Raw genomic sequence first — 53,724 nt, forward strand, 5'->3', positions numbered from 1 at the left:
GTATCCCCTACATTAGGTAACTTGATTGGCGCTGTTGGTGATGAAGAATTATTTTGCGATGTGAATGTTCGACCATCCGATAACTTAATACCTAATAAGTCCTCTATTTTAGTCACTTTAGTAACACCGCCATCAAAGGTTAAATAAGGTGCAGTACCATGAATGCGCTCAGAAGTCGTGGCCGATAAAGCCTGCGATTCTAAAGAGTACGGCAATAACAACAACGGCGCTAATGCCAATGGAATTTTTAAAGATAGTTTTGTGGATAATTTCGAAAATAATTCGAGAGATAATTTCGAAGATATAAATAAGTTTCGTGCAAAAACTCGTCGAATAGGATTATTTGATAAATTTAAGACATAAGTTTGCCGGTGCTTGTACCTAGAATGATAATGCATTATGGTTTACCTATTAATTAATTATTTATTTTATTTAGATTTTTATAATTGTTTGCTTATTTAATAAGCTTGTTTTCCTATAACGGCGAAAGTATAACCATTTATAAAATAGTTGGCTAGTTTTTTAGCGGAATTTTTTGTAAAGAAATGTAAATATAAAAACAATTTGTCTTTATAGATAGGTGAATTTTCTAATTAAAATAAGGTGTTAGTTTTATAATTTTTTGTATTTTGCGGAATGATTAATATTGCTGATAACATCTAAAACACAAACACGCCCAACAACCTAGTTTAGCGTACTAGCTTTACTTCGTTATCGGCATATTTTGATGCTGTGATAAAGCTGGCTGATTAACATTGTAGTGCTATAAGCGTGTTTCTTGCTCTAAAATCGTTCAGGTGGACTATTGATTTTATTGAAATTTTTATTTTTAAATAAACCTAGCGGTTATTGCAGGCTTAGAGGGGGCAGTGTAATGGTTTCGGATGTTGTCACTGATGTTAATTATTTCCACAAAAGGTCAAAACATTCGAAACCTAGCTAACCTAAATCAAAAATTAAAGCGTTTTTAACCAAGCTTTAACATCGCTACCTAAGCTTTTATGTCGCATTGCGTATTGTACAAATGTTTGTACATAGCCAAGTTTATTACCGCAGTCATGACTACGACCTTTTATGCAATAGGCATCAACACAATCTTCTTCAAGTAACATAGCAATTGCGTCGGTCAATTGAATTTCACCACCTGCACCTAATGGCGTTTTGGCAAGTAGAGGCCAGATTTTTTCAGATAGAACATAACGTCCAACAACGGATTGGTTTGATGGTGCTTCTTCAACTGATGGTTTTTCAACTACGCTGTACATTTGTGCAACATTACCCGCAGATAGCTCTTGACCACGACAATCAACAATACCGTAAGAAGAAACTAATTCTTTTGGCACGGGCTCTACCATGATTTGGCTATGTTTGGTTTCATGGTAATTTTTGATCATTGCAGCTAAATTATCGCTGGTAAGGTCACTTTCGTATTCATCGATAATCACATCAGGTAAAACAACAGCAAATGGTTCATCACCAACTAAAGGATAAGCACATAATACCGCATGACCAAGCCCTTTTGCCAAACCTTGGCGGACGCTAGTTATGGTAACATTTTTAGGTAAAATGCCTTGTACTTCTTGCAATAATTGACGTTTAACACGCGCCTCTAACATGGCTTCTAATTCAAAACTGGTATCGAAATGGTTTTCAATTGAGTTTTTTGATGAGTGCGTAACAAATATAATTTCAGTTATGCCTGCGGCAATACACTCTTTAACTACATATTGAATAAGTGGCTTGTCAACAACGGGGAGCATCTCTTTTGGAATAGCTTTAGTTGCTGGTAACATACGAGTACCCAAACCGGCAACAGGGATAACCGCTTTTGTTACTTTTCCATTTACTGAATTGTCTAAATTTGATGTCATTTTATTTCCTTAAAACAAATTAACTAATTATGTCGCTATGAGTAACTTCACTATGGCGACCATTAACAAATGTATTTTTGACTCGAACTGACTTTAACACATAAGCAATCCAAATACTGGTATAAATGATTGCTATCACAATATCTTTTATAAAAGAAAACTCAAATTTAACTTCAAATGGTAACACTATAAAAAGATACCAACATCTTTGAATTAGCTTAAAAACAATAAAACTGCTACTAAATATAATAAAAAAGTTAGGAAATTTATAACTTTTAGTAAAATATAAAAATATAATATAAGCGTTTAAAAGCAATAATAAACAATTTAGACCCATGTCACCTAAAATAAACAGACCCAAATGAATTGTGTGCATTTTCGAGTAGGGATCCAATAATTGTGTCCATACGTCGATAAAATCAATCGCATTTAGTCTAGAAAAAGTAACATATCCAATAAAAATAAAACAAAAAAATAATTCAATACCAACTAAAATTAGCCAACCGCCTAATCCTTTAAGTTCTTTTTCCTTGATCATTTTTGTACCTGTTTAATAATCGATAAATCGTTAGATTCAATTAGCAAAGGATTATCTCTGTCTTTAGCTAAAGAATCAATAGCGATATAAACGATTTGGCAATTTTGTAACACGGCTTGTCTTACTACGAATTTTGCTTTTCGATCACGTGCCTCTTTTTGTGCTTTGCTGATGTAAAGGTCATCATATCCATCCTCATATAAAGAGGCCCTTTCAAATAAATTTGGCGTTCGCCAAAATGTCTGTTTGGGATAATTGCGAATAAGAATTTGATCGGTTAATTTGCCTTTTATTCCTGCATAACTACTGGGCAAATGTTTGCCTTCTCGACTCTGGCTAATATAAACATGCTGATAGCTTGGTTTATTTGAAGGGAGTGGGTTTAATAAAAATTCAATACCTGATAGGTTTGAATATTGACAATTTTCCATAGTTAAAGGTGCAGTTCGAAAGTTTAACGAGCTGCACCCAACAAGTAAAAATAATGTAACTGTAAATAAAATACGTGACATTTAACCAAATATATTTAAGACATTAAAATATTTGTAGATAGTCTATAACCTTAGTTACATTTTATCACTCACTTTTTCGGCTGTATGTGAAATGGCTTTTCCACCTGATTCGACATCTTGACCAACACCTTTTACGGTGTTACATCCAACAACTAAAGTCGCCATTGCTATACCTAATATTAACATTAACATTTTATGGAACATAAAAATACACTCCTTTATTAACATGATTGTTTTAGTGCAGCAAATGCTTCTGCCACACGTTCGATATTATGGTGATTTAAACCCGCTACACACATTCTTCCGCTACCCACCAAATAAATAGCAAAATTATCTTTTAATTGTGTAACTTGCTCTTTACTAAAACCGGTATAACTAAACATGCCCTGCTGTTTTACTAAATAATCAAAATGACAATCAGGTGCCGCTTTTTTTAATAATTCAACTAGAGTTGATCGCATGGTTACGATGCGAGTTCTCATGGATTCTACTTCTTTTAACCATTGCGCTTTAAGTTCTGGATTATTTAAAACATAACTCACTAACTGCACACCATATGCCGCTGGGGTTGAATAATTTTGGCGAACCGTTGCTTGTAACTGTCCTAACACACGGTTAGCGATCTGGCTGTTATCACATAAAACGGATAATCCCCCCACTCGTTCACCATAAAGTGAAAATGTTTTCGAAAATGAGTTACTAACAAATCCACACAATCCTACATCTGCCATTTTTCGAATCGCATAAACGTCTTGTTCAATACCTTTGCCAAAGCCTTGATAAGCAATATCCATAAATGGAATAAGATCTCGTGCTTGCAAAACTGCTATTACTTTATCCCACTGTGCTTGCGTTAGATCGGCGCCAGTTGGGTTATGGCAACAAGGGTGTAGTAAGACTATGCTTTTAGCAGGTAATTGATTTAATGTTTCAAGCATTGCTTCAAATTTTACGCCACATGTTTGTTCATCAAAGTAAGGATATTGGTTTACTTTAAAACCTGCACCATTAAAAATGGCGATGTGATTTTCCCAAGTTGGATCGCTGACCCAGACTTGTGAATTTGGGAAATAGCGAAATAAAAAATCAGCACCTATTTTAAGAGCCCCCGATCCACCTAAGGTTTGTATCGTTGCGATACGTTTATCTTTAGAGGCCGAATGATCTTCACCAAATAATAAAGATTGGATCGCTTGGCAATAAGCTGGTAGGCCACTCATGGGTAAATACAATTGAGCATCTTGGTTGTGATGATAGATATAATCACGCGCCGTTTTAATACATTGTAATTGAGGCACTATGCTATTTTCATCATAATAATAACCAATACTTAAATTTATTTTGTTTTCTCGACTATCATTAATAAATTCAGTTACTAGTGATAAGATGGGGTCCCCTGCGTACGGCTCTACTTTTTCAAACATTTTTACAATCCAATTGGTACAAATAATAATAATAAATAATTGTAGATTATTGCACCAACTCTATTGGCGATCAATCATTAAATAATAGTTTAATAGCAAATAATTAAGTTGATTTTTGGTTGGAAAATTGGCGTTTTTTAATAAGAGGAATAAAGAACAAAATAACTCAAAAAGTCATGTTTTTATATTAATTTTATACTGAAACACATAGTTACCTGAAACTTTTTGACAGAAATTAGCACCCATTGGTGCTAATCTGATAAGCAAATTTATTTAGCGGCAATAACTTCGATTTCGACTTTGGCATCTTTGGGAATTCGAGCTACTTGTACGCAAGAACGTGCAGGGAAAGATGCATTATTTTCAATAAAAAAGGCTTCGTATACTGCATTTACCGTAGCAAAGTCATTGATATCAGATAAGAAAATAGTCGTTTTAACGATATTACTTACTTGATAGCCAGCCGCAGTGATGATCGCTTTAACATTCGCTAAACTCTGTTTGGCTTGCTCTTTAACACAAGTTGGCATTTCACCAGTTGTTGGATCTAATGGAATTTGTCCTGAGGCAAATAACATATTACCTAAATCTACTGCTTGAACATAAGGCCCAATAGCTGCTGGCGCTTTATCAGTACTAATTACTTTTGCCATGTCCGATTTTCTCCTTTTTAGTCTAAACTATTCTGTTTTGTAATTATTAATAATCGTCTTTTTCTCTTTCCTCATTTCAACAGGAACACAATTTTGTGTCAAGTCAGTGCAAAATTATGATCGTGGGACTTATTGAAATTTTCTGATATGATAATGGCAATTTTTCATTTATTACGAGAGTTAATATGTTCGAGAATTTAACCGACCGTTTATCACAGACATTCCGCAATATTAGTGGTCGAGGAAGATTATCTGAAGATAATATCAAAGATGCATTGCGCGATGTTCGTATGGCACTACTTGAGGCCGATGTTGCACTACCCGTAGTTCGTGAATTTATTAATCAAGTTAAAGAAAAGGCTGTTGGATTAGATGTCAATAAGAGCTTAACCCCAGGTCAAGAATTTATCAAAATAGTTCAGGCAGAATTAACAACTGCTATGGGTGAGGTTAATAGTTCGCTCAATTTGGCAACTCAACCACCCGCAGTGATTTTAATGGCAGGTTTGCAAGGGGCAGGTAAAACAACGAGCGTTGCTAAGCTAGCTAAATTTTTAAAAGAAAAACATAAAAAGAAAGTGTTGGTTGTTTCTGCCGATGTTTATCGCCCTGCTGCGATTAAACAGCTAGAAACATTAGCTAAAGCTATTGATGTTGAAGTTTTTCCATCTGATATTGCTGAAAAGCCAGTCAATATTGTTAATAAAGCTATTTCGCATGCTAAATTGCAATTTTTTGATGTGTTAATTGTTGATACTGCAGGCCGTTTGCATGTTGATAGCGATATGATGGATGAAATCAAAGCGCTCCATCATGCTGTCAATCCAATTGAAACGCTATTTGTGGTCGATGCTATGACAGGGCAAGATGCCGCTAATACCGCTAAAGCGTTTAATGATGCATTACCGCTTACTGGTGTAATTTTAACAAAAGTTGACGGGGATGCTCGTGGTGGTGCAGCGTTATCAATTCGCCACATTACCGGTAAGCCAATTAAATTTTTAGGAATGGGTGAAAAGACAGACGCTTTAGAGCCATTTTATCCTGATCGCATTGCTTCACGTATTTTAGGGATGGGCGATGTGCTATCTTTAATTGAAGAATTACAAAGCAACGTCGATCGCGAAAAAGCAGAAAAAATTGCCAAGAAGCTAAAAAAAGGTGACAAATTTGATTTTAATGATTTCCAAGATCAGTTAAAACAGATGCGTAATATGGGCGGAATGGGGGCTTTGTTAGCTAAATTACCCGGTGTTGGTCAACTTCCTGATCATATTAAAGCACAGATGGATGATAAAATTACCATCAAAATGGAGGCAATCATTGGTTCAATGACATTAAAAGAGCGTGCTAATCCTGAAATCATTAAAGGTTCTCGTAAACGCCGTATTGCCAACGGTTCGGGAACTCAGGTTCAAGATGTCAACAAGCTGTTAAAACAGTTTGAAGATATGCAAAAGATGATGAAAAAAATGAAAGGTGGCGGCATGATGAAGATGATGCGCCAAATGAAAGGATTAATGGGCGGTGGTATGGGATTACCTCCTCGTTAAGTCATTAATACTAAATCTTCAATTAAATGAGTTATATCTGAGTACTTAGTAACTGTTAACTATAGCTCGCCGTACAACCACTATCGCACTTATAAACCACTATCCACTTATAAATAGTGCGATAGTGGTTTTAATTGTTTAATTGTTTGGTTTACTCGATTTTATTTTTACTGGGCGACTCATAGTTAGCACTGTACCTATTGATGAGGTAATAATAAAAATAATGGCTAACCACTGGTAGTGGGTTAGTTGTTCATGCAAAACAATGAACCCAGAAAGCGCGGCAAAAACAGGCGATAAGCTCATTAATGTACTAAATGTTTGTGCTGGTAATTTTGGTAGTGCAATCATGTCTAATCCATAAGGGATTGCTGATGCTAATAACGAGACCAGAAAAACCATTGGGAGCAATTCCAACGAAAACATGGTACTGCCACTTTGCCAAATTCCAATAGGAAATAAAAAGCACGAAGCAATGACTGATCCAATCGCTACGCTGGCTGAGCCATAAATAGTGCTGGCTTTGCGTCCAAATAAGATATAACACGCCCAACCACTTCCAGCTAATAGCGCAAATAAAATACCCTTGGGATCTAAATTGCTTGAAGCTTGTTCAATGGGTAAAAGCATAGCCAAGCCAATAATAGCAACACCTAACCAAATAAAATCAAGTACTTTACGCGAGGAGCACATCGCCACCATAATTGGCCCTGTGAGTTCAATGGCAACTGCAATACCTAGCGGAATTCTTGCGATTGCATTGTAAAACGCTAAATTCATACAACCAATTGAAATACCGTATAAAAAAATGTATTTTAATGCTTGTTTTGTCAGTGTTTTACGCCACGGCTTGAATATTAAAATTAGCATAATTGCTGAAAAAAATAATCGCCAAGCTGTCATCCCTTCAGGCCCTAATACAGGAAACAGATATTTGGCTATTGAGGCACTGCCTTGCACTGAAATCATCGAGATAAAAATTAACAAAACAGGCCAAAACCTTTTAAGCATAAATAATTACCTTAAATTAAAGTTATTGTATATGAAACTAATGACAAAAAGTTTCAGGAAACTATGTGTTTGAGTATAAAAAGCATATATTTAATTGATTTATTGGCTAGTTAGCTTTCTCTTTTTACTGACAATAAGGCAAGATCTTGTAACGCTTGTTTATAAGGTGAATCAGGTAAAATTGCGATAACGTCAAACGCTTTTTGCGCTTCTTTTTGAGCAGTTTGTAAAGTAAAATCTAGCGAACCACATTCGTCCATGATGTTTAAAATACGATCTAATAATTGTCGACCATTACCTTGCTCTATTGCTTGGCGTATTAATGCCGCATCTTGGGCGTTTTTTGTGTGGTGCATAGCATGTAAAAGCGGTAGAGTGGGCTTGCCTTCGTTAAGATCGTCCCCTAAATTTTTACCTAATTTTTGGTTGCTATCAGCACTATAATCGAGTAGATCATCAATGATTTGAAAGGCTGTGCCTAAATATTTTCCATATTCTTGTAGGGCGAGTTCTTGCTCCTCACTAGCTCCAGCTAGGACAGCAGCAGAATGCGATGTTGCTTCAAATAGACGTGCCGTTTTTCGATAAATTACATCTAAATATTGTTCTTTTGTGATATCTGGATCGTTACAATTAATCAACTGCTGTACTTCACCTTCAGCTATTACATTGGTTGCAGCCGACATGATCGTCAATACTTTAAACGATTCTGTACGTACCATCATTTGAAAAGAGCGTGTGTAAATATAATCGCCAACTAATACGCTCGCGGCATTGCCAAAAAGTGCATTGGCGGTTGATTTGCCTCGGCGTAAATCGGATTCGTCAACAACATCATCATGCAATAAGGTGGCAGTATGAATAAATTCAATAAAAGCAGCAGTGATAATATGTTTATCGCCTTGGTAGTTGAGTGCTTTGGCTATTAATAATGCGATAACAGGACGTATACGTTTGCCACCACTACTAATGATGTAATTGCCTAATTGATTAATTAAAGCCACATCAGAAGTTAGTTCTGCCTGTATTGCCTCATTTACTTTGACTAAATCATTTTTAACAAGATCGAGTATTTGATTCATTGATGGAGTATTCATCAGCCTAACCACTACAAATAATAGATATTTATTTTCTATTATCTGATAAATATCTTTATGCAACAAGGTATCATCCATCTTATTTTAAAATAATACTACAAATGATAAGCATTTTCATTTAGAATAACTGTCATTAAGTTAAATATGATTATTATTATGAAGATTAACTTTGATATAGATCTCGATGATACTAAGACCCCTTTGAGTCCAATTAAAAAAAAACCTAAAAACACCTATGTATGTACATCAGTTTCTGTATTGTCGCATCTTATCTTATTTGCTCTGCTCTTTAGTTCTGTCTTGTTTGCTAAAAATGTTGCTGTTGATGAAGGCGATAATGCGATTAAAGCTATTATGGTCGATCTATCGCAATTTGCCGCCCCTGAACAATCATTAGTTGAAAATACCCCAGAAATTCAAGGTGCGGAAAATAGTGAACTGATCGATAACAAACAAATTGAAGAAAAACCAGTTGATCCTGTTGTTGAACCTGAAGTAGTTAAGGAAGAAAATCCTGAATCTATTCTCGAAAAAATATCCGATAAATCAACGGTTGAACCCCAAAAGGATGTTGTAGTAAAAAAAGAGAAAAAGCCGAAAAAAAAGCGCAGGCCAGTCCAAAAAGCTTCTCATAAACAAGTTAGGCAAGAAGTGGTTAGTGATAATTTGGCAAATACCTCTGTTGCACCCAAACTTTCAGATAATCGCCAATATTCAGGTAATCCTTCTCCAATTAGACGGAATCAACCTGAGTATCCACGCCGAGCGCTTGATATGCGCTTAGAAGGCTACGTGGTAGCAATGTTTGATATTAACAGCGATGGGCGAGTTGAAAATATTCGCATTGTTGAAGCAAATCCTAATAATATATTTAATCGTTCGGTAATAAATGCCATGAAAACTTGGAAATACAAACCAATTCCAGCAAAAGACCTAAAAATTAGAATTATTTTTAATCGTGATAAATCAATTAAGTTGGATTAATAATTAGGTAGATAAAAACAAAAAACCGTAATTTTTATTTTAAAAATTACGGTAACGACACAATTAATGAGTAAATTTATTTTCCATTAATTTTTCAATTTCAGCTGGGTCTTTTGGAACATCACCTGTCAGAACTTCATTTCCTGTGTCAGTAATTAAAATGTTATCTTCGATCCGAATACCGATACCTTTATATTGTGCTGGTACATCTGATTCTTGATTAATATAAAGCCCTGGTTCAACGGTCAATACCATTCCTGGCTCTAAAATTCGATCTCGTCCACTACCAACATCATGTACATCAATACCTAACCAATGGCCTAAACCGTGCATGTAATATTGTGTATAAGCTTTATTAGCAATTAAGCTATCAACATCACCTTGCATAATTCCGAGTTTTACTAAACCTTCTACCATCGTTCTTATAACTTGATTATTGACTTCCATAATTGAAGTGCCCGGTTTAAATAATTTAATGGCTTGATATTGTGATGCTAAAACGATGTTATAAATTTCAAGTTGAGCTTGGTTAAATTTGCCATTGATAGGAAAAGTGCGAGTTATATCGCCTGCATAGTACTGATATTCACAACCCGCATCAATTAAAACTAAATCGCCATTTTTTAACTGCTGACTATTATTTTCATAATGTAGTATACATCCATTATTACCACTACCAACAATGGTGTTATAAGATGGTGCTCGTGCGCCATGCCACGCAAATTCATGCAAGATTTCAGCTTCTAGTTGATACTCATACATATTCGGTTTACATCTTTGCATTGCTCGAACGTGAGATTGAGCGCTGATTTTGCAAGCCTTGCGCAATATTTTTATTTCAAAATCTGATTTAAACATGCGCATTTGATGAACTATCGGTCGCCAATCGATCGTGCTGTTTGGTGCATAAAGATTTAATCTACTCCCTTGTCGCAGAGTATTCATTGTGTGATCTACGATTCTATCGGCATATTGATACTGTTGGTCGGCATGGTAAACCGCCGTTTTGCCATTTAATAAATCAGGTAATACTTTTTCAATCTCATCAAATATATAAGCTTCATCAACAAAAACCGTCTTTAATGCGGAATCTTGACCTAAACGGTAACCTGTCCAAGTCTCTGCTAGCGTATCTTTTGGGCGATTAAATAATATGTATTTAGTTGTATTATCTTTTTGTTTAACTACTGCAAATACCGCTTCTGGTTCAGAAAAAAGTGTAAAATACCAAAAGTCGCTATTTTGTCGATATGGGTAGTGGGTGTCATTACTCCTCGTCATTTCTGGAGCAGCAAAAAAAAGTGCAACACTATTTGGTATCATTTGAGCTAGTAATTTTTCTCGACGTGCAAAAAGTTCTGTTTCGATATCAGTATTTATCATTGTGATGCCCCTGAAGATGTAATGTTATTAATATCAATGGATTGTTGGAGGTGTGTCAGCCTCATTAAATTCGTTAAATTCATCAAAACATAGCATAGAAGTTATGCGAACATACTCTTTTATCTCTTCAAAAGCAAAACCAAGCTCTTGTTGATCTTCATTTTCATCATAGCCTAGTTTAACAATTTGACGTAGGTCATAAATAGCTTCACCAACATCACCTTTGATGTGGTTAATTTTAGGTTGCACAAGTCCAATACCAAGTAAAAAATGATTTACCCAACCAACTAAATCATCCAGTTGTGTATATAAATCTTTGTCGCTAAGTAATAACTGAAAGCTGAAATCTTCTTCAAAAAATTGCTGTTTGATAAGCGCATAAAGTTGGCTAATTTTTTCATCTAATGATGTTGGCATTTTTTGACCATTGTTTAACATATCCTCAACTAATGGACGCCAGCTCTCGTCATTGTTACCTCCAGCTAATATGCCTGAAAGAAAACCATGTAACTCAGCAGCGGTAATGCCTATTTTATTTTGGATTAATTGGCGATTAAATTCGTCGTAATTAATAGTATCTGACATAAACTTCCCCTAATATTATTACATCAAGAAAAATGCACTCTGCACTTTCTTCAATTATTAGTATATAATTTGCATCTAATTATAAATCATAAACAGATTGCTTTGCTTTATAAAGGAATTATTTTGAACATTATAGGATTTATCATGAAATTTTCACTGCAATTATTATTTTTTGCAGGATTAACATTATCATTAACCTCCTGTAGTTCGTTTTTATCGAATAAAGGCGTAATTGTCCTTGATGTGCAAGATAAAATACATACCTATGTAACCAGTCAAGACTTACCTAAATCTTATAAATTGGGTAATAGTGAGCAGGAATTACAGCGATTCGAGGCTTTCTGTAGAGAGGAGATCCGCGTATCACAACTTGATGGTAGTGAAGAAATTGTTTTTGAGAATATTAAACATGGAATCCATGGACAGGTAGAATTTAAAAAATGTAGTGATAAAGTCACTCGTATCTACCGATACTGATAAAGTATGGCTATCTTAAATATGATAGCTAATACGACGACTTAATATAAAAGATCGATGAAATCTTACTAGCCTTTCAGGCAGTTTTTATTTATATTGGTCGGTGAAACAAAATATTTTGGGAGTAAAATAATATGTATAAACAAGATGTAACTATTACTGCATCTAACGGTCTTCATACCCGCCCTGCTGCACAATTTGTTAAAGAAGCAAAGAACTTTAATGCAGAAATTACTGTCACATCTAATGGTAAAAGTGCGAGTGCTAAAAGTCTGTTTAAGTTACAAACATTAGGTTTATCACAAGGCACAACTATTACCATTTCTGCCGAAGGTGAAGACGAAAAAGAAGCAGTTGCTCATTTAGTAAAATTAATTCCTGAGTTGGAATAATAACTCCCGATTAGCTATGAACGGTTTTAAAATAGAATAAGGATTAAATGTTATGGTATCAGGTACACTTGTTTCCCCCGGTATCGCTTTTGCTAAAGCGCTATTATTAAAAGAAGAGCCTATTGTTATTAGTAATAGGCAAATTCTTGATAACAAGATTGAGGCTGAAATTGAGCGCTTCAAGGAAGCTCGCCAAAAATCAAGTAAACAGCTACATACGATTATGGAACGAGCAAAATCCACATTAGGCGAAGATAAAGCGGCCATTTTTGAAGGGCATATTATGCTTCTTGAAGATGAGGATCTTGAACAAGAAGTTATTTCTCGTATTCAAAGTAAACATTCAACCGCTGATGCCGCTGTTCAATCTGTATTTGAAACTCAAGCTAAAGAATTAGAAAATCTAGATGATGAATATCTAAAAGAACGTGCCGCAGATATTCGTGATATTGGTAAACGTTTACTCAAAAATATTTTAGGTATTGAAATTGTTGACTTGAGTGCTATTAGCCAACCATGTATTTTAGTTGCAACCGATTTAACACCTTCTGAAACAGCTCAGCTAAACTTGGATATGGTGCTAGGTTTTATTACTGACGCTGGTGGACGCACCTCACATACTTCAATTATGGCTCGCTCTTTAGAGATACCAGCTATCGTCGGAACATCTAATGCAACTCAAGCAATCAAACATGGCGATTTTGTTATTTTAGATGCTATAAATAATGCTATTTATATCAATCCAGATCACACAACTCAAGAAAAATTAAAACAAGTTCAAGCTAAATATATTAGTGATAAAGAAGAACTAGCTAAATTGAAAGATCTACCTGCTGTAACCCTTGATGGCCATCAAGTAGAGATTTGTGGTAACATCGGTACAGTACGCGATATTGCAGGTGCTGAACGTAACGGTTATGAAGGTGTTGGTCTATACCGTACTGAATTCTTATTTATGGATCGCGAAGCTTATCCTGATGAAGAAGAACAGTTTAAAGCATATAAAGAAGTAGCTGAATCAACCAATGGTTTATCGGTAATTGTCCGTACCATGGATATTGGTGGCGATAAGGATATACCTTATATGCATTTACCAAAAGAAGAGAATCCATTCTTAGGTTGGCGAGCAATTCGAATCTGTTTAGATCGTAAAGAAGTACTTCATGCACAACTACGCGCAATTTTGCGTGCATCAGCATTTGGTAAATTGCGCATTATGTTCCCAATGATTATTTCTGTTGAAGAAATCCGAACATTAAAATCCGAAATCAATACTCTTAAAGAACAATTGACTGCTGAAGGCAAATCATTTGATAAAAATATTGAAATCGGTGTAATGATTGAAACTCCTGCAGCCGCTGTGATTGCACATCACTTAGCCAAGGAAGTAGACTTTTTTAGTATCGGTACCAATGACTTAACTCAATATACACTTGCCGTTGACCGTGGTAACGAATTAATTTCTCACCTTTATAATCCGTTTTCGCCTTCAGTGCTAACTCTGATTAAAAATGTTATCGATGCTTCTCATAAAGAAGGTAAATGGACAGGTATGTGTGGAGAGCTTGCTGGTGATGAAAGAGCCACAATCTTATTGCTTGGTATGGGACTTGATGAATTTAGTATGAGTGCAGTATCAATTCCTAAAATCAAAAAATTAATTCGCAATACTAACTATGAAGAAGCGAAAAAATTTGCTGATACTGTATTAGAAAAAGCAACTTCTAAAGAAATTATTGATTTAATTGAAAATTACACTGCTGAAAAGCAAATTTGTTAGGAGGCAATAATGGGTCTATTCGATAAAATTAAGCAATTCGTATCCGATGATAATAAAAACAGCATCGAGATTATTGCTCCCTTAAGTGGCGAAATTGTCAAAATCGAAGATGTACCAGATGTGGTTTTTGCTGAAAAAATCGTTGGTGATGGGGTAGCAATTAAACCTTCTGGTAATAAAATTGTCGCTCCATTAAGTGGAAAAATAGGCAAAATTTTCGAAACCAACCACGCTTTTGCTATAGAATCGGATGAAGGCATTGAGCTTTTTGTTCACTTTGGTATTGATACAGTAGAACTAAAAGGTGAAGGCTTCAAACGAGTTGCTGAAGAAGGTCAGCAGGTAAAAGTAGGAGATACTATTATTGAAATTGATTTACCTTTACTTGAAAGCAAAGCCAAATCCGTATTAACTCCAGTGGTTATTTCTAATATGGAAACCATAATAGAATTAAATAAATTATCTGGCGCTGTCGAAGCAGGTAAAACTCCAATAATGCGTGTGAAAAAATAATTTTTTCACTATTATAAAAAACCTTCAGTTTTAGCTGAAGGTTTTTTTTATATTATAACTTATCTTTTTTAATAATACTTAACGCCATTTTTTGTATTGGTTGATTAAGCTATTGGTTGAATCATCGTGAGAGCTAACTGGTTTATCATCTGCTAATTCAGGTAAAATACGTCCAGCAAGTTGTTTACCAAGTTCAACACCCCATTGATCAAAACTAAATATATTAAGAATAACTCCTTGAGTAAAGATTTTATGCTCATACATCGCAACTAAGGCACCAAGAGCATAAGGTGTAATTTTTTTCACTAATATTGAATTAGTTGGTTTATTACCTTCAAATACTTTAAATGGTACAACAGATTTCACTTCATCAAGATTTTTTCCTGCAGCTATGAACTCTTGCTCGACCTGTTCTTTTGTTTTACCAAAAGCTAAAGCTTCAGTTTGAGCAAAAAAGTTAGATAATAATTTTGGGTGATGATCTCCAACTGGATTATGGCTTATTGCTGGCGCAATAAAATCACAAGGGATGAGTTTAGTACCCTGGTGAATTAATTGATAAAATGCATGTTGACCATTGGTTCCTGGCTCGCCCCAAATAATTGGGCCTGTTGTGTAAGGTGTTTTATTACCGTTGCGATCGACACTTTTACCATTTGACTCCATATTTCCTTGTTGGAAATAAGCCGCAAAACGGTGCATGTACTGATCATATGGTAAAATAGCTTCAGTTTCAGCACCACAAAAATTGTTGTACCAAATACCAATTAATGCCAGTAACGTTGGGATATTTTTATCAATTGGTGCGCTCTGGAAGTGCTTATCCATCGCATGGCCACCAGCTAAAAATTGTTTGAAGTTATCAAAACCAATTGATAAAACAATCGATAAGCCAATTGCCGACCAAGATGAATAACGTCCACCAACCCAATCCCAAAATTCAAACATATTAGCTGTATCAATACCAAATTTTTCAACTTCTTTAGCATTAGTTGAAAGAGCAACAAAGTGCAAAGCAACTGCTTTATCATCTTTAGCAGCATCAAGTAACCATGCTCGTGCTGTTTGTGCATTTGTCATAGTTTCTTGAGTGGTAAAAGTTTTGGATGCAACCAAAAATAAAGTAGTTTCAGGATTTAAGCCTTTTAACGCTTCAACGATATGTGTGCCATCTACATTTGATACGAAATGCATGTTCAAGTGGTTTTTGTAAGGTCGTAGTGCTTCGGTAATCATTACTGGCCCTAGATCCGAACCACCAATACCAATATTGACCACATCAGTAATGGCTTTACCTGTGTATCCTTTCCATTCACCATTAATGATTTTTTTACTGAATGATTCCATCTTAGCTAAGACAGTATTAACATCATCCATCACATTCTTACCATCAACATAAATTGGTGTATTTGATACATTACGTAATGCAACATGTAATACAGCTCGATTTTCTGTACGATTAATCTTTTCACCACTATACATGGCTTTAGTAGCACCAATTAGATCGCATTCATCAGCTAGCTTATAAAGCAATTCTAGCGTCTCTTGTGTCACTCTATTTTTAGATAAATCAACCAAAAACTCTTCTTCAAAAGGAATAGTAAGCTTTTCAACACGTTTGGGTTCTTCTTTCAGAATTTGTGCAATGGTTTTATTGTGGTGTTTTTCGTAACTAGCTTGAAGGGATTTCCAAGATTGGGTTGTTGTTGGATCAATTGATTTTAACATAATTTATTCCTTAAATAATATTGCATTATAGTCATAATATAACTATGCCTAACATGATGCAAGATAAGGATCTCATCGATTAAAATAATTCGCTAGAAACCCATAAAGCGTTTTTTCTTAAATCATTTATACCGTTTAATCGTATTAAATTAGAGGGATAATTACACAACATAACCTAATGTATATAAATATTATCAAATTTAATACCAACTAAAGATGTTTATCATATCTATGAGTTTTTTTGATTAAAGATTCTCACTAAAATTTCGGGTATAATTCAGATAAATTTTTGATTATGGACATAACGCTTATGCCACATGCAACTAAACCTTTAAATATTATTTTTGCTGGTACACCCGATTTTGCTGCAACTCATTTAAAAGCTCTGATTAACTCACGCCATAATGTAATTGCTGTTTTTACGCAACCAGATCGCCCTGCAGGTCGTGGTAATAAATTAACAGCAAGCCCTGTTAAACAATTAGCTGTTGAGCATAATATTCCTGTTTATCAACCAGCAACGCTTAAATCCGAAGAAAATCAAAAAATCATTGCTGAATTAAATGCTGACATTATGGTTGTTGTTGCTTATGGACTTATTTTGCCACAAGCTGTACTTGGTATACCCAGATTAGGTTGCTTAAATGTGCATGGTTCGTTATTACCCCGTTGGCGAGGTGCTGCGCCAATTCAACGTGCATGTTGGGCAGGCGATGAAGAAACAGGCATTACCATTATGCAGATGGATGCAGGGCTTGATACGGGTGATATGCTTTATAAGCTTACCTGTCTTATTGAGCAATCCGATACTAGCGCATCACTGTATGAGAAACTCGCAAAACTCGGTCCCCAAGGCTTGCTTGATACATTAGAGTTAATCACTGAAGGAAAAATCCAACCTGAAAAACAAGATGAGGCGCAAGCAACCTATGCCGAAAAGTTGTCAAAACAGGAAGCTAAACTTGATTGGAATTTGCCTGCCGTGCAACTTGAACGTTGCGTTCGGGCTTTTAACCCATGGCCAGTGAGTTATTTTGAGGTTAATGGTGAGCCTGTAAAAGTATGGCAAGCCCATGTGGTAAAAATGGATTCAAAACAGACGGCTGGCACAATTTTGCAAGCCAATAAAAATGGCATTTGTATTGCAACCAGCAACGGCGCATTGAATATGATACTTTTGCAACCTGCTGGGAAAAAACCGATGTCTGCCCAAGATTTGTTAAACTCACGCAAGGCTTGGTTTACAGTTGGCGAAAAACTAAATACACTTTAATCAAATATATTAAATTACAGGATGATATATCCTGTAATTGTTATCTCTTTTTAGCCAATAAGGTTGCAAACCTTAATTTAATTCGGTTTCCATGTATATCTGTTTTATGCAATTGTCCAATATCTTCGTTATATTTTAGTATTTCCCAATCTTGGTAATATTGGTGCAACTCGTTTTCTTTAAAAGTAAATGAAAACCCAACAGAGCAAGGATAATCAGACGTAGACATGGCGCTGACAATTAAATTATATCCCCCTGATTTGGTCATTTTTTGCATGTTATTAATAATAGCTGGAATTCTTTCGGGTTGTAAAAACATCATGACAACGGTCGAAAAAATAAAATCATATTCGCCCGGTAAATTTGCTTGATTGATATCGTAAACCATTGCATTAATGTGCTTAAGGTTATCATCATTAATGATTTTTTGTAAGTTTCCAATACTGAGCTCTGATTTATCAATCGCGGTAACATCAAAGCCTTGTAACTGCAAGTAAAGTGAATTACGACCTGAACCACAACCTAAATCCAATGCCTTTCCTGTTTGGATAATCTTTGTTGCGTTAATTACCTCGGAGTGGGTTTTGGTCATTTGGTATTTTTTTTGAGTATAATCCTCAGGCAAACAGTAAAATGCTAACTGGCACTGTAAGTCATCTGATATTTCGGCTATACGGTGCCATTGCTGTGGCAATATAAATGGCGGTTGCTGCTGAGTATCAAAACAATGCTTAGTAATCACTTCGCCTTGTTCAGTTAACATTTCAAAACCAATACTTCCTTTTAAAATTTCTAACTTCGCCCATGTACCAATTTGGGTATTATGCTTTTGACGCAACAACGCAGGTAATGTATCAGCATTCCAAATAGGCAATGTTTTGTAACAAACTAAATTATTCAAATTGGTACCTCCTATAAAAAAACAATAGTTGACTATTATAGTAGGATATTAATATGGTAAACAATCATTTATTTTAGACAATAAAATAAAAACCTATCAACGAAAATAAATTTATAGTGGCGAAGTTGGCTTGATCAACATATAATCGTCATCATCCTAGACTATATAGTGAAAATTAGAGGAATAATTTATGGGATTTTTAACAGGTAAACGTATACTCGTTACGGGTGTTGCAAGTAATCGTTCAATTGCTTACGGTATTGCACAAGCAATGCATCGTGAAGGCGCTGAACTCGCTTTTACTTACCAAAATGATAAATTAAAAACACGCGTTGAAGAGTTTGCCGCTGATTTTGGTTCTAAAATCGTTTTACCTTGCGATGTTGCTCATGATGAAAGCATCTCTGAACTATTTTCTGAACTTGCAAAAACTTGGGATAAATTTGATGGTTTTGTTCATGCTATTGCTTTCGCACCAGGTGATCAATTAGATGGCGATTATGTTAATGCTGTTACCCGTGAAGGTTTTGCTATTGCTCACGATATTAGCTCTTATAGCTTCGTTGCTATGGCTAAGGCATGTCGTTCAATGCTAAATCCAAATTCAGCATTAGTGACACTTTCTTATCTTGGTGCTGAGCGTGCAATCCCTAACTATAATGTAATGGGACTAGCTAAAGCCTCACTAGAAGCAAATGTGCGTTATATGGCAAATGCTATGGGGCCTGAAGGTGTCCGTGTTAATGCAATTTCAGCAGGCCCTATTCGTACACTGGCGGCATCGGGTATTAAAGATTTCAAAAAAATGTTATCTCACTGTGAATCAATAACACCAATCCGTCGCACTGTGACAACCGAAGATGTGGGTAATTCAGCAGCATTTTTATGTTCAGATTTAGCATCAGGTATTACAGGTGAAGTCATTCACGTTGACGGTGGATTTAGCATCGCTGCGATGAATGAATTAGAACTTAAATAAGCTGCTCTCAGTGTGTGTGAAAAAGGCGCTAAACCATAAATGTTTGCGCCTTTTTTATTTTATTTTTTGGTAAGTTTTGAACAAAAATATAAAATTTAGAATACTTATACTCTTTTTTCCGTTAAAATCTAATGTAATTTGCTCAATAAAAGTTTGTTGGAGAAAAAATGAAAATAGCAAAAAATACAGTGGTTAGTTTAGCATACCAAGTTCGCACTAAAGACGGTGTTTTAGTTGATGAAGCAACTACGACAGCGCCATTAGAATATTTACATGGTGCAGGTAACTTGCTACAAGATCTTGAGAACGCATTAGATGGTCACCAAGTTGGCGACAAATTTGACGTTGAGCTAATTAATGCTTACGGGGATTTTAATGATGCTCTTGTACAAAATGTTCCTCGTGACGTTTTTGTTGGTGTAGATGAACTTGAAGTCGGTATGCGATTTTTTGCTGATACCGAGCATGGTTCTTTACCCGTTGAAATCACCGCTATCGATGGCGATACCATCACTATTGATGGAAACCATATGTTAGCTGGACAAGATTTACAATTTAACGTTGAAGTATTGGCTATTCGTGAAGCTACTGAAGATGAAATTGCTCACGGGCATATTCATGGTGAGCATGGTCATGATCACGGACATGGCGGTTGTGGCTGTGGTGGCCATTCTCATGAAGACGAAGATGATGAAAACACAGGCTGCTGTGGCGGTGGCCATGGTGGCTGCGGTTGTCACTAATTCTTAATTAATTTAAATTAAATTTTAAAAGCGCTATATAGCGCTTTTTATTTACTTCTGTTTTGTGTTTTTGCTTAATAAGTTGTGAAACAACTCCCAATATTTTAAATTATCATTTTGCTTTGCTAATTTTTCCTTTAATAATCTCTATTTTACGATTATTGGGATCTGCAACTATGCCTTCACAACCAATAGCATTAATGCCGCGTGAAAAGCTTTTAAAATTTGGCGTTGAAGCACTCAGTGATACTGAATTACTTGCTCTTTTTTTACGCACTGGTACTCGAGATTTGCCTGTTTTGGAACTGTCACAAAAGCTATTAAATGAGTTTGGTTCTTTTTATAATTTAATTAATGCAAGCCATAGTGATTTTTGCAAGAAGAAAGGATTGGGAACGGCTAAATATACACAATTGAAAGCAGTTGTTGAACTTTCTTATAGATATTTAAAAGTTAAAATGACTACCGATAATTTTTTGACATCGTCATCTTTGACACATCACTATTTAGCTAGTCGATTGGCTAATAAAGATCGTGAAGTTTTTATGGTTATTTTTTTAGATAATCAAAATCGCGTCATAGCATCAGAAGATATGTTTGTCGGTACCTATAATTGTGTTGAAGTCCACCCAAGAGAAGTTGTTAGACGGGCATTACAACATAACGCAGCCGCATTGATTCTAGCTCATAATCATCCTTCAGGTGTGGCAAAACCTAGTCAGGCAGATCGCCATCTTACACAAAAAATAGAAGAAGTTTGTGAATTGGTTGATATTCGAGTCATAGATCATATTGTTATAGGTAAAGGTGAATATTTCTCTTTTGCAGAGCATGGATGGATTTCGTAGCTATTTTTACTTACAATGTAATTTAATCAACTAATCTATATATGAATTTATTTTATGAACCAGCAATTAGAATTACTTGAAACCAAAGTAGCTTTTCAAGAAATCACCATCGAAGAACTTAATCAAATGGTAACTAACCTTCAAGCTGATGTTAGCAAATTAAAAGAACAATTGACGTTATTGTCTCAAAAACTACAGGCAACACAACCTTCAAACATTGCTAATTTATCTGAAGAAACACCACCACCTCACTATTAATTGTATTTATGAGGTAAATAACTGTTGTTAACAATTATTTATTTAATAATTTTGTCTTGATCTCTTTTAGTTTTTAACTAATTTTAACTAAAGTTAGTAATTTGAGTTTTCAAATATAGTAAACATAAATAAAAAACCGGCATATAGCCGGTTTTAATACACAATGATTTATTATTATTCAGCTGATGCTGCTTCTTCTACTGCAGGACGATCAACTAATTCAATATAAGCCATTGGAGCATTATCTCCATCACGGAAACCACATTTTAAAATACGTACATAACCGCCAGGACGGGTAGCAAAACGTGGACCTAAATCTGAAAATAATTTTTTAACTGTATCTTTATCACGGATACGAGCAAAAGCCAGACGGCGATTAGCTACGCTATCGCTTTTGGCTAGCGTAATTAACGGTTCAACAACACGACGCAACTCTTTTGCTTTAGGCAATGTAGTTTTGATGATTTCATGTTCAACAAGTGAACTTGTCATGTTACGAAACATTGCTTGACGATGGCTGCTATTTCGGTTCAGTTGACGACCACTTTTACGATGGCGCATAACTTTATCCTTCTTATATAAATTTTATCTTAGTCTTCAACAATACTTGCTGGTGGCCAATTCTCAAGACGCATGCCTAAAGATAAACCACGAGATGCGAGCACGTCCTTAATTTCAGTAAGTGATTTCTTACCAAGATTAGGGGTTTTAAGTAACTCAACTTCGGTACGTTGTACTAAATCACCAATATAATGAACTGCTTCTGCCTTTAAGCAATTAGCAGACCGAACAGTTAATTCCAAATCATCTACTGGACGTAAAAGGATTGGATCAAATTCCGGTTTATCTTCTTTAACTTCTGGTTGACGTACATCTCGTAAATCAACGAAAGCTTCAAGTTGTTCAGCCAAAATAGTTGATGCACGACGAATAGATTCTTCTGGATCGATAGTACCATTAGTTTCCATATCGATAACAAGTTTATCTAAATCCGTACGTTGTTCCACACGAGCAGCATCAACAGAATATGCAATGCGCTCTACAGGGCTATAACATGCGTCAACTAACAGACGACCAATTGGTCGTTCTTCATCTTCTGACTTAACGCGAGCAGAAGCAGGGACATAACCACGTCCTCGTTGTACACGAATACGCATACTAATTGAAGCATTGGCATCAGTAAGATGACAAATCACTAAATCAGGATTAACAATTTCAACATCACCATCATGAGTGATATCAGATGCTGTTACTGCACCTATGCCCGATTTGTTTAAAGTCAGCATAACATCATCTTTCGTATGTACACGTACTGCTAATTTTTTTAAATTAAGCAGAATATCAAGTACATCTTCTTGAACGCCTTCTTTAGTACTGTACTCATGCAGAACACCGTCAATTTCAACTTCGGTTACTGCATATCCCGGCATAGATGATAATAAAATGCGGCGTAGTGCATTACCTAAAGTATGGCCAAAACCACGTTCTAGTGGCTCTAAAGTCACTTTAGCATGTGTTTGGCTGTATTGAACAACATCAACTAGGTGAGGTTTTAAAAACTCTGTTACAGAACCCTGCATTATGTCCTCTCTTAAGTGCTAAACTTTACTTAGAGTAAAGTTCGACGATCAAATGTTCGTTGATATCAGCAGATAAATCTGAACGTTCTGGTAAGCGTTTAAATACACCTTCCATTTTGCTAGCATCAACTTCTAACCATGTTGGTTTTTCACGTTGTTCAGCTAGCTCTAAAGCGGCTTTAATACGTGCTTGTTTTTTTGATTTTTCGCGAACACTAATCACATCTTCAGGTGAAACTTGATAAGATGCAATATTCACAACACGACCATTAACAAGAACAGCTTTATGACTAACTAATTGACGAGCTTCAGCACGAGTTGCACCAAATCCCATGCGATAAACAACGTTATCTAAGCGACGTTCTAAAAGACCAAGTAGGTTTTCACCAGTATTGCCTTTAATTCGAGCTGCGCTTTTGTAGTAATTACGGAATTGACGTTCTAAAATTCCATAAATACGTCTAACTTTTTGCTTTTCACGTAACTGAACACCATAATCTGATAAACGCGGTTTACGCGCACCATGTTGTCCAGGAGCTTGTTCTAATTTACATTTACTATCAATCGCTCGGACGCCAGATTTAAGGAATAAATCTGTACCTTCACGACGACTTAATTTGAGTTTTGGTCCCAAATATCTTGCCATTTTATTTCTCCAATAATCCTAAACATTCAATGTTTAAAAAATTAAACACGACGTTTCTTTGGTGGACGACAACCGTTATGAGGAATCGGAGTAACATCAGTAATGTTAGTGATGCGATAACCCGCTGCATTTAATGCACGAATTGTTGACTCACGACCAGGACCAGGTCCTTTTACCATAACTTCCAGATTCTTAATTCCGTAATCTTTGACAGCTTCAGCACAACGTTCTGCGGCCACTTGAGCTGCAAAAGGAGTTGATTTACGAGAGCCACGGAAACCAGAACCACCAGCGGTTGCCCAACCTAACGCATTACCTTGACGATCGGTAATAGTTACGATTGTATTGTTGAATGATGCATGAATATGAGCTATACCATCAGAAACTTGCTTTTTTACACGTTTACGTGTACGAACAGGTGTCTTTGCCATTTAATTATACCTCAATTATTTCTTGATTGGCTTACGCGGTCCCTTACGGGTACGAGCGTTAGTCTTTGTGCGTTGACCGCGAACAGGAAGTCCACGACGGTGACGCATGCCACGATAACAACCAAGGTCTAATAAACGCTTGATACTCATAGTTACTTCTCGGCGTAAATCACCTTCAACAGTGAATTTAGCGACTTGTTCACGTAACTTTTCAATCTGATCTTCAGATAGTTCTCTGATCTTAACATGTTCAGGAATACCAGCTTCAGCACAAATTGTCTTAGCTCGAGTATTTCCAATACCATAAATTGCTTGTAAAGCAATTACAGCATGTTGTTGATCAGGAATGTTAATGCCTGCTATACGGGCCACTATGCACTCCTTTATTGTTAATGTTTAGCAAATTCACCATACTGAAAAGCCCGTTTTCAGGATACTCAAACAGTGAATTTACAAATAAATCTAGGCTGGCTATTCTAGCCAGCTTTACTATACTTTGGCAAGAAAAATATGCAAAAGCTCAACTTTCCAGTTAAATAAATTAACCTTGACGTTGTTTGTGTTTACCTTCAACGCAAATAACACGAACGATGCCATTACGTTTAATGATTTTACAATTTCTGCATAATTTCTTGACTGAAGCACGAACTTTCATTTTTTTCTCCGTAACTTCTGGCTAACTTATCGGCCATAGCCTTTAAGATTCGCTTTCTTTAACACTGACTCATAACGATTTGGCATCATTAAAGTCTGTACTTGTGCCATAAAATCCATGATTACAACAACAACAATTAATAATGATGTTCCACCAAATTGAACTGGAACCTTCATTGCGCTTGTCATAAACATTGGAACCAAACATACAAAAGTAATGTAGATTGCGCCAATTAGCGTTAAACGAGTCATTACCTTGTCAATATACTTAGATGTTTGTTCACCTGGACGGATACCTGGAATAAATGCACCAGATTTTTTTAGCTGATCTGCTGTTTCTCTTGGGTTAAAAACCAATGCTGTATAGAAGAAACAAAAGAAGATAATCGCCGCAGCAAAAAAGATTATGTATAACGGTTGATCATGATTGAAGTATTGACCGATAAGTACAATAAAATATCTCCATCCTTCACCATCTCCTTGGAACCAAGAAGCCATCATTGATGGTAACATAGCAATTGTCGAGGCAAATATCGCTGGAATAACTCCTGCCATATTAATCTTTAATGGTAAGTGTGTACTTTGTGCTGCGTAAACACGACGACCTTGTTGTCGTTGCGCATAGTTAACAACAATTCGTCGCTGACCACGTTCAACAAATACAACAAAATAAGTTACACCAACCACTAATGCAGCAACAACCAATAATAAAATCGGATGCAATGAACCAGAGCGAGCTTGTTCAAGTGTTTCATAAATAGCATGAGGAAGACTTGCCACAATACCAGCAAAGATAATGATAGAAATACCATTACCTACACCTCGTTCGGTGATTTGTTCGCCCAACCACATAAGAAACATAGTGCCAGTAACTAAGCTAACCGATGCGATAAAATAGAAAGAAAATCCTGGATTAATTACAACATGTTCATAACCAGGAATATTTGGTAAACCAGTTGAAATACCAATAGCCTGTACTATTGCTAAAGCAAGTGTGCCATAACGAGTGTACTGACTAATTTTTTTACGACCTGATTCACCTTCTTTCTTCAATTCTGCTAACTTAGGGCTAATTGCCGTTAATAACTGCACAATAATTGATGCTGAAATATAAGGCATTATCCCTAATGCAAAAATTGAAGCACGGCTTAAAGCACCACCAGAGAACATATTGAACATACCAACAATACCGTTTGACGATGCTATTGTTAATAAGTCCGATAACGCTTTTGTATCAATACCAGGAACCGGAATATAAGAACCAAGACGAAAAACAATAAGCGCTAAAAGCACAAACATCAAGCGTCTTTTAAGCTCACCACTACCGCCCCGTGTACTTTGAAAATCTAATCCTGGTTGCTTTGCCATCTTTCTAATTATTCCTCAATTTTTCCGCCAGCAGCTTCAATTGCAGCTTTAGCACCTTTAGTTACTCGAATACCGCGAATAGTTACTGGTTTGGTTACTTCTCCAGATAACATGATTTTTGCATATTCGATATGTGAATTAATCACATTTGCAACTTTTAAGCTATTTAGGTCAACAATATCGCCTTCGACTTTCATCAAATCTGAAAGACGAACTTGAGCTGTAACTTGAGCTTTACGTGAGGTAAAACCAAATTTTGGTAAACGACGATATAAAGGCATTTGACCACCTTCAAAGCCGCGACGAACGCCACCACCTGAACGAGATTTTTGACCTTTAATACCACGAGTACCAGTTTTACCTAATCCTGAACCGATTCCTCGACCCAGACGTTTTGGTGCATGCTTTGAACCTTCAGCAGGAGATAAAGTATTTAAACGCATTACTATTACTCCTCCACTTTAACCATGTAATAAACTTGGTTTACCATACCACGAATTGCAGGAGTATCCTCACGCTCAACAGTATGACCAATACGACGTAATCCTAGACCTACTAATGTCGCTTTATGCTTAGGCAGACGACCTATAGAACTACGAGTTTGTGTAATTTTAATTGTTTTTGCCATGGTTAATTACCCCAAAATTTCTTCGACGGTTTTACCACGTTTAGCAGCAACCATTTCTGGTGATTTCATACTTTCTAAGCCATCAATAGTTGCACGAACCACATTAATTGGGTTAGTAGAACCATATGCTTTAGCTAGAACGTTACGAACTCCAGCAACTTCTAAAACTGCACGCATCGCACCACCGGCGATAATACCAGTACCTTCTGATGCTGGTTGCATATAAACACGAGAGCCTGTGTGAGCACCTTTAACAGGATGCTGTAAAGTATCGTTATTTAAAGCAACATTAATCATATTGCGACGTGCTTTTTCCATTGCTTTTTGGATTGCTGCTGGCACTTCACGTGCTTTACCATATCCAAAACCTACGCGGCCATTACCGTCACCAACAACTGTTAGTGCAGAAAAACTAAAAATACGACCACCTTTTACAGTTTTAGAAACTCGGTTAACTGCGATTAGTTTTTCCTGCAGTTCACCAGCTTGTTTTTCGATGTTTGACATCTTTAACTCCTACCTTAGAACTGTAGGCCAGCTTCGCGAGCAGCATCTGCTAGCGCCTGAACTCGACCATGATATTGGAAACCTGAACGATCAAATGAAACTTCTTTGATATCTTTTGCTAACGCACGTTCAGCAATTGCTTTACCAACTGCTGCTGCAGCGTCTTTGTTTCCTGTGTATTTTAAACTTTCACTGATAGCTTTTTCTAATGTAGAAGCGGCTGCCAGTACTTCTGATCCGTTTGGTGCGATAATCTGCGCATAAATATGACGCGGAGTGCGGTGAACTACCAAGCGAGTTGCAAGTAGTTCATGCATCTTGCGACGCGCTTTAGTTGCACGACGGATACGAGCTGATTTCTTATCCATAGTGTTACCTTACTTTTTCTTAGCTTCTTTAGTACGCACAACTTCATCTGCGTAACGAACACCTTTACCTTTATAAGGTTCAGGACGACGATAAGCACGGATATCAGCAGCTACTTGCCCAATTAACTGTTTATCAGTACTTTTTAATACGATTTCAGTTTGAGATGGACATTCAGCTGTTACACCTGCAGGTAATTGATGTTCAATTGGATGTGAATATCCAAGAGATAAACTAATTGTATTACCTTTCACTTGTGCACGATAACCGACACCAACTAGCTGAAGTTTTTTAGTAAAACCTTCAGTAACACCAATAACCATTGAATTAATCAAAGCACGCGCAGTTCCAGCTTGAGCCCAAGCATCTGCAAAACCATCACGAGGAGCAAATTTAATTTGTCCTTCTTCTTGATTAATCACAACAGCATTATTTATTGTGCGAGATAATTCGCCATTTTTACCTTTAATCGTAATTACCTGACCATTGAGTTTTACCTCTACGCCAGCAGGAACAACGACAGGTGCTTTTGCAACACGAGACATTCTTTTCTCCCTTACGCTACGTAGCAGATAATTTCACCACCAAGACCTGCTTGGCGTGCTGCACGATCAGTCATAACACCTTTAGAAGTAGAAACAACTGCGATACCTAATCCTGCCATAACTTTCGGCAATTCATCTTTACGTTTATAAATACGTAAACCTGGACGGCTAACACGTTTGATACTTTCTACAACAGCTTTACCTTGGAAATATTTTAAAGTAATTTCCAGTTCCGGCTTAGTGTCACCAACAACTTTAAAGTCCCCAATATAACCTTCTTCTTTTAGCACATTGGCAATTGCCACTTTTAGCTTAGAGGAAGGCATGGTGACTGCAACTTTATTCGCAGATTGACCATTACGAATACGGGTCAACATATCTGCTATAGGATCTTGCATGCTCATCTATAACACTCCCCTGATTACCAACTTGCCTTTTTAAGACCAGGAATCTCACCACGCATGGCTGACTCACGAACCTTAATACGGCTTAAACCAAACTTACGAAGGACGCCATGAGGACGACCAGTTTGACGACAACGACGACGTTGACGTGATGGACTAGAATCACGAGGAAGCGTTTGCAATTTAAGCACTGCATTCCAACGATCTTCATCTGATGCATTAAGATCAGAGATAATCGCTTTTAATTCTTGACGCTTTGCAAAATATTTTTCTGCTAGCTTTACGCGTTTCTTATCGCGTTCAATCATTGATTGTTTAGCCATTATGCCCTACCTTACTTACGAAATGGGAAGTTAAAGGCAGATAATAAAGCTCGGCCTTCTTCATCTGATTGTGCAGTAGTGGTGATAGTAATATCTAAACCACGAACACGATCAACTTTGTCATAATCGATTTCAGGGAAAACGATTTGCTCACGAACACCCATGCTATAGTTGCCACGACCATCAAAAGATTTTGCGCTTAAACCGCGAAAATCTCGAGTACGAGGAAGGGCAATATAAACTAGACGCTCAAAAAATTCCCACATACGTTCGCCACGTAAAGTGACTTTACAACCAATAGGATACCCTTGACGGATTTTAAAACCAGCAACTGATTTGCGTGCTTTAGTGACTAGTGGTTTTTGACCACTGATTGCAGCTAAATCTGCAACAGCATTATCTAATAATTTCTTATCAGTAATTGCTTCACCCACACCCATATTCAAGGTGATCTTTTCGATCCGAGGGACTTGCATGACAGATTTGTAGCCAAACTGTTCTTGCAGTTTATTTACTACCTGTGCTTTGTAGTAATCATGCAGTTTCGCCATCGTACACTCCAAATTACTTAATTGATTAATTCATTAGTAGACTTATAAAAACGGACTTTTTTACCGTCTTCAATACGAAAGCCTACGCGATCTGCTTTGCCTGTAGCTGGATTAAAAATTGCCACATTAGAAACATTGATAGCTGCTTCTTTTTCAACAATTCCACCTTCTTGATTTAATGCAGGTACTGGTTTTTGATGTTTTTTCACCAAATTGATACCTTCAACAATCACTTTGCCTGTAGACAAAACACTCTTAACTTTACCGCGTTTACCTTTATCTTTGCCAGTTAACACGATAACTTCATCTTCTCGACGGATTTTCGCTGCCATTACCCGCTCCTTACAGTACTTCTGGTGCTAATGAAATGATCTTCATAAACTTCTCAGAGCGAAGTTCACGAGTGACCGGTCCAAAAATACGCGTACCAATCGGTTGCTCACTGTTATTATTTAAAATAACACAAGCATTGCGATCGAAACGAATGACAGATCCATCAGGGCGACGAACACCTTTTCTAGTGCGCACAACAACAGCTTTAAGTACATCACCTTTTTTAACTTTACCACGCGGAATTGCTTCTTTAATGGTAACTTTGATGATATCGCCTACTGCTGCATAACGACGGTGCGATCCACCGAGAACCTTGATACACATTACGCTACGTGCGCCAGAGTTATCGGCAACATCTAGCCTAGTCTGTTCTTGGATCATTTTAATGCTCCGTATAAATTAATTATTGTCTAATCTACCTTCATCCACCTCAACTACCATGGATAAGAATAGACAACCAAAAACCCACTTACGTGAGGATGCATAGTATAACACCACTCAAATAAAATGGATAGCATAAAATAAACGGCCGTTCAGCCGTTTATTATATTATGTACAGTTTTCAATCAAAAAAAGATTAAATAACTGCTTTTTCAACGATTCGAACAAGAGTCCAAGATTTGGTTTTTGATAATGGACGACACTCTTTAATCTCTACAGTATCACCAATACCACACTCGTTGTTTTCATCATGTACATGCAATTTAGTCGTACGTTTAATGAACTTACCATATAACGGATGCTTCACTTTACGTTCAATAGCTACAGTAATAGATTTATCCATTTTGTCGCTAATAACACGACCTTGCTGAGTACGAATTTTTACTTCAGTAGTCATATTACGCACCCGCCTTTTCAGTTAATAATGTTTTAACACGTGCAATATTACGACGCACTTGTTTTAACATATGAGTCTGTGTTAACTGACCTCCAGCTAATTGCATACGTAAGTTAAATTGCTCACGTAATAAATTAAGAAGTTCAGTATTTAACTCTTCAACGCTTTTTTCGCGTAGCTCTTTTGCTTTCATTTACATCACCGTCTTAATCACAAAGGTGGTTTTAATTGGCAGTTTTGCAGCTGCCAACGCAAATGCTTCACGAGCAACTTCTTCCGGTACACCGTCCATTTCATAAAGGACTTTACCTGGTTGAATCTGAGCAACCCAGTATTCAACGTTACCCTTACCTTTACCCATACGCACTGCAAGTGGTTTTTCGGTAATTGGTTTATCAGGGAAAACTCGAATCCAGATTTTACCTTGACGCTTAACTGCACGAGTCATTGCACGACGTGCTGCTTCGATCTGGCGCGCAGTCAAACGACCACGACCTACAGCCTTAAGACCGAATGTACCGAAACTAACGTCAGTACTTACAGCAAGACCACGATTGCGGCCCTTGTGCACTTTACGGAATTTTGTACGCTTTGGTTGTAACATCAGCGACGCTCCTTATTGTTTTCGGCCTTTTCGCTGCTTTTTCGGTTGAGCAGCAGGTTGTTTTTCTGCTTGTTCAACGGCAGCCATACCACCAAGGATCTCACCTTTGAAGATCCACACTTTAACACCAATAATACCATAGGTAGTTAATGCTTCAGATAAACCATAGTCAATATCAGCTCGTAATGTATGTAAAGGTACACGACCTTCACGATACCATTCGCTACGAGCAATTTCAGCACCGCCTAAACGACCACTTACTTCGACTTTGATACCTTTAGCACCCGCCTTCATTGCATTTTGAACCGCACGTTTCATAGCACGACGGAACATAACACGGCGTTCTAACTGAGAAGTAATGCTATCAGCAACTAATTTAGCATCAAGTTCTGGTTTACGAACTTCAGCAATATTAATTTGTACTGCAACATCACGTTTTTCTCTTTTGTCTTTATATTTATTGACAATAGAAGCTACGGCATTACGTAATTTTTCAACGTCCTCGCCTTTTTTACCAATCACGATACCCGGACGAGCAGTGTGAATAGTAATACGAACGTTAGTTTCTGCTGAACGGTCGATCACAATCTTAGAGATTGACGCTTGAGATAATTCTTTATTTAAGAATTCACGCACTCTAAAATCACTTTCTAAATTATCAGCGAATGTCTTTGTACCCGAATACCATGTAGATGTCCAAGGCTTGACAATGCCTAATCGGATACCATTTGGATTTACTTTTTGACCCATTGCTATTCTCCAGCCTAGCGATCTGAAACGATCACGGTGATGTGACTCGTACGCTTCAAAATTCGATCTGCACGACCTTTCGCACGAGGCATAATACGCTTCATGGTTGGGCCTTCATCTACGAAAATCTTCGCAACTTTTAGATCATCAATATCAGCACCATCGTTATGCTCTGCGTTAGCAATAGCAGACTCTAATACTTTTTTAACAAGTACAGCCGCTTTTTTATTGGTGTACGTTAAAATATCTAGTGCCTGAGACACATTCTTACCGCGAACAAGATCTGCAACTAAGCGAACCTTTTGTGCAGAAGAACGAGCGTGGCGGTACTTTGCAATTGTTTCCATCTCTTTCTCCTACTTATTTCTTCTTAGCTTTCTTATCAGCCGCATGGCCGCGATAAGTACGAGTCGGCGCGAATTCACCCAATTTATGACCAACCATTTCGTCGGAAACATAAACTGGAACGTGCTGACGACCATTATGGACAGCGATGGTCAAACCGATCATGTTAGGAAAGATCGTTGAACGACGGGACCAAGTACGAATTGGTTTCTTGTCCCCGCTTTCCACCGCTTTCTCTACCTTCTTCAGCAAGTGTAGGTCAATAAAAGGACCCTTCTTGAGAGAACGTGGCATAGCTAATCCTCTATATTAATTATTTCTTATTGCGACGGCGAACAATATACTTATCAGTACGTTTGTTGCTACGCGTTTTCAATCCTTTGGCTTTTTGACCCCATGGAGACACAGGATGTTTACCAAAGTTACGACCTTCACCACCACCATGTGGATGGTCTACCGGGTTCATTGCTGTACCACGAACAGTAGGACGAACACCACGCCAACGCGTTGCACCCGCTTTACCTAATACACGAAGCATATGCTCTGAATTACCAACTTCACCAATAGTGGCACGACAATCAGATAATACTTTACGCATTTCACCTGAACGTAGACGTAATGTTACATAAGCACCATCACGCGCAACGATTTGAACATAACTACCAGCAGAGCGAGCAATTTGTCCGCCTTTACCTGGTTTCATTTCAATATTATGCACAGTAGAACCGACTGGGATATTGCGCATTGGTAAACAGTTACCTGTTTTAATTGCTGCATCAACACCAGATTGGATCTGATCACCTGCTTTTAAGCCTTTAGGCGCTAAAATATAACGGCGTTCACCGTCTTTATATAAAACCAATGCAATATTTGCACTACGGTTTGGATCATATTCCAAACGTTCAACAACTGCTGGAATACCATCTTTATTACGCTTAAAGTCAACAATACGATAATGTTGTTTATGACCACCACCAATGTGACGGGTAGTGATACGACCATTATTATTGCGACCACCAGTTTTGCTTTTTGAATCAAGCAACGGTGCATAAGGTTTACCTTTATGCAACTCTGGGTTAACCACTTTAACAACGTGGCGACGACCCGGAGATGTAGGTTTACACTTAACAACTGCCATTGTTCTTACTCCTCCGAATTACTCAGCGACGCCAGCAAGGTCTAAATTTTGACCTTCTGCTAAAGTAACGTAAGCTTTTTTCCAGTCGCTACGGCGACCGATTTGTTGACCACGACGTTTAACTTTACCTTTAACAACAAGTGTATTAACGTCATCTACTTTAACTTCAAATAGTTGTTCAACTGCGGCTTTAATCTCTCTCTTAGTAGCATCTTTAGCAACTTTCAATACTAATGTATTTGTTTTTTCCATTGAAATAGATGCTTTTTCAGAAACATGTGGTGCTCGCAGGACTTTAAGCAGACGCTCTTCACGAATCATGCTAACATCTCCTCTACTTGTTTAACGGCATCAACTGTGATAACCACTTTGTCAAATGCAATCAAACTAACTGGATCAATACCTGCCACATCACGCACATCAACTTTATGTAAGTTACGTGCTGCTAAGAAAAGATTTTCATCAACTTCAGAAGCGATAATAAGAACATCATTAAGATTCATATCGTTTAATTTCTGAGTTAATAATTTAGTCTTAGGTGCTTCAACAGTAAATGTTTCAACCACAACTAAACGTTCTTGACGCACTAATTCAGAGAAAATACTCTTTAATGCACCACGATACATTTTACGGTTAACTTTTTGGCTATGATCTTGTGGTTTTGCTGCAAATGTTACACCACCACTGCGCCAGATTGGGCTCTTAATTGAACCTGAACGAGCACGACCGGTACCTTTTTGACGCCATGGTTTTTTACCTGAACCAGCGATTTCTGCACGAGTTTTTTGTGCGCGAGAACCTTGACGAGCAGCAGATGCATAAGCAACAACTACTTGATGAACTAACGCTTCATTAAACTCACGTCCGAAGGTAGTTTCGGAAACAGAAAGCGCTTTCGCGTCTTTTACTACTAATTCCATCTCTATCTCCTCGACGTTAAGCCTTGATTGCCGGTTTAACAATTACGTCACTATTGATTGCGCCAGGAACTGCACCTTTAATTAATAAAAGATTACGTTCAGCATCAACACGTACAATATCTAAGTTTTGAACAGTTACACGTTCATTACCTAGGTGACCTGCCATTTTACGACCTTTAAACACTTTACCCGGAGTTTGGTTTTGACCAATAGAACCATGACCACGGTGTGCCAAAGAGTTACCATGAGTAGCATCTTGAGTACGGAAATTCCAACGTTTAGTAACGCCAGCAAAACCTTTACCTTTAGATGTTCCAGTAACATCAACTTTCTTAACGTCAGCGAAGATATCAACGTTAATACTTTGACCTACAGAAAATTCGCCTTCTTCAAAACGGAATTCCCATAGACCACGACCAGCTTCAACGCCAGCCTTAGCGAAATGACCTGCTTCAGGTTTGTTTACGCGGCTTGCTTTTTTGCTGCCAGTAGTAACCTGAATAGCTTGATAACCATCATTCTCAAGTGTTTTAACTTGAGTAATGCGGTTGCTTTGAACTTCAACTACGGTGACAGGAATAGAAACACCATCTTCAGTGAAGATACGCGTCATTCCTACTTTACGACCGATTAAACCAATCATTATTTCGACCTCTCAATCATTCAGCTTAGGATTAACCTAAACTGATCTGCACATCAACACCGGCAGCAAGGTCTAGACGCATTAAAGCATCAACTGTTTTTTCAGTTGGCTCAACAATATCAACTAGACGCTTATGAGTGCGAATCTCGTACTGATCACGCGCATCTTTATTTACGTGTGGAGAAATCAATACAGTGAAACGCTCTTTGCGTGTCGGTAATGGAATAGGACCACGAACTTGCGCACCTGTGCGCTTCGCAGTTTCTACAATTTCAGCAGTTGATTGATCAATCAAACGATGATCAAACGCTTTTAACCGGATACGGATTCTTTGGTTCGACATGAGACCAGAGCTCCATTATTTAAAAGTTATAACAAAAGACTACTCCTCTTTCCCTGTTTCGATTGACAGGAGAGTGTAATCCGTTCTTTTTCGTAACCCCCAAATCGGGAGTATTGTTGATATAATTAGCTATTTTTTATATAACAATTATATCTTTTTCTCATTTGCTTACATAAAGGCAATAAACAAAGTGAGCCGATTATACTCTGTTAGTTAACTAACGGCAAGGAATAAATACAGATATTTGGGTTTAAAGATGGGAAGCTTTTTCTGGTTATTAATTTACAATTACCAAATTTCAATCAAATAACCAGATTTAATGTTATTTTTATATTAACCCATAATGGATAATCATTATGATAACTTCCTAATGATCTTCTTTGGCATGATTAAGGCTATATCTTGGGATTTCGACCTCTAAATCTTCATTCGTGACACGAGCTTGACAGCTTAAACGACTATGCAGTTCAACTCCCCAGGCTTTATCTAACATATCATCTTCTTGCTCATCGCTTACTTCAAGCGAATCAAATCCCTTACGCACAATACAGTGGCATGTTGAACAAGCACATGACATTTCACAAGCATGCTCGATTTCAATATCATTGCGCAATGCCACTTCTAAAATGGATTCGCCTTCTTGGGCATCAACAGTTTTTCCATCTGGACAAAGCTCCGCATTCGGTAAAAAAGTAATTTTTGGCATAATAATCTCGTTAGTTAAATATCATCAACGTTATGGCCAGTTAACGCATGTCGAATTGACCTATCCATTCGCTTAGCTGCAAAATTTTGTGTTACTTTATCAACAATTTTAATTTGTTTTTCAATTGCATAACTGTCATTTGACTCACTTACAGCTTGTAATTGATGCTTAGCAATTAAAATATGGTTTAGTTCACTTTCATCTAATAAGTCAGCATCTTTATCTAAAGCACTTTGCAAGCTTTCAAGCACTCTAGCTGCCTCAACTTTTTGTTCAGCAAGTATTCGAATCTGTTTATCTTGCTGTGCGTAACTGATTGAATCTTGAATCATATCGGCAATTTCATTATCAGTCAGTCCATATGAAGGTTTTACTTGGATAGCAGCTTCAATACCCGTTGATTTTTCCATTGCTGTTACACTTAATAAACCATCAGCATCAACTTGGAAAGTCACCCTAATGTGCGCACCACCAGCAGGCATTGCTGGAATACCTTGCAGAGTAAAACGAGCCAAAGATCGACAATCAGCAACACTTTCACGTTCTCCTTGTAAAACATGAACCATCATCGCGGTTTGACCATCTTTAAAAGTTGTAAACTCTTGAGCTCTTGCACACGGAATTGTACTATTACGTGGAATAATTTTTTCGACCAATTCACCCATGATCTCAATGCCTAACGACAATGGGATCACATCAAGCAATAACATATCTGAATCGGGTTTATTGCCAACCAAAATATCGGCCTGAATAGCTGCACCAATAGCAACTACTTTATCAGGATCGATAGATATCAAGGGATTAGTTTTAAAATAATTCCCTACTAATTCTCGCACTAATGGCACACGAGTAGAGCCGCCAACCATAACAACTTCAACTACTTCATCCACATTAATCTCGGCATCTTTCAATGCACGGCGACAAACAGCTAAAGTGCGTTTAACCAATGGCTCAATTAATTGTTGAAATTGCTGGCGAGTAATAGTCAAAGATTGATTATCCAGAGAAAATACAGCTAAATCTTGCTCACTTAATAAAATCTTTATTTCGGTAGCTTGGCTACTGATTTTTTGATTAATATAAGGATCTATATTATTAGTTAATCCTAATTTCTCTTTTATATAGTCAGCAAGTAGCCGATCAAAATCATCACCACCAAGAGCTGAGTCACCGCTAGTTGCTAGAACCTCAAAAACACCTTTATTTAAGCGTAAAATAGAAATATCAAAAGTACCGCCACCTAAATCATAAACAGCGATTATACCTTCCTTCCCTGAATCTAAACCGTACGCAATCGCAGCGGCTGTAGGTTCATTAAGTAGGCGCAATACATGCAAACCAGCTAATTTGGCAGCATCTTTTGTTGCTTGCCGTTGTGCATCATCAAAATAAGCTGGCACAGTAATAACCACACCATCAATTTCACCTTGTAAACTCTCTTTTGCTCGCTCAGCTAACGCTGTCAAAATTTCTGATGAAACTTGTATTGGATTTACTTGCTCATTAGGCAAATTTAATAAAGGAACACCATTTTCAGTTTGTGAAAAAGTATAAGGAAATTGTGATAAATCTATATCAGATAAACTTCGCCCCATTAATCTCTTAATAGAGCTAACTGTATTTTGCGGATCATTCACAGCATTATCTTTGGCATTTTTTCCAATCGTGATAACAAAGTTATCATCATGATCGATGCCATAATGCACAACGGATGGCAATAGCGGATTACCTTCTAAATCAGGCAATACCTCTGCTTGTCCACTTCGTACCGTTGCTACTAATGAATTAGTTGTACCAAGATCAATTCCTACAGCAAGGCGGCGCTGATGTGGTAGTGGAGTTTGTCCTGGTTCGCTGATCTGTAATAATACCATTTAATCTATCTCTATCGATATGTTACTTATCTTAAATTATAAATCAAATTGCTTTTCTTGTAACTTTTCGATTTGTTCAATCAATCTGGCAAGATAGCGAATTTTATAGATCTGATTAAGTGCTTTTGACCAATCTTGATTAGTAATAAATTGTAATAATTCGTTATAAACTATCTTTTGACAAGCAACAATCTCAGCATAAAAATCATCTAATAATTCAAAATTATCTTTACGTTCAATATCATCAAGTCTTTCACGTAAAAAAAATTGCTCCATTAAAAAATCAGTATCATGAATAATACTTTGTTCAGTTGCTACGTCAAAACCTTGTAGAGATAAAAAATACTCAGCGGCTTTAATTGGATTTTTTAACGTATGATAACCATCATTAATGATTGCTGACTTTTGAACAATTGCCACTTTATCAATATCGTTTCCAACAGCAAAATTATCTGGATGATATTGCTTTTGCAATTGCTGATAATGAGTTGTTAGTTGAGCGACATCCACCGGCAATTGAGCTGGCAAACTAAATAGCTCGAAGTAATTAACCATAATTATTGTGCCCGATTACACATTAAAGCTTTCGCCACAGCCACATTCGTGCTTCGTATTAGGATTATTAAACTTGAAACCTTCATTTAATCCTTCTTTAACAAAATCAAGTTCAGTACCATCAATATAAACTAAGCTTTTTTTATCCACGATAACTTTGACATGTTTATCTTCAAAGACACTATCATCATCATTAATCACATCGGCAAACTCTAAAACATAAGCCATACCAGAACAACCAGATGTTTTAACACCTAATCGTAACCCAACACCCTTTCCACGATTAGCCAAAAAAGCTTGAACACGATCAGCTGCGCTATTAGTCAATGTGATTGCCATTAACGTTGTCCTTTTTTGGTTTTGTAGTCATCAATAGCAGCTTTAATTGCATCTTCCGCTAGAATTGAACAGTGAATTTTAACCGGAGGTAAAGCAAGTTCTTTAGCAATATCCGTATTTTTGATAGCTTCTGCTTCGTCTAATGATTTACCTTTTATCCATTCTGTAACCAAAGAACTTGATGCAATTGCACTACCACAACCATAAGTTTTAAACTTAGCATCTTCAATAATACCGTTGTCATTCACTTTGATTTGTAGACGCATCACATCACCACACGCTGGTGCGCCAACCATACCACTACCAACATTAGGATCATTTTGATCAAACGAACCAACGTTACGTGGGTTTTCATAATGATCAACAACTTTTTCACTATATGCCATAATTTACTCCCAATTTTAATGTGCTGACCATTTAATCTTTGTTAAATCAACGCCATCTTTAAACATTTCCCAAAGAGGCGATAAATCCCTTAATTTCCCAATAGATTCTCTGATTAATTTAATGACATAATCAATTTCTTCTTCTGTGGTAAAACGACCAATAGAAAATCGAATTGAACTATGAGCCAGCTCATCATTAAGCCCTAATGCTCGTAATACATAAGACGGCTCTAAACTCGCAGATGTGCATGCAGAACCAGAGGAAACAGCTAAATCTTTTAAAGCCATCATCAACGATTCGCCTTCAATGTAAGCAAAACTCACATTTAAGATATTTGGCACACTGTGCTCCAAAGAACCATTTAAATAAACCTCTTCAATGTCTTTTAAACCATCCCATAAACGATTTTTTAAAGCCAATAAACGAGGCATTTCAGTAACCATCTCTTGTTTAGCTATATGATACGCTTCACCCATGCCCACAATTTGATGCACAGGTAAAGTACCAGAGCGCATGCCTCGTTCATGACCACCGCCATGTATTTGAGCTTCAATACGAACACGCGGTTTACGCCTTACATAAAGCCCACCAATACCTTTTGGTCCATAAATTTTATGACCAGAAAATGACATTAAATCAACTTTTAAGTTAGCTACATCAATTGGTAATTTACCAACAGACTGGGTTGCATCAACATGAAAAACAATACCTCTTTCACGGCACATCTCACCAATTTTTTCGATGTCTTGTATTACACCCGTTTCATTGTTGACATGCATAATTGATACAACGGTTGTATCACTACGCATAGCCGTTGCAAGTTTATCAAGATCAAGGATCCCATCGGATTCTGGCGTTAAATAAGTTACTTCATAACCTTCTCGCTCAAGTTGGCGACAAGTATCAAGCACAGCCTTGTGCTCAGTTTTACAAGTAATAATGTGCTTACCTTTGGCTTGATTAAAATGAGCGGCACCTTTAATTGCTAAATTATCAGCTTCAGTTGCCCCTGACGTAAAGACAATTTCGCGTGAATCAGCACCAATAAGATCGGCAATTTGATTACGGGCAATATCAACGGCTTCTTCAGCTTGCCAGCCAAATTTATGGGAACGAGATGCTGGATTACCAAATATACCGTCTGGCGTTAAATACTGCATCATTTTTTCAGCAACTCTAGGATCTACAGGCGTTGTCGCTGCATAATCCATATAAATAGGTAGTTTCATTAATTACTCCCAATGAAAAATTCTGTATTCTATTTTTATTAATTAATTTGAACGTGTTGTATATTACTTTGTCGGCTAGCAACAGCTTTAACTTCTTTATTATTGACCAATTCACTCAATGTAATGCTAGTTAAAAAGTCCTCAATTCGTTCACTTAAATCATTCCACAGTGTATGGGTTAAACATCTAACACCGCCTTGACATCCATCTTGCCCGTGACATTTTGTCGCATGCACTGTTTCATCGACAGCTTTAACAATTGAACTAATAGCAATTTGATCCATAGAACGACTCAGTATATAACCGCCACCAGGGCCTCTAACACTGCGCACCAAACCATTTTTTCGTAATCGAGCAAACAATTGTTCAAGATAAGAAAGTGAAATTTCTTGACGTTCTGAAATATCAGCTAGTGATACCGGTCCTGAATCTGCATGTAAAGCAACATCAAGCATTGCTGTCACCGCGTATCGCCCTTTTGATGTCAGTTTCATTGAGCATTCCTTTATATGTGTGTATGCATATTGTATATATCCTTTCGATTTAGTCAAGTATTTAGTTGAGTGTTTTAGTAGGAATTAAACCGCAGTTCATTATCGACGAATCATAGCTTAATATGCTAATCTAATAAACTAAATTAACATAGGAGTTAAAGGATGAAATTAGTATTACGTTATTTTTTGATAATTAACCTATTGTTCACAGGTAACATTTATGCAGATAGTTATCAAAAAGGTCGAGAAAATTATCAAAAATGGCTTAACTCCTATCAATCACTTAACTTTGAAGAACAGCAAACATTACTCTCTACCATAAAAGATTATCCATTGTATCCTTATGCTGCTGTACAGTTTTTTCAGAGTAATATTAAAATCGTTTCACCACAAATGGTAAGCGATTTTATTAATCAATATAATAATTTTCCGCTAACAGCTTCATTAACACAATCTTATTTAAGCGAATTAAGCAATCGTCAAGATTGGAATTCAATCGTTTCGTTCCCAAAAGATAACTCCATACTCTCTAACTGTCGTTATCAATATGCATTACTACAACAAGGAAATAACGAGGTTGCTTTTAGCTCTGTTGAATCTCTTTGGATGACAGGCAAAGAACTTCCTTCTGCATGCGATCCATTACTTGACGCTTGGGCTCAAGCAGGTAAACGGACAGCTAATTTAATACTATTACGTATCGAACTTGCTATTGATGCAAATAATTTAAAATTAGCCAAACACCTAGCTAATTTACTTGATGACAACTACAAAACAACAAAAATCAATTTACTAGCTGTTCTTAATAATCCTAAAAAATTAGAAGATTTTTCAAAAAATATTAAAGCTAGCTCTTTCACTAAAAAAGTTGTCTTATCATCATTCCCTCGCTTAGTAAAAGCTGATATGAATTTAGCTGCAGCATTATTACCAAAATTAGTTAAACAGCAAACTTTAAGTAAAGCAGAGCAGGTAGCATTACAAAAGAGTTTAGCTAACAGCTACTTTAAAAATTCTGCAACAGATGAACAAATTAAATGGCGTGATAGCTATATTGCAAAATATCACGATACAACATTAGTTGAAAAACGTATCCGCCTTGCAATCGATAGCTATAACTTCACAGACATCGGTTATTGGATAGCACAACTATCACCAGAAGATCAATTAAAAGAAGACTGGCAATATTGGCAAGCTAGAGTTTTATTAAATAATAATAAAAAAAGTGAAGCTAACAAAATTTTGCAAACACTCACAACCAAACGTGGGTTTTATGGCATGATAAGTGCACAAACTCTTAATCAACCTTATTCGATCAATAACCAATCACCAAAGATTACACCATCAGAAATATCAACCTTAAAAAGCAAATACGACAATCAACCCTATGTAAAAAGAATTAACGAATTACGTTATTTAGGAATGCTTTCAGAATCAAGCTACGAATGGCGATATATGTTAAATAATCAAAAAAATAAGAATGAATATTTAGCATTATCTCAATATGCCTTACAAAAAGGGTGGGGGGATCTTAGTATTCAAGCAACCATTGCAGGCAAACTCTGGAATAACTGGACAGAGCGTTTGCCTATTATGTACAAAGATTTATATAACAATGCATTAAAAGATAAAGCTATTGGTTTATCTTATGCTTTAGCTATTTCTCGCCAAGAAAGTGCACTTGATACTACTGTCAAATCACCTGTCGGCGCCAGTGGATTAATGCAACTAATGCCAGCTACAGCAAAAGAGACAGCTAAAAAAGTTAATTCATTAACTTATATTTCATCAGCACAATTGTTTGATCCTCAAACAAATATACAGTTAGGCACTACCTATTTAAACACTGCTTATCTACAAAATGATAAAAATCGTATATTATCTTCAGCCGCTTATAATGCTGGTCCAAATAATGTTAAGCGCTGGCTAAAAAAGAGTAACGGAAAACTTGATGCAGTAGCATTTATCGATAGTATACCGTTTACTGAAACACGTAATTACGTCAAAAACGTATTGGTATATGATTATATTTATCAAGTAATCTTAGGGCAAAAAAATGTCAATTTTCTTAGCTCAAATGAATTTAATAAACAATATTAATGGTGATTATAATGAAAACTAACGAATGGAAACAAACAGTTGAATTATTACACCAAGCATTTAACGATGGTTATTCACTGGATATATTAAAATTACTAATGACAGCCGATGAGCGAGATGCTTTAATTACTCGAGTTAAAATCGTACATTCATTACTTGATGGTTCAATCAATCAACGCCAACTTAAAGAGCAACTAAAAATTGGTATTGCAACTGTAACAAGAGGCTCTAATAGCCTAAAAGAAACAACTCCAGAATTTAAACAGTGGTTAGAAAAGATTTTATTAAACTCAGATAACTAAATAATTCAGTCAATATCTAATAGCAGATTTTTATATCATATTATAACTATAAACTTGATTGGATATTGACGTCACTATCAGCAACAACCGGCACACAATAATCACACTCCATATGCTTAATATCCTTAAACGATTCAACAGAGTCATCGCGAAGATTATGATGAATCTCAATTACACAACTAGAGCAACGTAAGCGTACCTTTAATGCTGGCATAGCAGCTAAATGCACTTGTGAAATAAAATCGCCAAACTCATCAGGAGAACCAATATATCTAAAGCAAAGATACAATCCTCCTTCATTAACTATCTGCTCAATATGCTCTAAATTATTATTCTGATCTAAAGCAATTGTATAAAAAAGCTCTTGTTCATTAGCATTATCTTTGCTTTTCAATATACGGCTAAAAGCATAAATTTTATCTGGCAAGTTTTCACATGTATTGCCACAGCGAGATATATAATTATGAAAAAATTGTGATCTTAGTTTATTTTCTTCATCTAATAATTGACTCAAATTGCAATTATTTTTAAAGGTGATACCCCAAAACGTTTTTTGAGGCATATTAACAAATTTTGGCTCAGGCAATGAAAACCGATTTTTATTAAGCTCAATAGCAGGAGTTAATCCTGTAGGATCCCAAATATCTCCTCGTCGGTAACTTGCTGGAGTTTCATTGAATTGTTTTTTAAAAGAACGAGTAAATGTTTGTTGAGAATCAAAACGATATTGCATCGCAATATCTAAAATAGGCTTACTTGTCATGCGTAAAGCAAGCGCAGCATAAGTTAAACGACGATGTCGAATATAAGTACCAAGAACTTGACCAGTTACCTCTTTAAACATACGTTGTAAATGCCACTTTGAATAACCTGATTTTTGTGCAACATGATCAATAGATAATGGTTGTTCCAAATTTTTTTCAATCCAAACGATAAGATCTGAAATAATACTAACTTGATTCATAAAACCCCATCAGAATGTCAAATGGCAAACGTTATCCGATTATGACTCAATCCCAGCAATAAGCAAGATTTAAATAAAAATTATTTTCTGCCATTATTAGCAAAAAGAATGAGCTCCAGCTTGGTGTTCAGTAATATCTTTTACACCAGCGAGTTCAGGAAACTCTGCCATTAATTGCTTCTCAATACCTTCTTTCAAAGTATAATCAACCATTGAGCAACCATTACACCCCCCACCAAATTGTAAAACAACATAATTATCTTCGGTCAACTCCACTAAACTAACATGGCCACCATGGCTAGCTAATTGCGGATTGACCTGTGCTTGAATTGCGTAATTAACACGCTCAATAAGAGGTGCATCATCAGCTACTTTTTTCATTTTTGAATTTGGTGCTTTTAATGTTAACTGCGAACCTAATTCATCAGTCACATAATCAATGACAGCTTCTTCTAAAAATGGCGCACTAATTTCATCAATATAAACTGAAAAATCAGCATACCGTTCTTCTATATCGCTATCTTCTATAGTATCAGCAGGGCAATACGAAACACCGCATTCAGCACTTGGAGTACCAGGGTTAATAACAAATACTCGAATTTGTGTTCCATCGGGTTGATTAGCAAGCAATTTTTTAAAGTGCTGTTGAGCTGATTCAGAAATAGTGATAATAGACATAACCCCTCACTTTAATGTAGTTAGGTAATAAACAAACCTAACATCATTTATAATATATTAATAATAGTTGACTAACTTTCTTGGTTATTATAGGGGCTGTTTAGGATTTTACAATACTGTACGGCATAAACAAACAACATAAACACTCGTTGCTCCACAATTTTTTAGTTGCTGACTAATTGCATTAATCGTATTACCTGTTGTAACGATATCATCAATAAGCATTACTGATTTATGTGAAAGATTTTGATGGCATGTAAAAAGCTTTTCAACATTAGCGATTCGCTCTGTAAGAGATAGTTTTTTTTGATCTTGTACATTTGACGTTCGAGATAGTAAATAAGGATAAAATTCACAATCTAACCATCTTGCAATCGGTTTTGCCAATAACTCAGCTTGATTAAAACCACGAGACCAATAACGAAAATGATGCAATGGCACACAAGTGACCAAATCGGGCTTAATTAACGCATCGATTTCTCGCCGTTGATACCAAGCCAAAAACATCAATCTTGCCAATGCAGTACTCAATTCAATTTTGTTGCAGAACTTTAGATGATGAATCAATTTTTTTAAAGGATTAACATACTCAGAAACAGCAATAAGTTCATCCCAATAAGGTTTCTTTGCACGACACCGATAACATATATCAGTCGATAAAGAATGTGGTAAACAGCATTGATGGCAGACCTTATTAAATTTAGGTATATTTTGAACACATTGGCTACAAATGCCATGATGAGATAGAAATAAAGGCATATCACACAAAATACATCGCATAAAATTTAATAGTTTTATTTGTAAAAAAGTTTCAGGTTACACTATGTTTCAGTATAAAAACGGTTAGTATAAAAAAGGGAGTTATAAAAAACATTTTTTATAACTCCTTATCTTATTAATGTTTAAAATCAGGTTAACATCAATAAAATAGACTAATCAATTTTTTAATTAAATATAATTAAATTGTTATACGATATACAGCACAAAAAATTATCCGATTTTGCATAATTGCTATTTAAATTAGCTTAATATTCGGTATAATCAGTCAATTCAAATGGAAAGAGATTTTATTAATATGAAAAAAATCAAACTATTAATTTTAACATTATTGCTAACAATTTTTTCAACTATCGCCTTAGCTACTCCTCAAGTCTTATTACAAACCAGTATGGGCGATATTGAGATTGAACTAGACAGCGAACATGCGCCAATTACCACTAAAAACTTTCTTGATTATGTTAATAGTGGTTTTTATGAAAATTTAACTTTCCACCGTGTAATTCCTGGATTTATGATTCAAGGTGGTGGCGCTGATGATCAACTAAAATTTAAAGAGAATAATCCACCAATTAAAAATGAAGCAGACAATGGTTTAAAAAATGATCGTGGCACCATTGCAATGGCAAGAACGAGTGAAATAAACAGCGCAACCAGTCAATTTTTTATCAACGTAGTAAACAATGATTTCCTTAATTACAAATCACCAGAACAATATGGTTATGCTGTATTTGGTAAAGTAACTAAAGGGATGGATATAGTTGATAAAATTGTTAGTGTCCCAACTAAACGCGTGGGACCACATCAAAATGTGCCAGTTGAGCCTATTTATATCAAAAAAGCAATTGTTATTAAAAATGATTAAAATTGCACTTTGTTAACAAAAACCACTTTAAAACCACTTTTTAAAAGTGGTTTTTTGTTTATTTAAGCTGACTAAGTAAATTAGCAATTGTCCTCACACCAATACCTGTTGCCCCTGTTGCCCATAGAGCTGTGGCGCTTTTACGGAATGTTGCAGAACAATCAATATGTAGCCAATTTTTTTGATAATTTTTAATAAAATGCGATAAGAAAGCCGCAGCAGTACTTGCCCCAGCAGTATTAGGTATACCTGAATTTGCTATATCAGCAAATGATGATGGGAATTGCGAACGATGAAAGTCGGCTAATGGTAATCGCCAAAAAGCTTCATGCTCAATATCGCTACTAGCTAACAATTGGCTAGCAAATTTATCATCAAACGAAAGTAATGACTGATAATCATTCCCCACCGCAATCTTAGCCGCTCCAGTCAGTGTTGCACAATCAATAATATAATGAGGCTGGTCATTATCAGCACAAATTAAACCATCAGCCAAAACTAGTCGCCCTTCTGCATCAGTGTTATCAACTTCAACCGTTTTACCGTTACGGTAACGAATAATATCGCCTAATTTAAACGCATTGCCACTGACTAAATTATCCGCGCAACATAGATAAAGTTTAATACGTTGATTTAAACCGCGCGCAATGGCTAATGCTAATGCACTTGTTACTAACGCAGCCCCACCCATATCTGAGCGCATTGACTCCATAAAATTACTTGGTTTTAAACTATATCCTCCTGAATCAAAGGTAATACCTTTACCAACTAAACAGGCTGTTATCGGTGAATTAGGATTTTGGGTTGGGTTATAATCTAGTTCAAGCAAAGCCGCTGGCCGATCCGAACCTTTTCCAACCGTATAAATGCCCATATAATCTTGCTCTCTTAAAGCTTCACCTGAAATGATGTTGTAAGTCACAGCAGATGAGTAAGTGCTAATTAACTTAGCTGCTCGTGTGGCTAACTCAACAGGACTTAATGTTTCAGCTTGTTCATTAATAATATCCCGACACCAATCAATAATTTCTATACGATGTTTCAATTCTTGTTTGTCTTTGGTGTTGAGTTCTGACCAAGTTACTTTTGTACTTTTTTTGGCATTACGATAGCCTAACCAAAAATGCCAACAAGCTTCGATATCCCAATTTTCACCGCTTAGTTTAACCGAATTTATTCCTTGGTTATCTAACTTTCGACCTGCACGTTGAATCGCCCCTAAGCGATGTTCCGGTTTATAATGAATAGTAATCGCCTCGTTAGAAAAACTCAGCAATGCATCTTTTCCCCACTGTTTTGGTGCAGGTTTATCAGTTAGTAAAACAGATAACATCGACATAGTAAAAACCTCAAAAAATTGATAAACAACATAACAATGAATTAATTCTAATCAGAAACATGTTAATATAGCAAGTAAAGTTAAAAATAAATAAGGATGGGTTATGGCATCAGTTGTACCGATAAAAAATGGGATTAATTTTCGTGATTTAGGTGGAATCAAAACAATTGATGGACGTCAAATTCGATCGGGTCTACTATACCGCTCAGGCGCATTCTCGCTTATTACACAACAAGAGCAATCTTTTTTAGCTAATCAGCTAAATCTGCACTACGTTTTAGACTATCGCGATCCTGATGAAATTAAGCGAAATCCAGATAAATTATGGCAAAATACTCATTATATTAATGTACCAGCTAATCCGTTAAGTAATACGATCACCGCAAGTTTAACAAGTGATCTAGGCAATGCTCACCAAACACTTAAAAAAAATGCTCCATTTGATTTTATGATTAAGCTTTACCAGCTACTACCATTTAATAACACAGCATATCAAAAACTTTCCTCAATCCTACTAAACTCACAAGGTAGACCATTGGTACAACATTGTGCTGTTGGTAAAGATCGTACAGGTGTTGGCGTTGCATTAACATTGTTTGCTTTGGGTGTTAGTGAAGAAACTGTCATGCAAGATTATTTACTAACAGAACAGCTATTGTCAGATTATCGTGAAAATATATTAAGCCAATATCAACATAAAATGACGCCTGATGAGTTTGAAAAACGCAAATTAATTTTTGCCGCCAAAAAAGAGTATCTAACTGCGGCACTGAATGCAATTAAAACGCGTCACGGTACAATTGACAATTGGTTATCACAGGAATATCAATTAAACGAAACTAATAGAAAAAGAATTCAAGATATCTATCTGGTTTAATAAATAACAAGCCATTATCGCACCATAATAAATAATGGAAAAACATTGTATTAAGACAACAAAATTAATTTAGAGATCGGTTGATTGCTGTTCACCGACAGATGAACATTATCCACTTGACGATATTGATAATAAAATTCTTGTGCAAAAGGTGCCATAATCATCTGCTGTTTTAAGTCGACGTTAACCGATTTTATTTGCCAAACACCTTTAGCATAAAGCTTTAATGCAGACTCTTTTAATGTCCATAGTTGCCAAAAGGCTCTTAATGTATCATCTTGTTTAGTCATCCATTGATATTCGTCATCAGCAAAAAAATTTTTAGCTACTTTCAAATAATTTTTTCGTGGACGTACTACTTCGATATCTAAACCAACCTTACCTACTAACGAAATCGCAACTGCTACCCAATCTTGGCTATGACTAATATTAAAATCTGGTAAGTGTGGCTCTAAAAAAGAGGGACGACCATTATCTCCAACCTTAATAACAGGTAACATCGAAATATCACAGTATTGTTTAAGCAAATGAGCCAAAATTGATCGGCAAACTAAAAACTGTTTTTTACGTTGGCCACTTAAATTATTCGCTTCATCAAGAAGCGTTTGAGGCAACAGTGAAAAATCAATGTCAGCATCCTTAAGACAAGCAAGTTGAACAATTAGCATAATTGGCAAGAAAATATTAATAAAATTTATTTTTTACTATTCTAACAGCATGCTATGCTAACTGTTATCAAAATTAATAAAAATATCAACCTTAATAAATAGTAGCAAGGGTGTATCATTATGTCATTACCAACAAAATTAGTTCATGCAGGACGTAAAAAGCGTTATACACAAGGCGCTGTTAATTCGGTTATTCAACGTGCATCATCATTGGTTTTTGATTCAATTGAAACAAAAAAAGAAGCAACCAAAAACCGTGCTAATGGTGCATTATTTTATGGACGCCGTGGTACATTAACTCATTTTGCGCTACAAGATGCGATGGTTGAAATCGAAGGTGGAGCTGGTTGCTATCTATACCCTTGTGGCGCAGCTGCCGTCGCTAATGCTATTTTAGCTTTTGTTCAAGCTGGCGATCATATATTAGTGTCTGAAGCCGCTTACGAACCTACTCAAGAATTTTGTCAGCAAATTTTAAAAAATTTTGGTGTTGAAACAGATTACTTTACGCCATTAGTGGGTCACAATATTACAAATCAAATTAAACCCAATACCAAAGTCGTATTTTTAGAATCACCAAGTTCCATTACGATGGAAATTCATGATATTCCTTCAATGGTTAAAGCAATTCGCAGCGCCAATCCAGAAATTATTATTATGATCGATAATACATGGAGCGCCGGCGTATTATTTAAAGCATTAGATCATGATATTGATATCTCAATACAAGCCGGTACTAAATACCTAATCGGTCATTCTGATGCCATGATAGGCACCGCTGTTGCTAACCAGCGTTGTTGGGAAAAATTACGCGAACGTTCTTACTTAATGGGACAAATGTGCGATGCTGATACCGCTTATATAGCCGCACGAGGATTGCGAACATTAGCAATACGATTAAAGCAACACCACGAAAATGGCATAAAAGTAGCAAAATGGTTAGCTCACCATCCTAAAGTTGCTACCGTCAATCACCCAGCATTAGAAAGTTGTAAGGGGCATGAATTTTTTAAACGTGATTTTTCAGGTGCAAGTGGATTATTTTCTTTTGTACTCAAAGATCGATTAACTGACGAGCAATTATCTGATTTTATTGACAACTTAACTTATTTCTCAATGGCTTATTCATGGGGTGGTTTTGAATCATTAATTTTAGCTAATCAACCCGAAGAACTAGCAAAAATTAGACCTGTATCTGGTATTGATTTTAAAGGAACTTTAATTCGTCTTCATATAGGGCTTGAAGATCCCGATGATTTAATTGCCGATCTTGCTACTGGTTTAGACAGAATCAAGCTATAAAAAATGAATCTATATAAAACCAATGCATTATGAATGTTTAGTTTAGCATAATTAAGTAGAAGATGAATAATCAAAACCAAATCACGTGTGACGAAATAATAAAACAAACAGTTTTTCATAATATAAAACACCACAAAGCGCTACTGGTTGCATATAGTGGTGGTGTTGACTCAACGGTATTAATGCATGTGCTTGTTAAGCTTAAAAAACAATTGTTACCAAATTTAGAACTAAGAGCGATCTATATTCATCATGGTTTGAGTAGCAATGCTGACAACTGGGCAACGCATTGCAGTCAACAATGCCAAACATGGCAAGTTCCAATAATTATTGAAAAAGTCAGACTTGATCCCATAGCGGGTAATATTGAAGAGCAAGCTAGAAATGCACGTTACCAAGCTATATATCACCATCTAAAAGATGATGAAACGTTATGTACAGCTCAACATCTTGATGATCAATGTGAAACTTTCTTCTTGGCATTGAAACGTGGTAGTGGACCTGCGGGATTGTCCGCAATGCCAAGGGAAAATCAACAACATCTTCGACCTTTATTAACAATATCACGATCACAAATTGAAACCTATGCGAATAAACATCAACTCAATTGGATAGAAGATGAAAGCAACCAAGATGATCACTATGACCGTAATTTTTTACGCTTAAAAGTCTTACCAATTCTTAATCAACGCTGGCCACATTTTTCGCAAATGGTTGCACGCAGTGCGGAATTATGTCAACAACAAGAAACGTTAATTAATGAGTTATTATTGGTAGAATTTAAGCAAGTTATCACCGAACAAAATCAACTGGCTATTGCACCATTAATGGACTATTCCGAGTATAAACGAAATGCAATTTTACGCATGTGGTTTAAACACAATCATATTAATATGCCAACACGCCAACAAATAACATTAATTTGGCAAACCGTTGCATTAGCAAAAGAAGATGCTAATCCGAAATTTATCTTTAATAACCAACAAGTTCGCCGTTATCAAAATCAACTTTATTTGTTAGCATTATATCAAGATATTGAACAGCAAATCCTAAACTGGGATTTAGCGTTGCCATTAACACTTCCAGATAATGTTGGCGAATTACAAGTTAATTATCAAACTGATTTATGTTGCCGCTTACCACAAGCAGATGAAAAAATCACCGTTAGATTCCATGCTCAAGGAAAATTTCAAATTGTTAATCGCCATGGTTCACGATCAATAAAAAAACTATGGCAAGAGCATAATATTCCACCATGGATGCGAACTCGAATCCCTCTAATTTACTACAACGAACAACTGATTTGCGCAGTTGGCGCATTTGTTACCGAACAAGGAAAAGGAACACAAATCGGTTTTATTCTTGTAAAGAATAACCTATAAGTTTATCCCCTAATAGGTTTTGTTATAGCATTTAGCTTGCTGACTTAATTTAGTTTTGATGGATTTTTCAACTTTGACTAGCTATAAATAATGGTTTAAGAACATTCATTCTTACAGATTAAAGGAATAAAAAGCTTCAATCAGGCTTTCTTAGGCTAGTTATAAATAGTCGGATAACTGACCATAAAGCGTTTAATCAAATCAGTGGCAGTTATTTTTTCTTTATGATATAAACGTCATATCTATTGTTTATAATAAGACGCTAATTTTGTTTTTTTATGCATATTCATTACAAATTACTGCGGATAACACGTAAACAATTTCTACATTTTATGTAAATAATATTTATTTTTTAATATTTTAGCATTAAATTTTTCTAGGATAATAGAGTTATGAAAATAAATGAAAGATGGTTAACTTTTGTACTTATTGATAGTAATAATTCATTTGAAGAAATGCTGACTAAGATAGAACTAGCATTTAAATGTAAATTATCCTGTAAAGATGAAAAAGGCCGTTATATTGCCAGAGCGGAATTGGATAATTTTAGTATTGCCGTTATCGACAAAATTGATAGGCTTAGTCAATTATTATGTGATGAACATTATACTCTTGAAATAACAATAATATCTGATAAATACTTTAATTCTAAATTTGAAAATTACATAAAAGAAATTCTAACTAATAACTTCATACAATGGAAACAGTCAATTTGGTCTCCCGTCAAAGTTACTCCACTCAGCAAGCGATAATTTTCACATGATCTCTATGTACACATTTACCTCGACAAACTCCAATATTCATTACAGTATTTTCGCAAATTACTACTCAACATCAGTGATTAAAAACCATTCAACAAAGAGAAATCATCCCTACTTCTCCATTCGGTAATAAACAAATAACTATTCCTTTTCCTTCAAGTCGAACCACATCACAAAATTTATTTACACGCCAATCTTTTATTTTTGATAACTCTAACCAAGTATCAAGTTTCCAGCTATTTATTCTACCAAGAACTACCATTTTTTTTCTAAAACAATGCATATCAATATTTATACTTATTACCATGTTATTTTCAGAGAGAATATTGACATTGCCATATAGATGACTAAATATTTTTGATTTTCTATTCAGTCTTGCTACAGGTAATTCTGGTTCTCCCATTATTTCATAAATAAGTGAATCAGATGAGCCAACATGCAATTTTTTGATATTTAGACTGTTAATGATATCCATTAACTCTATTTGAAATATAGGTTCCCATTCTTCATTATCGATCACTGACTACCTCAAAAAAATTTCCCTTGTATAGCCGAATTGTTTCATACATACAGCAAGAAATAAATAGAAAATAATTACAAAGTGACAAATACCTTCTTTTTTTGAATATTTTTTATACTAATTAATATTTGTTACTGCATTAATTAATTTTCAATAATCAAAATGATATTTAATAAATATTCCAA

The 53,724-nt window shown here is 36.1% G+C and carries 72 protein-coding genes; 18 read left to right on the top strand and 54 right to left on the bottom strand.

Going from position 1 to position 53,724, the window contains the following annotated elements; all coding sequences use genetic code 11:
* From ACGH6Q_RS08485 to ACGH6Q_RS08515, 7 genes are all read right to left on the bottom strand, one after another.
* The coding region (locus ACGH6Q_RS08485; RefSeq protein ID WP_411592605.1) for a hypothetical protein at positions 1–398 on the bottom strand (398 nt) is incomplete at its 3' end.
* Between the two features lie 558 nt (positions 399–956).
* The gene (galU, locus tag ACGH6Q_RS08490) at positions 957–1,871 is read right to left on the bottom strand and encodes a UTP--glucose-1-phosphate uridylyltransferase GalU (protein ID WP_065626360.1); all 915 of its coding nucleotides are present in this window, start codon (positions 1,869–1,871) and stop codon (positions 957–959) included.
* Between the two features lie 19 nt (positions 1,872–1,890).
* Complete coding sequence (locus tag ACGH6Q_RS08495; RefSeq protein WP_085165995.1) at positions 1,891–2,409, bottom strand: DUF2569 domain-containing protein; 519 nt, start codon at positions 2,407–2,409, stop codon at positions 1,891–1,893.
* The gene (locus ACGH6Q_RS08500; protein ID WP_296318055.1) at positions 2,406–2,921 is read right to left on the bottom strand and encodes a hypothetical protein; all 516 of its coding nucleotides are present in this window, start codon (positions 2,919–2,921) and stop codon (positions 2,406–2,408) included. Before ACGH6Q_RS08500 ends, ACGH6Q_RS08495 begins: the two co-directional genes overlap by 4 nt.
* 54 nt (positions 2,922–2,975) lie before the next feature.
* Positions 2,976–3,107 (bottom strand): entericidin A/B family lipoprotein, encoded by a 132-nt coding sequence (locus tag ACGH6Q_RS08505; protein WP_370738315.1) that lies wholly within the window; start codon positions 3,105–3,107, stop codon positions 2,976–2,978.
* Positions 3,108–3,142: 35 nt separating this feature from the next.
* A complete protein-coding gene (locus ACGH6Q_RS08510; RefSeq protein WP_411592606.1) occupies positions 3,143–4,345 on the bottom strand; it encodes an aromatic amino acid transaminase in 1,203 nt (400 codons plus the stop codon).
* A gap of 269 nt (positions 4,346–4,614) precedes the next feature.
* Positions 4,615–4,998 carry a RidA family protein gene (locus ACGH6Q_RS08515; protein ID WP_065575564.1) on the bottom strand — a complete coding sequence of 128 codons (384 nt, stop codon included), beginning with the start codon at positions 4,996–4,998 and terminating at the stop codon, positions 4,615–4,617.
* A 185-nt stretch (positions 4,999–5,183) separates the two neighbouring features.
* On the opposite strand from ACGH6Q_RS08515, the gene ffh reads away from it, so the two are divergent.
* Positions 5,184–6,551 (top strand): signal recognition particle protein, encoded by a 1,368-nt coding sequence (gene ffh, locus ACGH6Q_RS08520; protein WP_034915314.1) that lies wholly within the window; start codon positions 5,184–5,186, stop codon positions 6,549–6,551.
* 138 nt (positions 6,552–6,689) lie between these two features.
* Here the strand turns inward: ffh and ACGH6Q_RS08525 are convergent, their stop codons facing one another.
* Both ACGH6Q_RS08525 and ispB read right to left on the bottom strand, forming a co-directional pair.
* Positions 6,690–7,562, bottom strand: a complete 873-nt coding sequence (locus ACGH6Q_RS08525; RefSeq protein WP_085165999.1) for an EamA family transporter — start codon at positions 7,560–7,562, stop codon at positions 6,690–6,692.
* Positions 7,563–7,672: 110 nt separating this feature from the next.
* A complete protein-coding gene (ispB, locus tag ACGH6Q_RS08530; protein ID WP_091120510.1) occupies positions 7,673–8,659 on the bottom strand; it encodes an octaprenyl diphosphate synthase in 987 nt (328 codons plus the stop codon).
* Positions 8,660–8,815: 156 nt separating this feature from the next.
* Here ispB and ACGH6Q_RS08535 point away from each other — a divergent pair, with 156 nt between their 5' ends.
* Positions 8,816–9,643, top strand: coding sequence for a TonB family protein (locus ACGH6Q_RS08535; protein WP_411592608.1), 828 nt, complete (start codon positions 8,816–8,818; stop codon positions 9,641–9,643).
* Positions 9,644–9,706: 63 nt separating this feature from the next.
* Here ACGH6Q_RS08535 and pepP read toward each other — a convergent pair whose 3' ends face one another.
* Positions 9,707–11,026, bottom strand: coding sequence for a Xaa-Pro aminopeptidase (pepP, locus tag ACGH6Q_RS08540; RefSeq protein ID WP_411592609.1), 1,320 nt, complete (start codon positions 11,024–11,026; stop codon positions 9,707–9,709).
* Between the two features lie 33 nt (positions 11,027–11,059).
* Positions 11,060–11,611 (bottom strand): UPF0149 family protein, encoded by a 552-nt coding sequence (locus tag ACGH6Q_RS08545; RefSeq protein ID WP_174799334.1) that lies wholly within the window; start codon positions 11,609–11,611, stop codon positions 11,060–11,062.
* A gap of 144 nt (positions 11,612–11,755) precedes the next feature.
* Here ACGH6Q_RS08545 and ACGH6Q_RS08550 point away from each other — a divergent pair, with 144 nt between their 5' ends.
* The 4 genes from ACGH6Q_RS08550 (at position 11,756) to crr (ending at position 14,773) form a co-directional block, all read left to right on the top strand.
* The gene (locus tag ACGH6Q_RS08550; RefSeq protein ID WP_296300516.1) at positions 11,756–12,088 is read left to right on the top strand and encodes a hypothetical protein; all 333 of its coding nucleotides are present in this window, start codon (positions 11,756–11,758) and stop codon (positions 12,086–12,088) included.
* A 134-nt stretch (positions 12,089–12,222) separates the two neighbouring features.
* Complete coding sequence (gene ptsH, locus ACGH6Q_RS08555) at positions 12,223–12,480, top strand: phosphocarrier protein Hpr (protein ID WP_034911114.1); 258 nt, start codon at positions 12,223–12,225, stop codon at positions 12,478–12,480.
* A 52-nt stretch (positions 12,481–12,532) separates the two neighbouring features.
* A complete protein-coding gene (gene ptsI / locus ACGH6Q_RS08560) occupies positions 12,533–14,260 on the top strand; it encodes a phosphoenolpyruvate-protein phosphotransferase PtsI (protein WP_085166005.1) in 1,728 nt (575 codons plus the stop codon).
* Positions 14,261–14,269: 9 nt separating this feature from the next.
* On the top strand, positions 14,270–14,773 hold the full coding sequence (gene crr / locus ACGH6Q_RS08565; RefSeq protein ID WP_065574261.1) for a PTS glucose transporter subunit IIA: 504 nt from the start codon (positions 14,270–14,272) through the stop codon (positions 14,771–14,773).
* 78 nt (positions 14,774–14,851) lie between these two features.
* On the opposite strand, the gene pgi is transcribed toward crr, so the two are convergent.
* Complete coding sequence (pgi, locus tag ACGH6Q_RS08570) at positions 14,852–16,501, bottom strand: glucose-6-phosphate isomerase (protein ID WP_411592610.1); 1,650 nt, start codon at positions 16,499–16,501, stop codon at positions 14,852–14,854.
* 310 nt (positions 16,502–16,811) lie between these two features.
* Here pgi and fmt point away from each other — a divergent pair, with 310 nt between their 5' ends.
* Entirely contained in the window at positions 16,812–17,774 is a 963-nt protein-coding gene (fmt, locus tag ACGH6Q_RS08575; protein WP_411592611.1) for a methionyl-tRNA formyltransferase, read from the top strand.
* 40 nt (positions 17,775–17,814) lie between these two features.
* On the opposite strand, the gene tehB is transcribed toward fmt, so the two are convergent.
* Positions 17,815–18,675 (bottom strand): SAM-dependent methyltransferase TehB, encoded by an 861-nt coding sequence (gene tehB, locus ACGH6Q_RS08580; protein ID WP_296300512.1) that lies wholly within the window; start codon positions 18,673–18,675, stop codon positions 17,815–17,817.
* Positions 18,676–18,865: 190 nt separating this feature from the next.
* Here tehB and fabI point away from each other — a divergent pair, with 190 nt between their 5' ends.
* The 4 genes from fabI (at position 18,866) to ACGH6Q_RS08600 (ending at position 21,503) form a co-directional block, all read left to right on the top strand.
* Positions 18,866–19,654 carry an enoyl-ACP reductase FabI gene (fabI, locus tag ACGH6Q_RS08585; RefSeq protein ID WP_411592612.1) on the top strand — a complete coding sequence of 263 codons (789 nt, stop codon included), beginning with the start codon at positions 18,866–18,868 and terminating at the stop codon, positions 19,652–19,654.
* Positions 19,655–19,821: 167 nt separating this feature from the next.
* The gene (slyD, locus tag ACGH6Q_RS08590; RefSeq protein WP_085166009.1) at positions 19,822–20,397 is read left to right on the top strand and encodes a peptidylprolyl isomerase; all 576 of its coding nucleotides are present in this window, start codon (positions 19,822–19,824) and stop codon (positions 20,395–20,397) included.
* 176 nt (positions 20,398–20,573) lie between these two features.
* Positions 20,574–21,245, top strand: coding sequence for a RadC family protein (radC, locus tag ACGH6Q_RS08595; protein ID WP_065589719.1), 672 nt, complete (start codon positions 20,574–20,576; stop codon positions 21,243–21,245).
* 54 nt (positions 21,246–21,299) lie between these two features.
* Positions 21,300–21,503: a SlyX family protein gene (locus tag ACGH6Q_RS08600; RefSeq protein WP_034911129.1), complete on the top strand. Its 204-nt coding sequence runs from the start codon at positions 21,300–21,302 to the stop codon at positions 21,501–21,503.
* Positions 21,504–21,677: 174 nt separating this feature from the next.
* Here ACGH6Q_RS08600 and rplQ read toward each other — a convergent pair whose 3' ends face one another.
* The 35 genes from rplQ to iscR all read right to left on the bottom strand — a co-directional run bounded on the left by rplQ (position 21,678) and on the right by iscR (position 41,004).
* Positions 21,678–22,064: a 50S ribosomal protein L17 gene (gene rplQ, locus ACGH6Q_RS08605; RefSeq protein ID WP_065589720.1), complete on the bottom strand. Its 387-nt coding sequence runs from the start codon at positions 22,062–22,064 to the stop codon at positions 21,678–21,680.
* A gap of 29 nt (positions 22,065–22,093) precedes the next feature.
* On the bottom strand, positions 22,094–23,083 hold the full coding sequence (locus ACGH6Q_RS08610) for a DNA-directed RNA polymerase subunit alpha (RefSeq protein ID WP_034911133.1): 990 nt from the start codon (positions 23,081–23,083) through the stop codon (positions 22,094–22,096).
* A 25-nt stretch (positions 23,084–23,108) separates the two neighbouring features.
* Positions 23,109–23,729, bottom strand: a complete 621-nt coding sequence (gene rpsD / locus ACGH6Q_RS08615; protein ID WP_034911134.1) for a 30S ribosomal protein S4 — start codon at positions 23,727–23,729, stop codon at positions 23,109–23,111.
* Positions 23,730–23,770: 41 nt separating this feature from the next.
* Positions 23,771–24,160, bottom strand: coding sequence for a 30S ribosomal protein S11 (rpsK, locus tag ACGH6Q_RS08620; protein WP_025314405.1), 390 nt, complete (start codon positions 24,158–24,160; stop codon positions 23,771–23,773).
* Positions 24,161–24,175: 15 nt separating this feature from the next.
* On the bottom strand, positions 24,176–24,532 hold the full coding sequence (gene rpsM / locus ACGH6Q_RS08625; RefSeq protein WP_025314404.1) for a 30S ribosomal protein S13: 357 nt from the start codon (positions 24,530–24,532) through the stop codon (positions 24,176–24,178).
* 169 nt (positions 24,533–24,701) lie between these two features.
* Positions 24,702–24,815, bottom strand: a complete 114-nt coding sequence (rpmJ, locus tag ACGH6Q_RS08630; protein WP_025314403.1) for a 50S ribosomal protein L36 — start codon at positions 24,813–24,815, stop codon at positions 24,702–24,704.
* 26 nt (positions 24,816–24,841) lie between these two features.
* Entirely contained in the window at positions 24,842–26,182 is a 1,341-nt protein-coding gene (secY, locus tag ACGH6Q_RS08635) for a preprotein translocase subunit SecY (protein WP_174799329.1), read from the bottom strand.
* Between the two features lie 8 nt (positions 26,183–26,190).
* On the bottom strand, positions 26,191–26,625 hold the full coding sequence (rplO, locus tag ACGH6Q_RS08640) for a 50S ribosomal protein L15 (protein WP_174799328.1): 435 nt from the start codon (positions 26,623–26,625) through the stop codon (positions 26,191–26,193).
* A gap of 5 nt (positions 26,626–26,630) precedes the next feature.
* A complete protein-coding gene (rpmD, locus tag ACGH6Q_RS08645) occupies positions 26,631–26,810 on the bottom strand; it encodes a 50S ribosomal protein L30 (protein WP_025314400.1) in 180 nt (59 codons plus the stop codon).
* 6 nt (positions 26,811–26,816) lie between these two features.
* Positions 26,817–27,317, bottom strand: a complete 501-nt coding sequence (gene rpsE / locus ACGH6Q_RS08650) for a 30S ribosomal protein S5 (RefSeq protein WP_034911141.1) — start codon at positions 27,315–27,317, stop codon at positions 26,817–26,819.
* Between the two features lie 14 nt (positions 27,318–27,331).
* A complete protein-coding gene (gene rplR, locus ACGH6Q_RS08655) occupies positions 27,332–27,685 on the bottom strand; it encodes a 50S ribosomal protein L18 (RefSeq protein WP_025314398.1) in 354 nt (117 codons plus the stop codon).
* A 9-nt stretch (positions 27,686–27,694) separates the two neighbouring features.
* Positions 27,695–28,228, bottom strand: coding sequence for a 50S ribosomal protein L6 (gene rplF / locus ACGH6Q_RS08660; RefSeq protein WP_034911144.1), 534 nt, complete (start codon positions 28,226–28,228; stop codon positions 27,695–27,697).
* Positions 28,229–28,239: 11 nt separating this feature from the next.
* Positions 28,240–28,632 (bottom strand): 30S ribosomal protein S8, encoded by a 393-nt coding sequence (gene rpsH / locus ACGH6Q_RS08665; RefSeq protein WP_034911147.1) that lies wholly within the window; start codon positions 28,630–28,632, stop codon positions 28,240–28,242.
* Between the two features lie 17 nt (positions 28,633–28,649).
* Positions 28,650–28,955: a 30S ribosomal protein S14 gene (rpsN, locus tag ACGH6Q_RS08670; protein WP_025314395.1), complete on the bottom strand. Its 306-nt coding sequence runs from the start codon at positions 28,953–28,955 to the stop codon at positions 28,650–28,652.
* 11 nt (positions 28,956–28,966) lie between these two features.
* Positions 28,967–29,506, bottom strand: a complete 540-nt coding sequence (gene rplE, locus ACGH6Q_RS08675) for a 50S ribosomal protein L5 (RefSeq protein ID WP_025314394.1) — start codon at positions 29,504–29,506, stop codon at positions 28,967–28,969.
* Between the two features lie 17 nt (positions 29,507–29,523).
* Entirely contained in the window at positions 29,524–29,838 is a 315-nt protein-coding gene (rplX, locus tag ACGH6Q_RS08680) for a 50S ribosomal protein L24 (RefSeq protein ID WP_065561017.1), read from the bottom strand.
* Between the two features lie 10 nt (positions 29,839–29,848).
* Positions 29,849–30,220: a 50S ribosomal protein L14 gene (gene rplN, locus ACGH6Q_RS08685; RefSeq protein ID WP_025314392.1), complete on the bottom strand. Its 372-nt coding sequence runs from the start codon at positions 30,218–30,220 to the stop codon at positions 29,849–29,851.
* A 196-nt stretch (positions 30,221–30,416) separates the two neighbouring features.
* Positions 30,417–30,677, bottom strand: coding sequence for a 30S ribosomal protein S17 (gene rpsQ / locus ACGH6Q_RS08690; RefSeq protein WP_034911151.1), 261 nt, complete (start codon positions 30,675–30,677; stop codon positions 30,417–30,419).
* Between the two features lies 1 nt (position 30,678).
* Positions 30,679–30,870 (bottom strand): 50S ribosomal protein L29, encoded by a 192-nt coding sequence (rpmC, locus tag ACGH6Q_RS08695; protein ID WP_034902373.1) that lies wholly within the window; start codon positions 30,868–30,870, stop codon positions 30,679–30,681.
* A complete protein-coding gene (gene rplP, locus ACGH6Q_RS08700) occupies positions 30,871–31,281 on the bottom strand; it encodes a 50S ribosomal protein L16 (RefSeq protein WP_034911153.1) in 411 nt (136 codons plus the stop codon). It lies immediately after the preceding gene.
* Positions 31,282–31,293: 12 nt separating this feature from the next.
* Entirely contained in the window at positions 31,294–32,031 is a 738-nt protein-coding gene (gene rpsC / locus ACGH6Q_RS08705; protein ID WP_065561018.1) for a 30S ribosomal protein S3, read from the bottom strand.
* 14 nt (positions 32,032–32,045) lie between these two features.
* Positions 32,046–32,378 (bottom strand): 50S ribosomal protein L22, encoded by a 333-nt coding sequence (rplV, locus tag ACGH6Q_RS08710; protein ID WP_034947997.1) that lies wholly within the window; start codon positions 32,376–32,378, stop codon positions 32,046–32,048.
* A 13-nt stretch (positions 32,379–32,391) separates the two neighbouring features.
* A complete protein-coding gene (gene rpsS, locus ACGH6Q_RS08715) occupies positions 32,392–32,670 on the bottom strand; it encodes a 30S ribosomal protein S19 (RefSeq protein WP_024496505.1) in 279 nt (92 codons plus the stop codon).
* A 19-nt stretch (positions 32,671–32,689) separates the two neighbouring features.
* Entirely contained in the window at positions 32,690–33,514 is an 825-nt protein-coding gene (gene rplB / locus ACGH6Q_RS08720; protein ID WP_034911158.1) for a 50S ribosomal protein L2, read from the bottom strand.
* Between the two features lie 18 nt (positions 33,515–33,532).
* On the bottom strand, positions 33,533–33,835 hold the full coding sequence (rplW, locus tag ACGH6Q_RS08725) for a 50S ribosomal protein L23 (protein ID WP_034885052.1): 303 nt from the start codon (positions 33,833–33,835) through the stop codon (positions 33,533–33,535).
* The gene (rplD, locus tag ACGH6Q_RS08730; protein WP_034911160.1) at positions 33,832–34,434 is read right to left on the bottom strand and encodes a 50S ribosomal protein L4; all 603 of its coding nucleotides are present in this window, start codon (positions 34,432–34,434) and stop codon (positions 33,832–33,834) included. The genes rplW and rplD overlap by 4 nt, the downstream gene beginning before the upstream one ends.
* Positions 34,435–34,450: 16 nt before the next feature.
* A complete protein-coding gene (gene rplC, locus ACGH6Q_RS08735) occupies positions 34,451–35,077 on the bottom strand; it encodes a 50S ribosomal protein L3 (protein WP_034911162.1) in 627 nt (208 codons plus the stop codon).
* A 31-nt stretch (positions 35,078–35,108) separates the two neighbouring features.
* Entirely contained in the window at positions 35,109–35,420 is a 312-nt protein-coding gene (rpsJ, locus tag ACGH6Q_RS08740; protein WP_006120582.1) for a 30S ribosomal protein S10, read from the bottom strand.
* A gap of 367 nt (positions 35,421–35,787) precedes the next feature.
* The gene (gene fdx / locus ACGH6Q_RS08745; RefSeq protein WP_174799325.1) at positions 35,788–36,126 is read right to left on the bottom strand and encodes an ISC system 2Fe-2S type ferredoxin; all 339 of its coding nucleotides are present in this window, start codon (positions 36,124–36,126) and stop codon (positions 35,788–35,790) included.
* A 14-nt stretch (positions 36,127–36,140) separates the two neighbouring features.
* Entirely contained in the window at positions 36,141–38,000 is a 1,860-nt protein-coding gene (gene hscA / locus ACGH6Q_RS08750) for a Fe-S protein assembly chaperone HscA (protein WP_296318061.1), read from the bottom strand.
* A gap of 36 nt (positions 38,001–38,036) precedes the next feature.
* Complete coding sequence (gene hscB, locus ACGH6Q_RS08755; protein ID WP_296318062.1) at positions 38,037–38,555, bottom strand: Fe-S protein assembly co-chaperone HscB; 519 nt, start codon at positions 38,553–38,555, stop codon at positions 38,037–38,039.
* Between the two features lie 15 nt (positions 38,556–38,570).
* Positions 38,571–38,894 (bottom strand): iron-sulfur cluster assembly protein IscA, encoded by a 324-nt coding sequence (iscA, locus tag ACGH6Q_RS08760; protein ID WP_065561024.1) that lies wholly within the window; start codon positions 38,892–38,894, stop codon positions 38,571–38,573.
* Positions 38,894–39,280 (bottom strand): Fe-S cluster assembly scaffold IscU, encoded by a 387-nt coding sequence (iscU, locus tag ACGH6Q_RS08765; RefSeq protein ID WP_034911174.1) that lies wholly within the window; start codon positions 39,278–39,280, stop codon positions 38,894–38,896. The genes iscA and iscU overlap by 1 nt, the downstream gene beginning before the upstream one ends.
* A 15-nt stretch (positions 39,281–39,295) precedes the next feature.
* A complete protein-coding gene (locus ACGH6Q_RS08770) occupies positions 39,296–40,510 on the bottom strand; it encodes an IscS subfamily cysteine desulfurase (protein ID WP_065561025.1) in 1,215 nt (404 codons plus the stop codon).
* A gap of 38 nt (positions 40,511–40,548) precedes the next feature.
* Positions 40,549–41,004, bottom strand: a complete 456-nt coding sequence (gene iscR / locus ACGH6Q_RS08775; protein WP_065589729.1) for a Fe-S cluster assembly transcriptional regulator IscR — start codon at positions 41,002–41,004, stop codon at positions 40,549–40,551.
* Positions 41,005–41,166: 162 nt separating this feature from the next.
* Here iscR and sltY point away from each other — a divergent pair, with 162 nt between their 5' ends.
* Together sltY and trpR are read left to right on the top strand one after the other, a co-directional pair.
* On the top strand, positions 41,167–43,104 hold the full coding sequence (gene sltY, locus ACGH6Q_RS08780) for a murein transglycosylase (protein WP_411592613.1): 1,938 nt from the start codon (positions 41,167–41,169) through the stop codon (positions 43,102–43,104).
* An 11-nt stretch (positions 43,105–43,115) separates the two neighbouring features.
* Entirely contained in the window at positions 43,116–43,406 is a 291-nt protein-coding gene (trpR, locus tag ACGH6Q_RS08785) for a trp operon repressor (RefSeq protein WP_296318064.1), read from the top strand.
* Positions 43,407–43,452: 46 nt separating this feature from the next.
* On the opposite strand, the gene robA is transcribed toward trpR, so the two are convergent.
* The 3 genes from robA to ACGH6Q_RS08800 all read right to left on the bottom strand — a co-directional run bounded on the left by robA (position 43,453) and on the right by ACGH6Q_RS08800 (position 45,807).
* Positions 43,453–44,370, bottom strand: coding sequence for an MDR efflux pump AcrAB transcriptional activator RobA (gene robA, locus ACGH6Q_RS08790; RefSeq protein ID WP_065561029.1), 918 nt, complete (start codon positions 44,368–44,370; stop codon positions 43,453–43,455).
* Between the two features lie 96 nt (positions 44,371–44,466).
* Positions 44,467–45,042, bottom strand: a complete 576-nt coding sequence (gene nfuA, locus ACGH6Q_RS08795; RefSeq protein ID WP_065561041.1) for a Fe-S biogenesis protein NfuA — start codon at positions 45,040–45,042, stop codon at positions 44,467–44,469.
* Positions 45,043–45,156: 114 nt separating this feature from the next.
* On the bottom strand, positions 45,157–45,807 hold the full coding sequence (locus tag ACGH6Q_RS08800) for a phosphoribosyltransferase family protein (RefSeq protein WP_296318065.1): 651 nt from the start codon (positions 45,805–45,807) through the stop codon (positions 45,157–45,159).
* A gap of 316 nt (positions 45,808–46,123) precedes the next feature.
* On the opposite strand from ACGH6Q_RS08800, the gene ACGH6Q_RS08805 reads away from it, so the two are divergent.
* Entirely contained in the window at positions 46,124–46,690 is a 567-nt protein-coding gene (locus tag ACGH6Q_RS08805; protein WP_296318066.1) for a peptidylprolyl isomerase, read from the top strand.
* Positions 46,691–46,748: 58 nt separating this feature from the next.
* Here ACGH6Q_RS08805 and pepB read toward each other — a convergent pair whose 3' ends face one another.
* Positions 46,749–48,029 carry an aminopeptidase PepB gene (gene pepB / locus ACGH6Q_RS08810; RefSeq protein ID WP_085166017.1) on the bottom strand — a complete coding sequence of 427 codons (1,281 nt, stop codon included), beginning with the start codon at positions 48,027–48,029 and terminating at the stop codon, positions 46,749–46,751.
* 103 nt (positions 48,030–48,132) lie between these two features.
* Here pepB and ACGH6Q_RS08815 point away from each other — a divergent pair, with 103 nt between their 5' ends.
* On the top strand, positions 48,133–48,906 hold the full coding sequence (locus ACGH6Q_RS08815) for a tyrosine-protein phosphatase (RefSeq protein ID WP_065561033.1): 774 nt from the start codon (positions 48,133–48,135) through the stop codon (positions 48,904–48,906).
* Between the two features lie 50 nt (positions 48,907–48,956).
* Here the strand turns inward: ACGH6Q_RS08815 and ACGH6Q_RS08820 are convergent, their stop codons facing one another.
* On the bottom strand, positions 48,957–49,574 hold the full coding sequence (locus ACGH6Q_RS08820; protein ID WP_296302393.1) for a 4'-phosphopantetheinyl transferase family protein: 618 nt from the start codon (positions 49,572–49,574) through the stop codon (positions 48,957–48,959).
* A 120-nt stretch (positions 49,575–49,694) separates the two neighbouring features.
* On the opposite strand from ACGH6Q_RS08820, the gene metC reads away from it, so the two are divergent.
* From metC to ACGH6Q_RS08835, 3 genes are all read left to right on the top strand, one after another.
* Positions 49,695–50,876: a cystathionine beta-lyase gene (gene metC, locus ACGH6Q_RS08825; protein ID WP_297225772.1), complete on the top strand. Its 1,182-nt coding sequence runs from the start codon at positions 49,695–49,697 to the stop codon at positions 50,874–50,876.
* A 62-nt stretch (positions 50,877–50,938) separates the two neighbouring features.
* Positions 50,939–52,258, top strand: coding sequence for a tRNA lysidine(34) synthetase TilS (tilS, locus tag ACGH6Q_RS08830; protein WP_174799315.1), 1,320 nt, complete (start codon positions 50,939–50,941; stop codon positions 52,256–52,258).
* 392 nt (positions 52,259–52,650) lie between these two features.
* Positions 52,651–53,010 carry a hypothetical protein gene (locus ACGH6Q_RS08835; protein WP_411592614.1) on the top strand — a complete coding sequence of 120 codons (360 nt, stop codon included), beginning with the start codon at positions 52,651–52,653 and terminating at the stop codon, positions 53,008–53,010.
* A gap of 100 nt (positions 53,011–53,110) precedes the next feature.
* Here the strand turns inward: ACGH6Q_RS08835 and ACGH6Q_RS08840 are convergent, their stop codons facing one another.
* Positions 53,111–53,539, bottom strand: a complete 429-nt coding sequence (locus ACGH6Q_RS08840; protein WP_296302396.1) for a hypothetical protein — start codon at positions 53,537–53,539, stop codon at positions 53,111–53,113.
* Between the last annotated feature and the right edge of the window lie 185 nt (positions 53,540–53,724).

The sequence above is a fragment of the Gilliamella sp. BG2 genome, from assembly GCF_046635645.1.
Taxonomy (GTDB): Bacteria; Pseudomonadota; Gammaproteobacteria; order Enterobacterales; family Orbaceae; genus Gilliamella; species Gilliamella bombi.

Bases quoted from the DNA above. Each gene is read 5' to 3' on its own strand.
- metC (WP_297225772.1), top strand. From the start codon at position 49,695: ATGTCATTACCAACAAAATTAGTTCATGCAGGACGTAAAAAGCGTTAT.
- sltY (WP_411592613.1), top strand. From the start codon at position 41,167: ATGAAATTAGTATTACGTTATTTTTTGATAATTAACCTATTGTTCACA.
- iscR (WP_065589729.1), bottom strand. From the start codon at position 41,004: ATGAAACTGACATCAAAAGGGCGATACGCGGTGACAGCAATGCTTGAT.
- ACGH6Q_RS08550 (WP_296300516.1), top strand. From the start codon at position 11,756: ATGAAATTTTCACTGCAATTATTATTTTTTGCAGGATTAACATTATCA.
- secY (WP_174799329.1), bottom strand. From the start codon at position 26,182: ATGGCAAAGCAACCAGGATTAGATTTTCAAAGTACACGGGGCGGTAGT.
- rpsD (WP_034911134.1), bottom strand. From the start codon at position 23,729: ATGGCAAGATATTTGGGACCAAAACTCAAATTAAGTCGTCGTGAAGGT.
- slyD (WP_085166009.1), top strand. From the start codon at position 19,822: ATGAAAATAGCAAAAAATACAGTGGTTAGTTTAGCATACCAAGTTCGC.
- ACGH6Q_RS08500 (WP_296318055.1), bottom strand. From the start codon at position 2,921: ATGTCACGTATTTTATTTACAGTTACATTATTTTTACTTGTTGGGTGC.
- rplQ (WP_065589720.1), bottom strand. From the start codon at position 22,064: ATGCGCCATCGTAAAAGTGGTCGTCAACTGAACCGAAATAGCAGCCAT.
- galU (WP_065626360.1), bottom strand. From the start codon at position 1,871: ATGACATCAAATTTAGACAATTCAGTAAATGGAAAAGTAACAAAAGCG.
- ispB (WP_091120510.1), bottom strand. From the start codon at position 8,659: ATGAATACTCCATCAATGAATCAAATACTCGATCTTGTTAAAAATGAT.
- rpmC (WP_034902373.1), bottom strand. From the start codon at position 30,870: ATGAAAGCAAAAGAGCTACGCGAAAAAAGCGTTGAAGAGTTAAATACT.
- rplD (WP_034911160.1), bottom strand. From the start codon at position 34,434: ATGGAATTAGTAGTAAAAGACGCGAAAGCGCTTTCTGTTTCCGAAACT.
- ptsH (WP_034911114.1), top strand. From the start codon at position 12,223: ATGTATAAACAAGATGTAACTATTACTGCATCTAACGGTCTTCATACC.
- rpmJ (WP_025314403.1), bottom strand. From the start codon at position 24,815: ATGAAAGTTCGTGCTTCAGTCAAGAAATTATGCAGAAATTGTAAAATC.
- ACGH6Q_RS08515 (WP_065575564.1), bottom strand. From the start codon at position 4,998: ATGGCAAAAGTAATTAGTACTGATAAAGCGCCAGCAGCTATTGGGCCT.
- rpsK (WP_025314405.1), bottom strand. From the start codon at position 24,160: ATGGCAAAGACACCTGTTCGTACACGTAAACGTGTAAAAAAGCAAGTT.
- rplP (WP_034911153.1), bottom strand. From the start codon at position 31,281: ATGTTACAACCAAAGCGTACAAAATTCCGTAAAGTGCACAAGGGCCGC.
- rplW (WP_034885052.1), bottom strand. From the start codon at position 33,835: ATGATTCGTGAAGAGCGTCTGCTTAAAGTCCTGCGAGCACCACATGTT.
- robA (WP_065561029.1), bottom strand. From the start codon at position 44,370: ATGAATCAAGTTAGTATTATTTCAGATCTTATCGTTTGGATTGAAAAA.
- pepB (WP_085166017.1), bottom strand. From the start codon at position 48,029: ATGTCGATGTTATCTGTTTTACTAACTGATAAACCTGCACCAAAACAG.
- rplO (WP_174799328.1), bottom strand. From the start codon at position 26,625: ATGCGTTTAAATACTTTATCTCCTGCTGAAGGTTCAAAGCATGCACCA.
- rpsN (WP_025314395.1), bottom strand. From the start codon at position 28,955: ATGGCTAAACAATCAATGATTGAACGCGATAAGAAACGCGTAAAGCTA.
- ACGH6Q_RS08815 (WP_065561033.1), top strand. From the start codon at position 48,133: ATGGCATCAGTTGTACCGATAAAAAATGGGATTAATTTTCGTGATTTA.
- iscA (WP_065561024.1), bottom strand. From the start codon at position 38,894: ATGGCAATCACATTGACTAATAGCGCAGCTGATCGTGTTCAAGCTTTT.
- ACGH6Q_RS08800 (WP_296318065.1), bottom strand. From the start codon at position 45,807: ATGCCTTTATTTCTATCTCATCATGGCATTTGTAGCCAATGTGTTCAA.
- iscU (WP_034911174.1), bottom strand. From the start codon at position 39,280: ATGGCATATAGTGAAAAAGTTGTTGATCATTATGAAAACCCACGTAAC.
- fdx (WP_174799325.1), bottom strand. From the start codon at position 36,126: ATGCCAAAAATTACTTTTTTACCGAATGCGGAGCTTTGTCCAGATGGA.
- rplN (WP_025314392.1), bottom strand. From the start codon at position 30,220: ATGATCCAAGAACAGACTAGGCTAGATGTTGCCGATAACTCTGGCGCA.
- ACGH6Q_RS08805 (WP_296318066.1), top strand. From the start codon at position 46,124: ATGAAAAAAATCAAACTATTAATTTTAACATTATTGCTAACAATTTTT.
- rpsE (WP_034911141.1), bottom strand. From the start codon at position 27,317: ATGTCAAACATCGAAAAACAAGCTGGTGAACTGCAGGAAAAACTAATC.
- trpR (WP_296318064.1), top strand. From the start codon at position 43,116: ATGAAAACTAACGAATGGAAACAAACAGTTGAATTATTACACCAAGCA.
- rpsQ (WP_034911151.1), bottom strand. From the start codon at position 30,677: ATGACTACTGAAGTAAAAATTCGTACTCAGCAAGGTCGTGTTATTAGC.
- ACGH6Q_RS08820 (WP_296302393.1), bottom strand. From the start codon at position 49,574: ATGCTAATTGTTCAACTTGCTTGTCTTAAGGATGCTGACATTGATTTT.
- rpsH (WP_034911147.1), bottom strand. From the start codon at position 28,632: ATGAGCATGCAAGATCCTATAGCAGATATGTTGACCCGTATTCGTAAT.
- rplR (WP_025314398.1), bottom strand. From the start codon at position 27,685: ATGGATAAGAAATCAGCTCGTATCCGTCGTGCAACTAAAGCGCGTCGC.
- ACGH6Q_RS08545 (WP_174799334.1), bottom strand. From the start codon at position 11,611: ATGTCAGATACTATTAATTACGACGAATTTAATCGCCAATTAATCCAA.
- rpsC (WP_065561018.1), bottom strand. From the start codon at position 32,031: ATGGGTCAAAAAGTAAATCCAAATGGTATCCGATTAGGCATTGTCAAG.
- ACGH6Q_RS08525 (WP_085165999.1), bottom strand. From the start codon at position 7,562: ATGCTTAAAAGGTTTTGGCCTGTTTTGTTAATTTTTATCTCGATGATT.
- ffh (WP_034915314.1), top strand. From the start codon at position 5,184: ATGTTCGAGAATTTAACCGACCGTTTATCACAGACATTCCGCAATATT.
- fabI (WP_411592612.1), top strand. From the start codon at position 18,866: ATGGGATTTTTAACAGGTAAACGTATACTCGTTACGGGTGTTGCAAGT.
- ptsI (WP_085166005.1), top strand. From the start codon at position 12,533: ATGGTATCAGGTACACTTGTTTCCCCCGGTATCGCTTTTGCTAAAGCG.
- rpsJ (WP_006120582.1), bottom strand. From the start codon at position 35,420: ATGTCGAACCAAAGAATCCGTATCCGGTTAAAAGCGTTTGATCATCGT.
- ACGH6Q_RS08510 (WP_411592606.1), bottom strand. From the start codon at position 4,345: ATGTTTGAAAAAGTAGAGCCGTACGCAGGGGACCCCATCTTATCACTA.
- ACGH6Q_RS08600 (WP_034911129.1), top strand. From the start codon at position 21,300: ATGAACCAGCAATTAGAATTACTTGAAACCAAAGTAGCTTTTCAAGAA.
- ACGH6Q_RS08610 (WP_034911133.1), bottom strand. From the start codon at position 23,083: ATGCAGGGTTCTGTAACAGAGTTTTTAAAACCTCACCTAGTTGATGTT.
- fmt (WP_411592611.1), top strand. From the start codon at position 16,812: ATGCCACATGCAACTAAACCTTTAAATATTATTTTTGCTGGTACACCC.
- ACGH6Q_RS08770 (WP_065561025.1), bottom strand. From the start codon at position 40,510: ATGAAACTACCTATTTATATGGATTATGCAGCGACAACGCCTGTAGAT.
- pgi (WP_411592610.1), bottom strand. From the start codon at position 16,501: ATGTTAAAATCAATTGATCCAACAACAACCCAATCTTGGAAATCCCTT.
- rplB (WP_034911158.1), bottom strand. From the start codon at position 33,514: ATGGCAGTTGTTAAGTGTAAACCTACATCTCCGGGTCGTCGCCACGTT.
- tilS (WP_174799315.1), top strand. From the start codon at position 50,939: ATGAATAATCAAAACCAAATCACGTGTGACGAAATAATAAAACAAACA.
- ACGH6Q_RS08505 (WP_370738315.1), bottom strand. From the start codon at position 3,107: ATGTTAATATTAGGTATAGCAATGGCGACTTTAGTTGTTGGATGTAAC.
- rplF (WP_034911144.1), bottom strand. From the start codon at position 28,228: ATGTCTCGTGTTGCAAAAGCACCTGTCGTTGTTCCTGCTGGCGTAGAG.
- ACGH6Q_RS08495 (WP_085165995.1), bottom strand. From the start codon at position 2,409: ATGATCAAGGAAAAAGAACTTAAAGGATTAGGCGGTTGGCTAATTTTA.
- ACGH6Q_RS08535 (WP_411592608.1), top strand. From the start codon at position 8,816: ATGAAGATTAACTTTGATATAGATCTCGATGATACTAAGACCCCTTTG.
- rplX (WP_065561017.1), bottom strand. From the start codon at position 29,838: ATGGCAGCGAAAATCCGTCGAGAAGATGAAGTTATCGTGTTAACTGGC.
- rplC (WP_034911162.1), bottom strand. From the start codon at position 35,077: ATGATTGGTTTAATCGGTCGTAAAGTAGGAATGACGCGTATCTTCACT.
- rplV (WP_034947997.1), bottom strand. From the start codon at position 32,378: ATGGAAACAATTGCAAAGTACCGCCACGCTCGTTCTTCTGCACAAAAG.
- radC (WP_065589719.1), top strand. From the start codon at position 20,574: ATGCCTTCACAACCAATAGCATTAATGCCGCGTGAAAAGCTTTTAAAA.
- ACGH6Q_RS08835 (WP_411592614.1), top strand. From the start codon at position 52,651: ATGAAAATAAATGAAAGATGGTTAACTTTTGTACTTATTGATAGTAAT.
- rpmD (WP_025314400.1), bottom strand. From the start codon at position 26,810: ATGGCAAAAACAATTAAAATTACACAAACTCGTAGTTCTATAGGTCGT.
- hscB (WP_296318062.1), bottom strand. From the start codon at position 38,555: ATGGTTAATTACTTCGAGCTATTTAGTTTGCCAGCTCAATTGCCGGTG.
- rplE (WP_025314394.1), bottom strand. From the start codon at position 29,506: ATGGCGAAACTGCATGATTACTACAAAGCACAGGTAGTAAATAAACTG.
- rpsS (WP_024496505.1), bottom strand. From the start codon at position 32,670: ATGCCACGTTCTCTCAAGAAGGGTCCTTTTATTGACCTACACTTGCTG.
- crr (WP_065574261.1), top strand. From the start codon at position 14,270: ATGGGTCTATTCGATAAAATTAAGCAATTCGTATCCGATGATAATAAA.
- pepP (WP_411592609.1), bottom strand. From the start codon at position 11,026: ATGATAAATACTGATATCGAAACAGAACTTTTTGCACGTCGAGAAAAA.
- hscA (WP_296318061.1), bottom strand. From the start codon at position 38,000: ATGGTATTATTACAGATCAGCGAACCAGGACAAACTCCACTACCACAT.